Annotated in this window: 41 protein-coding genes, 1 tRNA gene and 1 pseudogene (1 of these 43 only partly in view); 29 read left to right on the forward strand and 14 right to left on the reverse strand. The window is 62.2% G+C overall.

Annotated features, from left to right (window positions below):
* Positions 1-5 carry the 5' end (the start) of a response regulator gene (locus G3574_RS11770; protein WP_163963264.1) on the reverse strand. 640 nt of this gene lie to the left of the window's left edge, so 5 of the gene's 645 nt are visible here — the first part of the coding sequence; the start codon lies at positions 3-5; the stop codon falls past the left edge of the window.
* Between the two features lie 5 nt (positions 6-10).
* The gene (locus G3574_RS11775) at positions 11-1,153 is read right to left on the reverse strand and encodes a sensor histidine kinase (RefSeq protein ID WP_163963266.1); all 1,143 of its coding nucleotides are present in this window, start codon (positions 1,151-1,153) and stop codon (positions 11-13) included.
* Positions 1,154-1,620: 467 nt separating this feature from the next.
* Here G3574_RS11775 and G3574_RS11780 point away from each other — a divergent pair, with 467 nt between their 5' ends.
* Positions 1,621-2,076 (forward strand): DUF2721 domain-containing protein, encoded by a 456-nt coding sequence (locus G3574_RS11780; protein WP_163963268.1) that lies wholly within the window; start codon positions 1,621-1,623, stop codon positions 2,074-2,076.
* Between the two features lie 72 nt (positions 2,077-2,148).
* Here the strand turns inward: G3574_RS11780 and G3574_RS11785 are convergent, their stop codons facing one another.
* The 4 genes from G3574_RS11785 to G3574_RS11800 all read right to left on the reverse strand — a co-directional run bounded on the left by G3574_RS11785 (position 2,149) and on the right by G3574_RS11800 (position 6,398).
* Complete coding sequence (locus G3574_RS11785; protein WP_163963269.1) at positions 2,149-3,081, reverse strand: peptidase U32 family protein; 933 nt, start codon at positions 3,079-3,081, stop codon at positions 2,149-2,151.
* 424 nt (positions 3,082-3,505) lie between these two features.
* Positions 3,506-4,756 carry an Hsp70 family protein gene (locus tag G3574_RS11790; RefSeq protein WP_163963270.1) on the reverse strand — a complete coding sequence of 417 codons (1,251 nt, stop codon included), beginning with the start codon at positions 4,754-4,756 and terminating at the stop codon, positions 3,506-3,508.
* Positions 4,757-4,965: 209 nt separating this feature from the next.
* Positions 4,966-5,041: transfer RNA gene (locus tag G3574_RS11795), tRNA-Asn, on the reverse strand.
* Between the two features lie 142 nt (positions 5,042-5,183).
* Complete coding sequence (locus G3574_RS11800) at positions 5,184-6,398, reverse strand: amino acid aminotransferase (protein ID WP_163963271.1); 1,215 nt, start codon at positions 6,396-6,398, stop codon at positions 5,184-5,186.
* 133 nt (positions 6,399-6,531) lie between these two features.
* Between G3574_RS11800 and uvrB the strand changes: the two genes are divergently transcribed.
* The 12 genes from uvrB to iscX all read left to right on the forward strand — a co-directional run bounded on the left by uvrB (position 6,532) and on the right by iscX (position 17,604).
* Positions 6,532-8,625: an excinuclease ABC subunit UvrB gene (uvrB, locus tag G3574_RS11805; RefSeq protein ID WP_163963272.1), complete on the forward strand. Its 2,094-nt coding sequence runs from the start codon at positions 6,532-6,534 to the stop codon at positions 8,623-8,625.
* 125 nt (positions 8,626-8,750) lie between these two features.
* Positions 8,751-9,548, forward strand: a complete 798-nt coding sequence (locus tag G3574_RS11810) for a uracil-DNA glycosylase family protein (RefSeq protein WP_163963273.1) — start codon at positions 8,751-8,753, stop codon at positions 9,546-9,548.
* Positions 9,549-9,698: 150 nt separating this feature from the next.
* The gene (locus G3574_RS11815; protein ID WP_163963276.1) at positions 9,699-10,187 is read left to right on the forward strand and encodes a low molecular weight protein-tyrosine-phosphatase; all 489 of its coding nucleotides are present in this window, start codon (positions 9,699-9,701) and stop codon (positions 10,185-10,187) included.
* A gap of 439 nt (positions 10,188-10,626) precedes the next feature.
* On the forward strand, positions 10,627-11,673 hold the full coding sequence (locus G3574_RS11820; RefSeq protein WP_163963278.1) for a hypothetical protein: 1,047 nt from the start codon (positions 10,627-10,629) through the stop codon (positions 11,671-11,673).
* 237 nt (positions 11,674-11,910) lie between these two features.
* The gene (gene iscR / locus G3574_RS11825) at positions 11,911-12,384 is read left to right on the forward strand and encodes a Fe-S cluster assembly transcriptional regulator IscR (RefSeq protein ID WP_163963281.1); all 474 of its coding nucleotides are present in this window, start codon (positions 11,911-11,913) and stop codon (positions 12,382-12,384) included.
* A gap of 22 nt (positions 12,385-12,406) precedes the next feature.
* Positions 12,407-13,660 (forward strand): IscS subfamily cysteine desulfurase, encoded by a 1,254-nt coding sequence (locus tag G3574_RS11830; protein ID WP_163963283.1) that lies wholly within the window; start codon positions 12,407-12,409, stop codon positions 13,658-13,660.
* A gap of 31 nt (positions 13,661-13,691) precedes the next feature.
* Entirely contained in the window at positions 13,692-14,090 is a 399-nt protein-coding gene (gene iscU / locus G3574_RS11835) for a Fe-S cluster assembly scaffold IscU (RefSeq protein ID WP_163963285.1), read from the forward strand.
* A 36-nt stretch (positions 14,091-14,126) separates the two neighbouring features.
* Positions 14,127-14,450 (forward strand): iron-sulfur cluster assembly protein IscA, encoded by a 324-nt coding sequence (iscA, locus tag G3574_RS11840; protein ID WP_163963287.1) that lies wholly within the window; start codon positions 14,127-14,129, stop codon positions 14,448-14,450.
* A gap of 84 nt (positions 14,451-14,534) precedes the next feature.
* Entirely contained in the window at positions 14,535-15,050 is a 516-nt protein-coding gene (gene hscB / locus G3574_RS11845; protein ID WP_163963289.1) for a Fe-S protein assembly co-chaperone HscB, read from the forward strand.
* A 71-nt stretch (positions 15,051-15,121) separates the two neighbouring features.
* Positions 15,122-16,987 carry a Fe-S protein assembly chaperone HscA gene (gene hscA, locus G3574_RS11850; RefSeq protein ID WP_163963291.1) on the forward strand — a complete coding sequence of 622 codons (1,866 nt, stop codon included), beginning with the start codon at positions 15,122-15,124 and terminating at the stop codon, positions 16,985-16,987.
* A 49-nt stretch (positions 16,988-17,036) separates the two neighbouring features.
* Positions 17,037-17,375: an ISC system 2Fe-2S type ferredoxin gene (gene fdx / locus G3574_RS11855; protein ID WP_163963293.1), complete on the forward strand. Its 339-nt coding sequence runs from the start codon at positions 17,037-17,039 to the stop codon at positions 17,373-17,375.
* Positions 17,376-17,409: 34 nt separating this feature from the next.
* The gene (iscX, locus tag G3574_RS11860; protein ID WP_163963296.1) at positions 17,410-17,604 is read left to right on the forward strand and encodes a Fe-S cluster assembly protein IscX; all 195 of its coding nucleotides are present in this window, start codon (positions 17,410-17,412) and stop codon (positions 17,602-17,604) included.
* Between the two features lie 119 nt (positions 17,605-17,723).
* Here the strand turns inward: iscX and G3574_RS11865 are convergent, their stop codons facing one another.
* The 5 genes from G3574_RS11865 to G3574_RS11885 all read right to left on the reverse strand — a co-directional run bounded on the left by G3574_RS11865 (position 17,724) and on the right by G3574_RS11885 (position 24,285).
* Entirely contained in the window at positions 17,724-18,497 is a 774-nt protein-coding gene (locus tag G3574_RS11865; protein WP_163963299.1) for an outer membrane lipoprotein, read from the reverse strand.
* A gap of 248 nt (positions 18,498-18,745) precedes the next feature.
* Positions 18,746-20,299: a lysine--tRNA ligase gene (lysS, locus tag G3574_RS11870; protein WP_163963301.1), complete on the reverse strand. Its 1,554-nt coding sequence runs from the start codon at positions 20,297-20,299 to the stop codon at positions 18,746-18,748.
* A 96-nt stretch (positions 20,300-20,395) separates the two neighbouring features.
* A protein-coding gene (prfB, locus tag G3574_RS11875) for a peptide chain release factor 2 (RefSeq protein ID WP_163963303.1) occupies positions 20,396-21,500 on the reverse strand; the annotation gives its coding sequence in 2 pieces (ribosomal slippage) (positions 20,396-21,418 and positions 21,420-21,500; 1,104 coding nt in all).
* Between the two features lie 59 nt (positions 21,501-21,559).
* Entirely contained in the window at positions 21,560-23,254 is a 1,695-nt protein-coding gene (recJ, locus tag G3574_RS11880; RefSeq protein ID WP_163963305.1) for a single-stranded-DNA-specific exonuclease RecJ, read from the reverse strand.
* On the reverse strand, positions 23,251-24,285 hold the full coding sequence (locus tag G3574_RS11885; RefSeq protein WP_163963307.1) for a hypothetical protein: 1,035 nt from the start codon (positions 24,283-24,285) through the stop codon (positions 23,251-23,253). Before G3574_RS11885 ends, recJ begins: the two co-directional genes overlap by 4 nt.
* Positions 24,286-24,374: 89 nt before the next feature.
* On the opposite strand from G3574_RS11885, the gene G3574_RS11890 reads away from it, so the two are divergent.
* From G3574_RS11890 to G3574_RS11940, 11 genes are all read left to right on the forward strand, one after another.
* Complete coding sequence (locus G3574_RS11890) at positions 24,375-25,640, forward strand: lipoprotein-releasing ABC transporter permease subunit (protein WP_163963309.1); 1,266 nt, start codon at positions 24,375-24,377, stop codon at positions 25,638-25,640.
* Between the two features lie 7 nt (positions 25,641-25,647).
* Positions 25,648-26,343 carry a lipoprotein-releasing ABC transporter ATP-binding protein LolD gene (gene lolD / locus G3574_RS11895; protein WP_163963387.1) on the forward strand — a complete coding sequence of 232 codons (696 nt, stop codon included), beginning with the start codon at positions 25,648-25,650 and terminating at the stop codon, positions 26,341-26,343.
* Positions 26,333-27,139 (forward strand): TatD family hydrolase, encoded by an 807-nt coding sequence (locus G3574_RS11900; protein ID WP_163963311.1) that lies wholly within the window; start codon positions 26,333-26,335, stop codon positions 27,137-27,139. The genes lolD and G3574_RS11900 overlap by 11 nt, the downstream gene beginning before the upstream one ends.
* A gap of 24 nt (positions 27,140-27,163) precedes the next feature.
* Positions 27,164-29,650 (forward strand): DNA internalization-related competence protein ComEC/Rec2, encoded by a 2,487-nt coding sequence (locus G3574_RS11905; RefSeq protein WP_163963313.1) that lies wholly within the window; start codon positions 27,164-27,166, stop codon positions 29,648-29,650.
* Positions 29,651-29,761: 111 nt separating this feature from the next.
* Complete coding sequence (locus G3574_RS11910) at positions 29,762-30,571, forward strand: alpha/beta fold hydrolase (RefSeq protein WP_163963315.1); 810 nt, start codon at positions 29,762-29,764, stop codon at positions 30,569-30,571.
* 187 nt (positions 30,572-30,758) lie between these two features.
* Positions 30,759-32,417, forward strand: coding sequence for a CTP synthase (locus G3574_RS11915; protein ID WP_163963317.1), 1,659 nt, complete (start codon positions 30,759-30,761; stop codon positions 32,415-32,417).
* Positions 32,414-33,268, forward strand: coding sequence for a 3-deoxy-8-phosphooctulonate synthase (gene kdsA, locus G3574_RS11920; RefSeq protein ID WP_163963319.1), 855 nt, complete (start codon positions 32,414-32,416; stop codon positions 33,266-33,268). Before G3574_RS11915 ends, kdsA begins: the two co-directional genes overlap by 4 nt.
* A gap of 163 nt (positions 33,269-33,431) precedes the next feature.
* Complete coding sequence (gene eno, locus G3574_RS11925; protein WP_163963321.1) at positions 33,432-34,715, forward strand: phosphopyruvate hydratase; 1,284 nt, start codon at positions 33,432-33,434, stop codon at positions 34,713-34,715.
* Between the two features lie 69 nt (positions 34,716-34,784).
* Positions 34,785-35,921, forward strand: a complete 1,137-nt coding sequence (locus G3574_RS11930; protein ID WP_163963324.1) for an ABC transporter substrate-binding protein — start codon at positions 34,785-34,787, stop codon at positions 35,919-35,921.
* 22 nt (positions 35,922-35,943) lie between these two features.
* Entirely contained in the window at positions 35,944-36,828 is an 885-nt protein-coding gene (locus G3574_RS11935) for a LysR family transcriptional regulator (protein WP_163963326.1), read from the forward strand.
* Between the two features lie 31 nt (positions 36,829-36,859).
* Positions 36,860-37,846: a TRAP transporter substrate-binding protein gene (locus G3574_RS11940; protein WP_163963329.1), complete on the forward strand. Its 987-nt coding sequence runs from the start codon at positions 36,860-36,862 to the stop codon at positions 37,844-37,846.
* Positions 37,847-37,950: 104 nt separating this feature from the next.
* Here G3574_RS11940 and G3574_RS11945 read toward each other — a convergent pair whose 3' ends face one another.
* The gene (locus G3574_RS11945; RefSeq protein ID WP_163963331.1) at positions 37,951-38,883 is read right to left on the reverse strand and encodes an endonuclease; all 933 of its coding nucleotides are present in this window, start codon (positions 38,881-38,883) and stop codon (positions 37,951-37,953) included.
* A gap of 313 nt (positions 38,884-39,196) precedes the next feature.
* Between G3574_RS11945 and G3574_RS11950 the strand changes: the two genes are divergently transcribed.
* Positions 39,197-40,951 (forward strand): carboxylesterase/lipase family protein, encoded by a 1,755-nt coding sequence (locus G3574_RS11950; protein ID WP_163963333.1) that lies wholly within the window; start codon positions 39,197-39,199, stop codon positions 40,949-40,951.
* Positions 40,952-41,407: 456 nt separating this feature from the next.
* Here the strand turns inward: G3574_RS11950 and G3574_RS11955 are convergent, their stop codons facing one another.
* A complete protein-coding gene (locus G3574_RS11955) occupies positions 41,408-41,656 on the reverse strand; it encodes a DUF3297 family protein (RefSeq protein WP_163963335.1) in 249 nt (82 codons plus the stop codon).
* Between the two features lie 233 nt (positions 41,657-41,889).
* On the opposite strand from G3574_RS11955, the gene G3574_RS11960 reads away from it, so the two are divergent.
* The 4 genes from G3574_RS11960 to G3574_RS11975 all read left to right on the forward strand — a co-directional run bounded on the left by G3574_RS11960 (position 41,890) and on the right by G3574_RS11975 (position 50,560).
* Positions 41,890-44,532: a sensor domain-containing protein gene (locus G3574_RS11960; protein ID WP_163963336.1), complete on the forward strand. Its 2,643-nt coding sequence runs from the start codon at positions 41,890-41,892 to the stop codon at positions 44,530-44,532.
* Positions 44,533-44,704: 172 nt separating this feature from the next.
* The gene (locus G3574_RS11965; protein WP_163963338.1) at positions 44,705-48,841 is read left to right on the forward strand and encodes a chemotaxis protein CheB; all 4,137 of its coding nucleotides are present in this window, start codon (positions 44,705-44,707) and stop codon (positions 48,839-48,841) included.
* A 617-nt stretch (positions 48,842-49,458) separates the two neighbouring features.
* On the forward strand, positions 49,459-49,707 hold the full coding sequence (locus G3574_RS11970; RefSeq protein ID WP_163963340.1) for a hypothetical protein: 249 nt from the start codon (positions 49,459-49,461) through the stop codon (positions 49,705-49,707).
* Between the two features lie 76 nt (positions 49,708-49,783).
* Positions 49,784-50,560, forward strand: a complete 777-nt coding sequence (locus tag G3574_RS11975; protein WP_163963343.1) for a ubiquitin-activating E1 family protein — start codon at positions 49,784-49,786, stop codon at positions 50,558-50,560.
* A 32-nt stretch (positions 50,561-50,592) separates the two neighbouring features.
* On the opposite strand, the pseudogene G3574_RS11980 reads toward G3574_RS11975, so the two are convergent.
* Positions 50,593-50,714: pseudogene (locus G3574_RS11980) on the reverse strand (IS5/IS1182 family transposase); the annotation flags it as partial.

Genomic DNA, 50,714 nt, shown 5'->3' on the forward strand with positions numbered 1-50,714 from the left:
ATCATAGATATCAGGGGGGATCGAAATCCGGTTTTGGGTGCAAATTGGGTTCAAGCGGAATGGTAGCGTGAATCAGTACGCCGTGGGGCATCACGTTACCAACATTTATTGTACCGCCAAGAACGAAAATTCGCTCCTGAATGGAGACCAGACCGTAGCATCCAGGCTTGTTTTCCATGCCCGGCTGCATCCCGATTCCATCGTCTTGAATCATAACATCGAGTTGGTTGTCCGTATGCAAAAAAACGATTCTTGCCTGGGTGGCATGTGCGTGTTTTTCGATATTCGTCAAACCTTCTTGAATGACTCGGAATAATACCGACTCCACCGGCTCGCCAAGCTTCACGGCAATGCCGTTTCCTTCCACCGTGCAGGCGATCTCGGTTTTCTTCTGGAAGTTTTCCGCCATCCATTCCACGGCGGGCAGCAGGCCGAAGTCGTCGAGCAGCGGCGGACGCAGTGCCGAGGCCATGTTCTTCGTCAGCGTGATGACGTTGTCGAGCAGGCCCTGCATCTGCGCCACGCGCTCGGGCACGCTTTCATCCGCCTCGGGCAGGCTGTTTTCCAGCCAGTCGAGGTCCAGCTTGAGCACGCTGAGCCGCTGGCCGATGTCGTCGTAGAGTTTCCGCGAGAAGCGCCGGCGCTCGACTTCGTTGGCGAGCTGGGAAGAGGCCGCCCAGCGGCGCAACTCGGCGGGCCGCACCGCGCGGCGCCGTGTTTCCGAGGACTGCGGCGCCGCGGTTGAGCTGTGCACGATGAGGGCGAGGAAAGGTTCGCCGTGCACCGATACGCGGGCTGCGGTCGCATTGAGATTGAGCAGCTCGCCATTGGCATGGTTGGCATGCAGGCTGAGCCGCGTGCGGCGTCCGCTGCCGCGCGTCGCGCAAAGACGGTCGAGCCGGCGTCGCTGCTCCCCGCCATGGCCGTGCGGCAACAGGATGTCGATCGGCTGCTCCAGCAGTTGCCGCGAGGGGTAGCCGAACATCCGCTCCACCTTGTGGTTGACCAGGACGATTTCGCGCGAGGCGTCGATCACGATCACCGCATCCATGGACGATTCGATGATCGACATCAGGGTCGGTCCGACCTTGTGCGCGGGAAAGCGGGGCAGAGTGGCAATCAAGCTGGCAAGTTTGCCGGCATGGTGTTCCATTTGCGTGGTCATCACGGTTCTCTATAGCTGGGCCAGTCACGGCGCAATGCGCCTACCTGCATGATCGCGTGCCTTGGCGAAGGCCGTCTGCGAAAGCGCATGCGCGCTGGTTGAGCTATACCTAACAATCGAAAAATCCCCTGGCACGATGGCGTTGCGCCCGCCGCCGCGCCCTGCAGTTGCAATGGCGCATCCGGCGTTCCCTGCGTCTCTTTCGCGGTGGAATGAGGCCCCAGCCGTGGCGAACAGCGACGTTGCCTGCAACCAGGCAAGCGCTCCGAACAGCGTTTCAGCTATGACCATGGAAATCCGGAATCAACATACTAAATGCACGTTCGATTGAGAATTCACAATCGTGGCATGCCCGAGGCGTCGTCGCGGACCGCGGCCGGAGCGTTGCGCGGGGCCTTGGAGGCTCGCCACGGCTGCTAAACTAGCGGGATTGCCAATCCGACACAGCACCTGACATGGACATCCAGCTTGGAGACATCAGCCACATCATTCAGCTTTCGATTGCTCCGGTATTCCTGCTGACCGGCGTGGGGACCAAGCTGGCGGTGCTGACGAACCGGCTCGCGCGCATCATCGACCGGTCCCGCGTGCTGGAGGAGCGGCTCCACGCAGGCGGCAACGTGCCCCAGGAGGAGGCGCGCGCCGAGCTGGAAACCCTCTACCGGCGCAACTACCTCATCAACCGCGCCATCACCCTGAGCACGTCCTGCGGCCTGCTGGTCTGCGTGGTCATCGCCGCCCTGTTCATCGGGGACGCGCTGCAGCTGGGACTGGCGAAGTTCATCGCCTTGCTGTTCGTGCTCGCCATGTTTTCCTTGATCGGAAGCTTCGTGTACCTGCTGCGAGAAATCTTCGTCGCGACCGGATCGATCTCCATGCAGCGGTTGCTGATGGAGAAGCAGAAGCGCTGAGCTTCGGTGTCGGTCGGGGCGTGCCGGCGCCTCGCGGACTGTACGCGCGTCCGGCACGCAGGGAAGGGATGCCTACTGCATGCGGCAGGCGCGGGCGGCCCTGTCGAGGCGGTTGATCCAGGAATGCTTGATCGCGAAGTGTTCGGGATCGTGCTGGCAGCTGTCCAGCGCTTCCCGCCAGACCTGGATCACTTGGCCAAGTTGCGTGTTGGAATGGAAATGGGCATCGATACGTACTGCATCGATGCCGGCGCATTGCAGGCGCGGCAGGATGAAAAGGTTGGCCGTGCCGGCCACCGCGAGTTGGGTGAAATCGTGGTCGTTGGCGGCGTGCTCGGCCATCGCGCAGCGGTCGTTGATCGGGTTCGACAAGGTGACCTCCGCATGGCGCCCCGCAGGCGATCCCGCGATTTCAGGAGAAAGCAGGGACGACAGGACCGAGGACGACCGGCCGAAACCGATCACCTGCATTTCAAGCCCGGTTTCCTTGCGGATGTTTTCTATCTGGGCCAGCGACACCACCCGCGGCAGGACGACCCGGGTTATCCCGGTCTGGCGGCGCAGGCATTGCAGGGCCTCGATGCTGAGGGAGCCTTCGTCCATGGCGTAATGGAGCTGGATTTCCGGCTGGCGCGCGGCGGCGTATAACATGAGCCCCGGGTCGGACAAGACAAGGGTGTCTGCGCCTGCGGCCAAGGCTTGGTCGATGAGTTCCCGGCCCGCCATCCAGCCGTGGCGCCGGGAATCGACTTGCAGGGCGAACGAGGTCTTGACGCCCTTGAACCGGGCATGGGCAATCCCGCGCGCCAGTTCGTCGCTGCCCAACCTGAGTGCCAGGCCGGCGCGGCAATCCGGGCCGGCTTCGATCTGGATGCAGTCGGCGCCATGGTCGATGGCTGCCCGCAGGGAAGGCAAAGTCTGGACCGAGCAGACCAGTTCCATCATGTCGCACGAGGGATGCAGCGTTGCGCCAGTGGTCAAGCAGTTTGCGGATGCCTTTGCCATGAGATGTCTCCTTTGTCTCGAATGTTGACTCCGGGCCGGCGGCGTCGCTTTGGCGGATGCGGCCGGCGTTTAGGTCGACGGTTCGGCGAGCCTCGTCATGGAAACGCCATGCATTGCCAGGCGATGCAGTTCGCACGCCGGGCATCAAGGGAGGAAGACAGGATGGAGGAAGGCGATAGGCTGGTAGCGGCGCCCCTGCTTGGGAGACACCTTGGATGCGTCTTGCGTCGTTGCAAGTCGCCATGCACCAGATGGTTGCCGGGCTGCAGCACAGAAAACCCCTTGTTTCTGCTTAGCAATGGCTTCAATTTAGCAGCCAAGACATGCTCAAGGTTGATGTTGGTCAACCTTTATTTCGCCTGGGCATGGTTTTGATAAGAAAATGCGACAGAAAACGTCAAGGCTTGCCGCAGGCGGTCAGCATCTACCCAAATCGCCGGTGGGCATCCAGGGCCAGTCCGGAACCGATGCTGCCGAAAAGGTCGCCTTCGACGATGCCGGCAGCGGGGAACATGGCGGCGATGCGCGCGCGCAGGGTGCGAACGCCACTTGAGCCACCGGTGAAGAACACGGTGTCGACCCTGTCCGCCGCGATGCCCGCCGACGCCAGCAGCGAGCGGACCGTCTGGGCAACGCCTTCCACCAGGTGGTCGACCGCGGCATCGAATTGCCGGCGGAGCACGGGCAGCGTCAAATGCTTGTCCAGGCGGTCGAGCGACATGCTGATCTCCTCGGATTCCGACAGCGCAATCTTGGCCTCTTCGGTCTTCATGGCGAGCCAGTGGCCATCGCGCTGGTCCACCAGTTTGAGCAGGAGGTTGAGCTTGCCGCGGTCTTCGGCGTCACGGCAGACTTCCTCGAGTTCCCGCCATACCTTGCGGGTATAGACGAGGTTGATGGTGTGCCAGGTCGAGAGATTGAAATAATAGCTCGACGGCACCTCCGCCTTGCTGATGAGGCGCGTGCCAAAACCGAGCAGAGGCATGGCGCTCGCGAGGCTCAGGTACTTGTCGAAGTCGGTGCCGCCGATGTGGACCCCGCCGTTGGCGAGGATGTCCTCGCGCCGCTCGACCCGGTCGACGCGTGAAGGCGATAGCCGCACGAGGGAAAAGTCGGAGGTTCCGCCGCCGATGTCGGCAATCAGGACCAGTTCTTCCCTGGTGATGCGCGATTCGTAGTCGAATGCGGCGGCGATGGGTTCGTACTGGAAGCAGATGTCCTGGAATCCGGCGTCGAGCGCGATGTCGCCCAGCGTGCGTTCGGCAAGGCGATCGGCATCCTGGTCGTCGTCCACGAAATGTACCGGCCGTCCGAGCACGGCGCGCTGCAATGCCTGGCCGGCGGCGGCTTCCGCACGCCGCTTCATTTCCACGATGAATTCACGCAGGAGGTCGCGATATTTCAGGGCCCGTCCCTGGACCTCGGTCTGCCCATCCATCAGGCTCGTGCCAAGGAGGCTTTTCAGCGAACGCATGAGGCGTCCCTCGTAGCCGGAAAGATAATCGGCGAGCGCGGCTCGGCCGAAGGTCGTCGCATGGTCATCGGCGTTGAAGAACACCACGGATGGCAGCGTCGTCTTGCCATCTTCGAGAGGAAGCAGGATGGGGTGGCCGGGCCGGATCAGGCCGACGGTGGAATTGGAAGTGCCGAAATCAACGCCACATGCATTGGTCATCCTTGTCTCCTGGGTGGATTGGGTGGGCGATGAAGGCGTGGAGACCCGATCGGCGAGGATGGGACACGGTTCAAGGACGGATTCCGGCTTGGCCGGAACCGAGCCACATGCCGGAATGGCATGGTGGCGAACCGTACCTTCTCTTGCCGACGCAAACCGGCCGGCAAAAAGAAAGAGGGGTTGCACCTGGGTGCAACCCCTCGAATTCTTGGCTCCCCGACCTGGACTCGAACCAGGGACCTGCGGATTAACAGTCCGTCGCTCTACCGACTGAGCTATCAGGGAACAGAGAAGCTATTATAGTCAGAGAAGGCTTACCCTGTCAAAGCTTGAGGGAAAATACTTGCCGCATCAAGCCCCTGCCATCATGATGCCGCGCCGGGAAAGGGGCAGCGGCTGACCATTTCCCATGCGACTCGCGATTGACTTACAGAACCTTCGCGATCGCGTCCACCACGGCATCGATGTTGCGCGAGTTCAGCGCTGCCACGCAGATGCGGCCGGTGTCCACGGCATAGATGGAAAACTCGTCACGCAGGCGGCCGACCTGTTCCTTCGTCAAGCCGGAGTAGGAAAACATGCCGCGCTGCTTGATGACGAAATCGAAATCGTGCGAGGGCGCCTTTTCCTTGAGCTTGCTGACCAGCGCCTTGCGCATCTCGCGGATGCGCACGCGCATGCCGGCGAGTTCGTCTTCCCATACCTTGCGCAGTTCCGGGGTGGACAGGGCGGTTGCCACGACCTGGCCGCCATGGGTGGGCGGGTTGGAGTAGTTGGTGCGGATGACGCGCTTGAGCTGGGACAGCACGCGCGCAGCTTCCTCGGCGCTGGTGGCAACGATCGATAGGGCGCCGACGCGCTCGCCGTACAGCGAGAAGGACTTCGAGAAGGAGTTCGAGACGAACATCGCGCCGCCGGTCTCGGCGAAGCGGCGGACCACCTTGCCGTCCTCATCGATGCCGTCGCCGAAGCCCTGGTAGGCCATGTCGAGGAAGGGGATCAGGCCGCGCTCGGAAACCACCTTGATCACATCGGTCCACTGGTCGTCGGTCAGGTCGGCACCGGTCGGGTTGTGGCAGCAGGCGTGCAGCACGACGATGGAACCCTTCGGCATCTCCTTGAGCGCGGACAGCATGCCGGCGAAGTTGACGCCGCGGGTTGCCGGATCGTAATACGGATAGTTGTTGACCTTGAAGCCGGCGGACTCGAACAGCGCGCGGTGGTTTTCCCAGCTCGGATCGCTGATCCAAACCTGCGACTCGGGGGCGAAGCGCTTGAGGAAATCGGCGCCCAGCTTGAGCGCGCCGGTGCCGCCGAGGGCCTGCGCCGTGACGGCGCGCTTCTCTTGAACAATCGCGCTGTCGGCACCAAATACGAGTTCTTGGACCGCCTTGTCATACGCCGCCAGGCCCTCGATGGGCAGGTAGGTGCGCGGCGTTGCCTTTTCCATCAGTTGCGCTTCCGATTTCTTCACGCATTCCAGCAGCGGCACCTTGCCGTTGTCGTCGTAATAGACGCCGACGCCGAGGTTGACCTTGTTCGGGTTCTTGTCGGCGTTGAATGCTTCGGTAATGCCCAGGATCGGGTCGCGCGGCGCCATGTCGACGGCGGCAAAGGGGGAGGCGGCTTGAGTTTGGCTCATCGTGATAACATGAAAAGTTGGCTGCGGAATACTGGCAGGCGGTCGACCAGGACGGCAGCGGGTTGTAGTGGGTTTCGTGCGGAAATGCTCGAGCTTGGCTGCAACCAATTATTCTAGCAAAGGTCGAAGTGACATGGCAGATTTATCCCAGGTGCAAAGCCCGATCGACGAATCGAAAATCGTCACCTTTCCCGACTCCCCCTATCGACTTTACCAGCCTTTCCCGCCCGCCGGCGACCAGCCCGAGGCCATCGGCAAGCTGGTGGAAGGCATCGAGGACGGCCTCTCCTACCAGACCCTGCTCGGCGTCACCGGTTCCGGCAAGACCTACACGATGGCTAACGTCATCGCCCGTCTCGGCCGTCCCGCGGTCGTGTTCGCGCCGAACAAGACGCTGGCGGCCCAGCTCTACAGCGAGTTCCGCGAATTCTTCCCGCAGAACGCGGTGGAATACTTCGTCAGCTACTACGATTACTACCAGCCCGAGGCCTACGTGCCGCAGCGCGACCTGTTCATCGAGAAAGACTCGTCCATCAACGAGCACATCGAGCAGATGCGGCTTTCCTGCACGAAATCGCTGATGGAGCGGCGCGACGTCATCATCGTGGCGACGGTGTCGGCGATCTACGGTATCGGTAACCCGACCGAATATCACCAGATGATCCTGACGCTGCGCGCCAAGGACAAGGTCAGCCAGCGCGACGTCATCGCGCGCCTGATCCAGATGCAGTACACGCGCAACGAAATCGATTTCGGCCGCGGCACCTTCCGCGTGCGCGGCGACACGATCGACGTGTTCCCCGCCGAACATGCGGAACTGGCCCTGCGCATCGAGACCTTCGACGACGAGATAGACAGCCTGTCGCTGTTCGATCCGCTGACCGGGCGCGTGCGCCAGAAGATCCCGCGCTTCACCATCTATCCCGGCTCGCACTACGTCACGCCGCGCTCCACCGTGCTGCGCGCGATCGAGTCGATCAAGGAAGAATTGCGCGACCGACTGGAATTCTTCCGCAAGGAAAACAAGCTGGTGGAAGAGCAGCGTCTCGAGCAACGGACCCGTTTCGACCTCGAGATGATGCAGGAAGTCGGATTCACCAAGGGAATCGAGAACTACTCGCGGCATCTCTCCGGCGCGAAGCCGGGCGAGCCGCCGCCGACGCTGGTCGACTACCTGCCGCAGGACGCCCTCATGTTCCTCGACGAATCGCACGTGCTGCTGGGGCAATTCAACGGCATGTACAACGGCGACCGCGCGCGCAAGGTCAACCTGGTGGACTACGGTTTCCGCCTGCCGTCCGCGCTCGACAACCGGCCGCTTAAGTTTCAGGAATTCGAATCCAAGATGCGGCAGACGGTGTTCGTCTCGGCGACGCCGGCGGACTATGAAAACACCCACGCCGACCAGGTGGTGGAGCAGGTGGTGCGTCCCACCGGCCTGGTCGATCCGCAGATCTTGGTGCGACCGGCAAGCACCCAGGTCGACGACCTGATGAATGAAATCACCGACCGCATCAAACGCAACGAGCGCGTGCTGGTGACCACGCTGACCAAGCGCATGGCCGAGCAGCTCACGGAATTCCTGGGCGACAACGGCATCAAGGTGCGTTACCTGCACAGCGACATCGATACCGTCGAGCGGGTCGAGATCATCCGCGACCTGCGCCTGGGAACCTTCGACGTGCTGGTGGGCATCAACCTGCTGCGCGAAGGCCTGGACATTCCCGAGGTGTCGCTGGTCGCCATCCTCGACGCCGACAAGGAAGGCTTCCTGCGTTCGGAGCGCAGCCTCATCCAGACCATCGGCCGCGCCGCGCGCAACCTGAACGGCATGGCCATCCTGTATGGCGACCGCGTCACCGACTCGATGAAGCGCGCCATCGGCGAGACGGAGCGCCGCCGCGCGAAGCAGATCGCCTTCAACGAAGCCAACGGCATCACGCCGAAGGGCATCAAGAAGGAGATCCGCGAGCTGATCGACGGCGTGTACAGCCCGCACGAGGCACGCCAGGAATTGCTGGTCGCGGAAGGCGTGGCGAAGTACGAGTCGATGAGCGAAAAGCAGGTCAGCAAGGAAATCAAGCGGCTGGAAAAGCTCATGCTTGAGCATTCCAAGAACCTCGAGTTCGAAAAGGCCGCGCAGGTGCGCGACCAGTTGCATCTCCTCAAGGAGCAGCTCTTCGGTGCGCCGGGCGCGGACAACGTGGTTTCACTGATCGGCAAGTAGCCGGCCGGCTCGCCGGCGGTCGGCAACGATCGCCTTGATGGCCGGCGCGGTTTCGGTGGCGGCGGTGGCATGAGATGTGCGGAACACGCGAGGTACAATCGGCGCTTTCCTTTTTTGCCACGGCCATGACTTCCAGACTTCCCGCCGCCATCCGCGATGCCCTGAAACTCGCCGACCCATCCTGGCAAGCCATCCTCGAAGCAGGACTGCAGGCCATGGACGCCGCCGATCCTGCCTATCTGCCTGCTCTCGCTTCCAGCCACTACCTGCCCACCCGCGGCCGACTGTTTGCCGCGTTCACCCTGCCGCTCCGGCAGGTGCGCTACGTGCTCGTGGGCGAGGGGCCCTATCCCCGCGAGGAAAGCGCTACCGGCGTCTGCTTCATGGACGGCGCGGTCGAAACCCTGTGGTCCGAGAAAGGGCTTTCCAAACAAGTGAACCGCGCCACCTCGCTGCGCAATTTCATGAAGATGCTGCTGGTTGCGGAGGGCGAGCTTCGCGAGGAAGCGACCTCAGGCGACGTGATGGCCGGCGTGGCCGGCAAGGCGACGGCGGCTGGCTCGCCCTACATCCAGTCATTGACCGAGTTGCAGGCGGCGCTGACGCGCCACGGCTTCCTGCTGCTGAACGCCAGCCTCGTGTTCCGGGAAGAGGTCGCCCCGGTGAAGGACGCGCGCGCGTGGCAGCCTTTCCTCAAGGTGGTTCTCGAGGCGCTTGCCGACGCGGACCACGCTGCGGGACATCCGCCCACGCTGGTCCTCTGGGGCAAGATCGCGGAGCAGCTCAAGGGGCTTGCGGCGACTGCGCGGTTTCCCCACGCCGTTTCCGAGCATCCTTACAACCTCAGCTTCATCGGCAACAAGATCATGCAAGGATTGTTCGGTCCCATGCGCCTGCTTTTCCGCGAGACGGAAATGGCGTGAGGAAAAATCCGGCAGCGTGCGTGGCGTTTGAGCAATGCCCGGGCGGACTCCGTCGAGACTTTGTTACAAATCATCATCAATGCTCGGAAAATCCCTTCTACTGGTGGCAGTGTTGCCAGCATGGCATGAACGAAGGAAAGGACGTGATCGATGGACAAGATGAGGATCCTGTTTGTCTGCATGGGTAATATCTGCCGCTCTCCGACTGCGGAGGGGGTGATGCGGCACATGATCCGCCATGCCGGGCTGGACGACCTGATCGACGTCGATTCCGCCGGCACACATGGCTATTTCATCGGCGCGCCTCCCGATCCGCGTGCCCTCGTCACCGCCCAGCGCCGTGGCTACGACCTGTCCGATCTGCGCGGGCGCCTGCTTGTGCCTGATGATTTCGAGCGCTTCGACCTCCTGCTGGCCATGGACTTCACCAACCTCGACAAGCTGCAGACCTTGTGTCCTTCGCAGTACCAGTCCAAGGTGGGCATGCTAATGGGTTATGCCCGCAAGCACAAATCGCCCGTGGTTCCCGATCCTTATGATCGCGGTCCGGCGGAATTCGAACGGGTGCTCGACTACATCGAAGACGCTTGCAGCGGCCTGCTCAGGGCGCTGGAACACAGCAGCGTGGTGCTCGGCTAAGTCCGGTACCAGGCGCCGGGTCATCTGCCGGCATACCCACACGGACCGCCGTCAAGGCGGTCTTTGCCTTTCCGGCGCATGCATCGCTTCCTCGGCTGGGCAATCGCGCGTTGTCCGGATGTGTAAATTTTGCACGCGCCGCATAGCGAATTTTCCGAGACGTCGGGCAATACCGGTCCGCTGAAAAACTCCCTTCACGCTGTTCGCTCTAGCTCAATGACGGGCTGGAACCTATCTCCGCGGACTTGTTGTCGAATTGGCAAAGGCGGAGCGCCGCAGTGTCGTTCCAGTAAATTCCCCGCCCATGCCTGCGTAGGGAAGGGTAGTGGGCCTGGCTGGTATGAGGTTTGCGTCAGCGTCTCTCAGGGATAAGTCAACTTAAATGCGGATGATCATGAAACCCGTGTCGGCATGCATCACCTTTCTAGCCATGCTCCCTATGCTCCAAGCTTGGGCGCAAGAGATCGCCGATCCGCGGGCCACAGGAGGCGAGCCTGAAAACGCCACGGCGGATGGCAACAACGTGTCGTTCCCGGTCGAAACATTGACCGGCATGCCTGTCGACGTCCCGCCAGCGTCCCCTGGACCGGCCTCCGGAGCTATATGGAAGTCGCGCAATCTCGATCTTTCGGTGACCGCGGACCTCAAGGCCAATGCGCGGCCCCTTCTCGATACGCCCGCGCCCAGCATGGGGATGCGGGCGCGTTACCTTTCTCCGCTCGGCGTTCCGGGCACGCTCTCGGGTTTCGTCGGTTCCGGCGTGGATCCCGCCTTCGGTCCGCCGGCATCAGGCATGCGGGCCATCGCCGGCGTGGACTCTGCCGAGCTGCGCCGCTCACCGAGCGCGACGAGGGCAGGGGAGGCGGCCAGCGTGCTGTCGGTCGGCTACGCGTGGCGCAACCTGACCCTGGAAGGGTCGACCTTTACCAGCCAGGAGACCGAGGACCGGCGCCTTGCCGACAACAAGCAGTTCAGGCTCGATTCCAGTTCCACCAGGCTGTCCTACCAGCCCGTGCCGGAATGGACCTTCCAGCTCAGCCGGGGCAACCTGGGCGGCCAGGATCCGCTCGATCCTTATCTCGAAATCCGCCGTACCACCTTGTCGGCCACCTACCGCAAGGAACTGCAGGGCGCGCAGTGGCAGACCACCTTCGCATGGGGACGCTCGGTACGTCCGCAAGGCGAGCCGACGACAGGCTACATGGCGGAATCCACGCTGCACTTCGCGGGCAAGAATGCATTCTTCGGCCGGCTCGAACAGGCACGCAGCGACGAACTGATGCGGCAGAACGATGCCATGCGGCGCGAGCTGTTCACAACCAAGAAGCTGACGGTCGGCTACTACCATGAACTGCCGCCGCAAGGAACGATGAAGGTGGACGTCGGCGCGTTCGCCAGCCGGTACGTCATCCCATCCTATGCCACCAGTTCCTACGGCAGCGCACCCATGTCATTCATGGTGTTCTTGCGCGCCCGCTACCAGTAGCGGCGGCAGAGGGCGCATCCACGGGTGCGCCCGGACGCTTCCTGCAAATTATGAAATAATGCCGGACTTGCATTGCAGTGCACCAAGCGCTGCGCCAGCTATCCGCCTCTTCCTCCATCTCCTTCCCGTACGAATTTCTAATACCTGACAAAAACGCTCAGGAATGGTATACTTGAGCAAAATGTTCGGGAATTCAGAATATTCACGTTTTTCGGGTTTTCACTGGAGTACAGGACCATGCGTCTGACGACCAAGGGACGTTTTGCCGTAACCGCGATGATCGACCTGGCCTTGCGCGAAGACAAGGGGCCGGTGACCCTGTCCGGCATCAGCCAGCGGCAGGAGATTTCCCTGTCCTACCTCGAGCAATTGTTCGGCAAGCTGCGCCGCCACGAAATCGTCGAGTCTGTGCGCGGCCCGGGCGGCGGCTACACGCTGGCGCGCAAGCCGGAAGACGTGACGGTTGCCGACATCATCATCGCGGTCGATGAGCCGCTGGATGCGACGCAGTGCGGCGGCAAGGAAAACTGCCACGGCACCAGCCACGAGCACGGCACGCGCTGCATGACCCATGACCTGTGGGCGACCCTGAACGCCAAGATGGTGGAATATCTCGATTCCGTTTCCCTTAAAGACCTCGTTGACCAGCAGAAGCAGCGCAATGCGGAAAACAGCGTCGTCGTGATGCACCGGCCGCACGTGGCTGCCTGATCTGATTGGAGTGACTTACCCTATGAACGCCCCCCTGGAAAAAAGCCTGATCGACACCCTCAAGGCGCCGCATTTTCCGATCTACATGGACTACTCCGCGACCACGCCGATCGACCCGCGCGTGGCCGACAAGATGATTCCCTACCTGCGGGAGCAGTTCGGCAATCCGGCTTCCCGCAGCCACATGTACGGCTGGGAAGCGGAGAAGGCGGTCGAGCAGGCGCGTGAGGACGTCGCTGCCCTCGTCAACGCCGACCCGCGCGAAATCATCTGGACCTCCGGCGCGACCGAGAGCAACAATCTCGCGCTCAAGGGCGCCGCGCATTTCTACAAGACCAAGGGCAAGCACATCATCACGGTCAAGACCGAGCACAAGGCAGTCCTCGACACCGTGCGCGAACTCGAGCGCGAGGGCTATGAAGCCACCTACCTGCAGCCGGACGACAACGGCCTGGTGACGGTCAAGCAGATCGAGGAAGCGATGCGTCCCGACACCATCCTCGTGTCCGTCATGCTGGTCAACAACGAGATCGGCGTGATCCAGCCGATTCCCGAGATCGGCGAACTGTGCCGCTCCAAGGGCATCATCTTCCACTCGGACGCCGCGCAGGCGACCGGCAAAGTCGAGATCGACCTCGAGAAGTGGAAGGTCGACCTGATGAGTTTTTCCGCCCACAAGACCTACGGCCCCAAGGGCATCGGCGCGCTCTACGTGCGCCGCAAGCCGCGCGTGCGCATCGAGGCGCAGATGCATGGCGGCGGCCACGAGCGGGGCTTGCGTTCCGGGACCCTGGCCACACATCAGATCGTGGGCATGGGCGAAGCCTTCCGCCTGGCGAAGGAAGAGATGAGCAGCGAACTCGAACGCATCCGCGCGCTGCGCGACCGCCTCGCCAAGGGACTGCTTGAGATCGAGGAAGTCTACGTCAACGGCGACATGGAACACCGCGTGCCGCACAACCTCAACGTCAGCTTCAACTACGTCGAGGGCGAGTCGCTGATCATGGCGATCAAGGACATCGCGGTCTCGTCCGGCTCGGCCTGCACCTCGGCCAGCCTGGAACCGTCGTACGTGCTGCGCGCCCTGGGCCGCAGCGACGAACTTGCCCACAGTTCCATCCGCTTCACCATCGGCCGCTTCACCACCGAGGAAGACATCGACTTCACCATCAACCTGCTGAAGTCCAAGGTCGGCAAGCTGCGCGAACTGTCGCCGCTTTGGGAAATGCACAAGGACGGGATCGACCTGAGCACGATCCAGTGGGCCGCGCACTGAACCGGCAACGTCACAGATAAAGGAGCACATCATGTCTTACTCTGAAAAAGTTCTCGATCACTACGAAAATCCCCGCAACGTCGGTTCCTTCGAAAAGGGCGACGAGACCATCGGCACCGGCATGGTCGGCGCTCCGGCCTGCGGCGACGTCATGAAGCTGCAGATCAAGGTCGGCGCCAACGGCGTGATCGAAGATGCGAAGTTCAAGACCTACGGCTGCGGCTCGGCCATCGCTTCCTCCTCGCTCGTGACCGAGTGGGTCAAGGGCAAGACGCTGGACGAGGCAATGTCGATCAAGAACACCCAGATCGCCGAGGAACTGGCGCTGCCGCCGGTGAAAATCCACTGCTCCATCCTCGCCGAAGACGCGATCAAGGCAGCGGTGCAGGACTACAAGGCCAAGCACGGTTCCGAAACCACGGCGGCCTGAGCGGGACAGCGATACAGCAAGACAGGAAACGAGGACATGGCAATCACTCTGACTGAAAAAGCGGCAAAGCACGTCAATCGCTACATCGAGCGTCGCGGCAAGGGCATCGGCCTGCGATTCGGCGTGCGCACCACCGGCTGTTCCGGCCTGGCTTACAAGCTGGAATACGTGGACGAGAGCGCGCCCGAAGACGAGGTGTTCGAGTCGCACGGCGTCAAGGTGTTCGTCGATCCGAAGAGCCTGCCCTACATCGACGGCACCCAGCTCGACTTCGCGCGCGAGGGCTTGAACGAAGGATTCAGGTTCAACAACCCCAACGTGAAAGACGAGTGCGGCTGCGGAGAAAGCTTCCGCATCTGACGGCAGTTCGCCGGGGCCATCCGCCCGACGACGCCAGGACTCGCATGAAGCCTGTCTCGACAGGCTTTTCTCATAATTAGGCGCATGGAAAATCACTTCGACCTGTTTCACCTGCCGCAGCAATTCGCCATCGACGCCGGCCAGCTCGACAAGGCGTATCGCGAGGTGCAAGGACGCGTGCATCCGGATCGCTTCGCCAACGCGACCGACGCCGAGAAGCGCGTCGCGATGCAATGGGCGACGCGTGCCAACGAGGCCTACCAGACGCTCAAGAACCCGTACAAGCGCGCAAGGTACCTCTGCGAGCTCAACGGCGTCGACCTGCAGATCGAGTCGAATACCGCCATGCCGGGCGATTTCCTGATGCAGCAGCTCGAATGGCGCGAATCGCTCGCCGATGCGAAGGCCATCAAGGACGTGACCGCCCTCGAGGTGCTCCAGGAAGACGTGGAAACGGCGCGCAAGCAGGAGGTCGAGCGCATCGGCAGGCTGCTCGACGCGAAGCAGTTCAACGACGCCGGCGCGGGCGTGCGGAAACTGATGTTCCTGGAAAAATTCTCGATCGAAATCTCGCATCACATCGATCAGCTCGACGGCTGAATCCAGCCCGCCGCGCCGACGGCCGAGACGATGCCGCCTCAAGCACATGACACACCGGACAAGAACATAACATGGCCCTACTGCAGATCGCCGAACCAGGCATGTCGACCGCTCCCCACCAGCACAGGCTGGCGGTGGGCATCGACCTCGGCACCACCAATTCGCTCGTTGCCACCGTGCGCAACAGCATTCCCGAAGTGCTGAGCGACGAGGAAGGGCGCGCCTTGCTGCCGTCCATCGTGCGCTACCTTGCCAACGGCCATGCGAACATTGGCTACAAGGCGCAGGCCGCGCAGACCACCGATCCCAAGAACACCATCGTTTCCGTCAAGCGCTTCATGGGGCGCGGACTGAAGGACATTCCCTACGCGGAAAACCTGCCCTACGACTTCGTCGACGCGCCCGGCATGGTGCAGCTCAGGACGGCGGCAGGCACCAAGAGTCCGGTCGAGGTGTCGGCGGAAATCCTTGCCACGCTGCGCCAGCGCGCCGAGGATGCGCTGGGTGACGAACTCGTCGGCGCGGTCATCACGGTGCCGGCCTATTTCGACGATGCGCAGCGCCAGGCCACCAAGGACGCGGCCAAGCTCGCCGGCCTGAACGTGCTGCGCCTGCTCAACGAACCCACGGCGGCCGCCATCGCCTACGGCCTCGACCATGGTTCCGAAGGCGTCTACGCGGTCTATGACCTCGGCGGCGGCACCTTCGACATCTCCATCCTCAAGCTCACCAAGGGCGTGTTCGAGGTGCTGTCCACCGGCGGCGATTCCGCGCTCGGCGGCGACGACTTCGACCACCGCCTGCTGTGCTGGATGATCGAGCGCGAGAAACTCGCGCCGCTGTCGGACAAGGACATGCGTTTGCTGATGGTCAAGGCGCGCGAGGCCAAGGAGTTGCTGTCCACCCAGTCCGAGGTGCACATCGATGCCGTGCTCAACTCGGGCGAGGAAGTGCACCAGTCGCTCAGCGCCGCGACCTTCGCCGAGATCACCCAGCATCTCGTCGCCAAGACCATGACGCCGACGAAGAAGGCCCTGCGCGATGCGGGACTGACGGTGGATGACGTCGACGGCGTGGTGCTGGTTGGCGGCGCCACGCGCATGCCTCACATCCGCAAGGCAGTCGGCGACCTGTTCCAGACGACGCCCCTGGCCAACATCGACCCGGACAAGGTGGTCGCGCTCGGCGCCGCCGTCCAGGCCAACCTGCTCGCGGGCAACCGCGCGGCGGGCGACGACTGGCTGCTGCTCGACGTCATTCCGCTGTCGCTCGGCATCGAAACGATGGGCGGGCTGGTCGAGAAAGTCATTCCGCGGAACTCCACTATTCCCTGCGCGCGCGCGCAGGAGTTCACCACCTTCAAGGACGGGCAGACCGCGATGGCGATCCACGTGGTTCAGGGTGAACGCGAACTGGTGAGCGACTGCCGCTCGCTTGCACGCTTCGAGTTGCGCGGCATTCCGCCGATGGCGGCCGGCGCGGCGCGCATCCGCGTGACCTACCAGGTGGATGCCGACGGCCTGCTGTCGGTGTCGGCGCGTGAATTGCGGTCCAACGTGGAATCGTCGATCAGCGTCAAGCCCTCCTACGGACTCGCCGACGACGACATCGCCCGCATGCTGCAGGAATCCTTCACCTCGGCTGACGTCGACATGAAGCAGCGCGCCTTGCGGGAGGAGCAGGTAGAAGCCGAGCGCATCCTGCTGGCCACGCAATCGGCGCTGGACGCGGACGGCGACCTGCTCGACGCGGCCGAACGCGCCGAGCTCGACAAGCTCATGCAGCAGGTGCGCGACACCGTCGGCGGCGAGGACCATGACGCGATCAAGGCGGCGGTCGAAGCCCTCGCGCACGGCACCGAGGAATTTGCGGGCCGCCGCATGGACAAGAGCGTGCGCGCCGCCCTGGCCGGCCGCAAGCTGGACGAAATCGCCTGAGGACTGCCTGCCGGCAGTGCTTTCGGATACATCACTAGAAAGGTAAAACGTGGCACAGATCGTTGTTCTTCCCCATCATGAATTGTGTCCCGACGGGGCCGTCATCGAAGCGCCGGCCGGCAAGTCGGTCTGCGACGCGCTGCTCGAGAACGATATCGACATCGAGCATGCCTGCGAAAAGTCCTGCGCCTGCACGACCTGCCACGTGATCGTGCGCGAAGGTTTCGATTCGCTCAATGAAGCCGAGGAAAAGGAAGAAGACCTGCTGGACAAGGCCTGGGGCCTGGAAGCGAATTCCCGCCTGTCCTGCCAGGCTATCGTCGGCAGCGAAGACCTGGTGGTCGAAATTCCGAAATACACCATCAACCACGCCAGCGAAAAGCACTGACGCGCCCTTGCACGTCATTGCGCGGAGACACGCCATGAAATGGACCGACACCATCCGGATCGCCGAGGAGCTTCACGACAAGCATCCCGGCGTCGATCCCCTGACCATCCGCTTTACCGACCTGCACCGCTGGGTCTGCGAGCTGGAAGACTTCGACGACGAGCCAAATCGCTCCAGCGAAAAAATCCTGGAAGCGATCCAGATGGCCTGGATCGACGAAGCGCAGTGACGGACGCGGACAGGCGCTGACTCTTGCATCCGTCCGCCGCACCTGCCAGCCATGGCACGGCACAACAAAAAGGCGACCCGTCGGTCGCCTTTTTTCTTGCCTGCCTGGGCCGCCGTTGATCAGCCGCGCGAGGTCAACTGGCCATCGACGATACGGATGCGGTCGCCGGCAGACCATGCGGGACGGCTCTGGTACGGGAAGCTGCGCACGCTGCCGTCCTCCATCCTGACGTGGACCTCGTAGCTGGTGGTGGTATGCGTGCGCCTTTCCACCTCGTTGCCGGCATAACCGCCGCCGACGGCGCCGGCGATCGTCGCCAGTGTGCGCCCATTGCCGTTGCCGACCTGGTTTCCGAGCACGCCGCCCAGCACCGCCCCTGCCGCAACGCCGAGTCCGCTGGGCTTGGGCGCATGCTGGATCGCCTGGACCGATTCGATGCGTCCGCAGGAACTGCAGATCGGCGCCTGGGCCAGCGGCGCCACGGGTGCGGAATTGCTCGCGTAGCTAGGCGTGGTTGCGTGGCTGGTCTTCGGCTTGGCATGCACCTTCGGCTTGGCGACCGTAGCCGGCGCAGGTTCCGCAGCCTCGACGGGAGCGGCCTCCTGCACCGGAGCTATCGGTGTCGGCATCGCGGAGTAATTCGCGCGTGGCGTTGCGTCCACCAGGTTGGCTGGGGAAGCCGCGGCGGTTGCCGCACCTACCGAACTAGCCAAGGGTGATGCAGCGGTGGCAGAAGTGGACTTCGGCGGCGCGCCGTCCATGGCTTCGGGATTGTTGCCATGCGAATTCGGGATGAGGCCGGTGATGGCTGCCACGCCGGTCAGGCTGACCAGAATGACGGAGATGGCCGCGCCGGCGACCAGGGGATGGATTTTGCTGTTGTTCTTTTCCATGATTTCCTCTAGGCAATCGCTGAATGTGAGATGACTGTCTGTTGCTTAGATGCGATGTTCCGCGAACAGTGCGATGCGAGGAAGAATTTTTCTGTGTCAGATGTAAGGGCTTGTAAGGGAATCGGCTTCACATGGTGAGGATTTGCGTTTGCGCAATTGTTTGCGTGAGGCGCTGTCGTCCGCGCACCTTCGGTCATCCCCGCGAAAGCGGGGATGACGGAAAAGTCAGGAACGGATCCTCGGTTTCATCAATCCTCGCGCCGCAAGTGCGGGAACAGGATTACGTCGCGGATGTTCGGTGAGTCGGTGATCAGCATCATGAGGCGGTCGATGCCGATGCCGCAGCCGCCGGTGGGGGGCAGGCCGTACTCGAGCGCGCGGATGTAGTCGGCGTCGAAGAACATCGCTTCCTCGTCGCCGGCATCTTTCGCCGCGACCTGGGCCTGGAAGCGCGCCGCCTGGTCTTCGGGATCGTTCAGCTCGGAGAAGCCGTTGGCGATTTCCCGGCCGGTGATGAAGAGCTCGAAGCGCTCGGTGATGCCCGGCACGGTATCGGAGGCGCGGGCCAGCGGCGACACTTCGACCGGATAGTCGATGATGTAGGTCGGCTCCCACAGCTGGGATTCGGCAGTCTCTTCGAACAGCGCGAGCTGCAGCGCGCCGAGGCCGGCGCCGGCCATCGGCTCGACGCCGAACTTCTTGAGCTCCGTCCGCACGAACCCGGCGTCCTGCAACTGTTCGCCGGTGTAGTGGGGCGCATACTTGTTGATCGCCTGCACGATCGTCATGCGATGGAAGGGCTTGCTCAGGTCGAGATCCCGCCCCTGATAGCTCAGGACAGCGGTGCCGTGCGCATCGATCGCGGCCTGGCGGATGACGGCTTCGGTAAAGTCCATCAGCCACTTATAGTCGACGTACGCGGCGTAGAACTCCATCATCGTGAATTCGGGGTTGTGCCGGGGCGACACGCCTTCGTTGCGGAAATTCCGGTTGACCTCGAACACCCGCTCGAAGCCGCCGACCACGAGGCGCTTGAGATACAGCTCTGGCGCGATGCGCAGGAACATCTGCATGTCGAGCGCATTGTGGTGCGTGATGAAGGGCTTGGCCGCGGCGCCGCCGGGAATCGGATGCAGCATCGGCGTCTCGACTTCCATGAAGCCATGCTCGGACATGAAGCGCCGGATCGATGACATGGCGGCGGTGCGCTGCTTGAAGGTGCGGCGCGTCTCTTCGCTCATGATGAGGTCGACGTAGCGCTGGCGGTATTTCATTTCCTGGTCGGAGAGGCCGTGGAACTTGTCCGGCAGCGGGCGCAGCGACTTGGTCAGCAGGCGCAGGGTGGTCACCTTGACCGACAGTTCTCCGGTCTTGGTCTTGAACAGCACGCCTTCCGCGCCGAGGATGTCGCCGAGGTCGTAGTGCTTGAACGCGGCGTGGACCTCTTCACCGACGTTGTCGTTGGTGATGAACAGCTGGATGCGGCCATCGGCACGGGGGCCGGAGGCATCCTGGACGGTGGCGAACGAAGCCTTGCCCATGACGCGCTTGAGCATCATGCGACCGGCAACGCTGACCTTGATGGCGCGGGATTCGAGTTCCTCGTTGCCGAGTTCGCCGTAGCTGGCATGCAGGTCGGCTGCCTTGTCGGCGGGGCGGAAGTCGTTGGGGAAGGCGACACCTTGCTGGCGGATGCCGCCAAGCTTGGCGCGGCGTTCGGCCATGATGAAGTTTTCGTCCTGCGCCGGCGCGGCGGTCTGGTCGGTTGCGGGAGCGGCCTGCGTTGCGTTGTTGTTGGTCATGGGTCGGATAAGTGTGATTCGAATTGCTGGCCCGTCCCGCAGGGCATGCGGAACGGGATGCCGTATCTGGTTAGCCTTGCTGACGCGGTGCGCCGCTCAGACGCCTTGCTTGAGCGACGCCGCGATGAAGTCGTCGAGATCGCCGTCTAGCACGGCCTTGGTGTTGCCGACTTCATGGTTGGTGCGCAGGTCCTTGATGCGGGACTGGTCGAGCACGTAGGAGCGGATCTGGTGGCCCCAGCCGATGTCGGTCTTGGCGTCCTCCATCTTCTGCTGCTCGCTCATGCGCTTGCGCAGTTCCAGTTCGTAGAGGCGGGACTTCAGCATGGCCCAGGCTTCGGCCCGGTTGCGGTGCTGGCTCCGGTCGTTCTGGCATTGCACGACGATGCCCGAGGGCGCGTGCGTCAGGCGCACCGCGGAGTCGGTCTTGTTGATGTGCTGGCCGCCGGCGCCGGAAGCGCGGAAGGTATCGGTGCGCACGTCCGCCGGATTGATGTCGATTTCGATCGACTCGTCGACCTCGGGATACACGAACACCGAGGAAAACGAAGTGTGGCGGCCATTGGCGGAGTCGAAGGGGGACTTGCGCACCAAGCGGTGGACGCCGCTCTCGGTGCGTAGGAAGCCGTAGGCGTATTCGCCTTCCACCTTGATGGTGGCCGTCTTGATGCCCGCGACTTCACCCTCGGAGATTTCCAGGAGTTCGGTCTTGAAACCCTTGCGCTCGCAGTAGCGGAGGTATTGCCGCATGAGCATCGAAGCCCAGTCCTGGGCCTCGGTGCCTCCCGCGCCGGCCTGGATGTCGATGAAGCAATTGTTGGGATCCATCGGGTTGGAAAACATCCGGCGGAATTCCATGCCCTCGACTTCGCCCTTGAGGCGTTCCGCATCCTGCTCGATGGCAACGATGGTGTCGTCATCGTTCTCCTCGCGCGCCATGGCGAAAAGATCGCTGGCGTCGGCGAGTTCGGTGCGGATGCTGGTGAGGGAATTGACGATGGCCTCGAGGGATTTCTTTTCCTTGCCGAGGTCCTGGGCCCGCTTGGGGTCGTTCCAGACGTTCGGGTCTTCGAGTTCGCCGTTGACTTGTTCGAGTTTCTCCGACTTCACATCGAAGTCAAAGATACCTCCGAAGTTCGGACTCGCGGCCGGAGAGGTCCGCGAGCAGGGAGGAGAGGGCGTTGAGGCGTTCGGCTTCCATGATGAATCCAGTGTGCGGTGGGTGCGATCAAACCGGACATTATAGCAGCCGACTAGGCGCTACGCGCCTTGCGCATGCTCAACCAGCAACTGCACCCGGGTCACGCCGTTGTACTCGTTGGCGTCGAGACGGTAGGCGACGGTGGCGCGGTCGGGCAGGGTGTCGATGTGGCCGAACCAGATGGCGTCGTAGCGCTGGCCGTTCTTTTCCAGGCTGAGCTTGAGGTGCCTGTCCTTCAGGATGCGCTGGTTGAGCACCCGGAATTCGTCGCAGAACACCGGCGGCGCGAAGCCCTGGCCCCAGACTTGGCCATCGAGCAGGGCGATGAACTGGGTGCTGAAATACGCTTCCTCGAGCGGTCCGTCGGTCTCGACGATGCGCTCGAGCTGGCTCTGGGTCAGCCAGGCGCGGCCGACTTCCTCGAAGGCGCGTTCGAAGGCCTCGAAAGCGTCCGCCCGGAGGGTCAGTCCCGCCGCCATCGCGTGGCCGCCGAACTTGGTGATGAGGCCGGGCGCCTGCTTCGACACCAGGTCGAGGGCGTCGCGCAGGTGGAAGCCGGCGATCGACCGGCCGGAGCCCTTGATGAGGCCGTCGCCGCCGGGGGCGAAGGTGATCGTCGGGCGGTAGAACTTGTCCTTGAGGCGGGAGGCGACGATGCCGATCACGCCCTGGTGCCAGCTGTCGTCGAAGACGCTGATCGTGGCCTTGTTTGCCGGATCGTAGCTGTCGAGCAATGCCAGGGCGGTGTCCTGCATGTCGGCCTCGATGTCGCGCCGGTCGCGGTTGATCTGGTCGAGCTGCTGGGCGATGGCCCAGGCGCGGCCCTCGTCGTCGGTGGTGAGGCATTCGATGCCGAGCGACATGTCGGCCAGCCTTCCGGCGGCATTGAGCCGGGGGCCGAGTGCGAAGCCGAGGTCGAAGGGCGTGGCGCGGCGTGCTTCCCGGCCGGCGGCGCGGAACAGCGCCGCGATGCCGGCGTGCATGCGGCCGGCGCGCATGCGCTTGAGGCCCTGGGCCACCAGGATGCGGTTGTTGTTGTCGAGCTTGACCACGTCGGCCACCGTTCCCAGCGCCACCAGGTCGAGCAGGGCGTCCAGCTTCGGCTGGGTCTCGGCGGTGAAGACGCCGCGGCGGCGCATCTCGGCGCGCAGCGCCAGCAGCACGTAGAACATCACGCCCACGCCGGCGAGGTTCTTGCTGGGAAACCCGCATTCCGGCTGGTTCGGGTTGACGATCACCCGCGCGTCAGGCAGCCGGTCGCCGGGCAGGTGGTGATCGGTCACCACCACCTCGATGCCGCGCCGCTTCGCTTCGTCGACCCCGTCGATGCTGGCAATGCCGTTGTCCACGGTGACGATGATGTCTGGCGATTTCTCGCGCACGGTGAGTTCGACGATTTCCGGCGTGAGGCCATAGCCGTACTCGAAGCGGTTGGGCACGATGAAGTCGACCTTCGCCCCCAGTGCCCGCAGGCCGCGCAGGGCGACGGCGCAGGCGGTGGCGCCGTCGCAGTCATAGTCAGCGACGATGACCAGCTTGCGCCGGGCGTCGATCGCATCGGCGAGGAAGACGGCGGCGGCGTCGATGTGCTTGAGTTGCGCAGGTGCAATGAGTGCGTTGAGTTCGCTCGACAGTTCGCTCGCGTCCGCCAGGCCGCGCGCCGCGTACAGCCGCGCCAGCACTGGGTGGATGCCTTGCTGGCGCAACATTTCCGCGGCGCGGAAGGAAAACTGGCGGGTAGTGATTCTGGTCATGGAAGGAGCGGCGAGAGCGATGGCTTGACCCAGAATTTTCGCAGGGAATGGCGGGTCAGGGCAAATTCCGCCGAGCGTGAGTCGTTCGTCAATATCAGCCTGGCATGGCTAATGCGGCCCTGCTTCAGCATGTTCAAGATCGGAGCGAACCAGGCGCTTTCAAGATCCCGCAGGGCATCGAGCCAGGCCCCCCAGTCGCTGGCCAGCGCCGGGCGCATCAGCTTGTCGAGGATGACGAGGGTCCGTTCCGGCGGATCGACGAGGTCGGAGGCGCCGGCCAGCGTGCGCGCCGTGTCCGCCCGGGTCGCGCAGGCCGCCATCCAGCCCCTTGCGTTGCCGACCATGCCGTAAGGCATGTCGCCCGTGGTGGCGCCGGCCTTGCCCCCGCCCCAGAGCCAGAGCGAATTCACCGGCTGCCGGCCCTGCTGCTCGCGGGTGGCATTGATGCCATGGTCGAACCAGTGCATCTGCACTTCATTCTGCACCTTGCGCCAGGCGCGGTCGCCTGGACCGGACGGCATCCAGATGTCAATGTTGTGCCCGGCGGCCGCGTCGGGCGATGAAGTGAGGAGATCCAGCCATCCGTCGGCGCGCAAGAACCAGGTGCCCGGGTTGCCGTAGATCAGTTCTTGCCCGGCTTCATGGAACAAGCCGCGGGCGATTTCGAACAAAGCTAGGCTTTCCCCTTCGTCGAGCGCGAGTTGGGATGGATCGGTCAGCAGCAGATGGTCGCGCGCGATGTGGATGTGCACCGGCTGCAGCGCATACCACATGCCGCCGGCAGGATCGTGCCCCAGTGCACGCATCCAGGCGGGCGCAACGGCCGGGCTGCTTTCCGCCTGCATGCCGAAGGCGAGCGCCAGCCAGTCCTCGTGCGGCAGTGTGCGGCGGAATCCATCGTGCGCGGCGCGCGTGGTTTTGCCCTGCGCAAGCAGGGTGGCGAGGGCAGGCGTGCCGGCCTGCTTGAACAGGTCGGCGGCAAGTTCGGCGGGTGGCAGGGCGAAAGGAATCAGCAGGTCGAGTTGGCTCATGGCGCGATTGTAGGCCATATGGCAAACTGCGGGCTGCATCGCGGACCGTCCCGCCATCCAGGCCAACGGCGGGGCATCAAGGAGTCAATTTGAGCAATTTCAAGAACTTGCCGTTCGAGTGGCTGGTCGGCATGCGCTACACGCGCGCCGGCAAGCGCAACGGCCGCAACAGCTTCATCTCGTTCATTTCGCTGATTTCCATGGCGGGCATCGCGCTCGGCGTGGCGGCGCTGATCGTGGTGCTGTCGGTGATGAACGGCTTCCAGAAGGAAGTCCGGGACCGCATGCTGTCGGTCCTGTCGCACATCGAAATCTACGACGCCGCCGGCGCCATGCCCGACTGGCAGGCGACCGCCCGCGAAGCCATGCAGAATCCCGAGGTCAGGGGCGCGGCGCCGTATGTCGCCGCGCAAGCCATGCTGACCCGCGAAGGCACCATGCGCGGCGTGATGATACGCGGCATCCTGCCGCAGGAAGAGCCCAAGGTCTCCGACATCTCCAAGCAGATCCGAGAGGGACGCTTCGACAGCCTGCAGGCGGGCGAGTACAACATCATCCTCGGTCGCGACCTGGCCCGCGGACTGAACGCCCGGGTCGGCGACAAGGTCATGCTCTGGGCCGCGGAAGGCCAGGTGACGCCCGCCGGCGTCCTGCCGCGCAACCGCATGTTCACCGTCGGCGCCATCTTCGAGGCCGGCCACAACGAATACGATTCCGGCCTCGCCTTCATCCACATCGAGGATGCGATGCGCCTCTACCGGCTGGATGCGCCGTCGGGACTGCGCCTGCGCATCGCCGACATGCAGCGCGCGCCGCAGGTGGCGCTCGACCTCTCGCGCACGCTCAGCGGCAACCTGTACCTCCTCGACTGGTCGAAGCAAAACAAGACCTGGTTTGCCGCGGTGCAGACCGAAAAGCGCATGATGTTCATCATCCTCACGCTCATCATCGCGGTCGCCGCCTTCAACCTGGTGTCCACGCTGGTCATGACCGTGACCGACAAGCAGGCCGACATCGCGATCCTGCGCACGCTCGGCGCCGCGCCGCGTTCCATCATGAAGATCTTCATGATCCAGGGCGCGCTCGTGGGCCTGCTCGGCACTGCCATCGGCATCGGCCTCGGCATTCTCGTGGCGCTCAACATCGACGTGATCGTGCCCTTCATCGAACACCTGCTGGGCGTGCAATTCCTGTCCAAGGAGATCTACCTGATCACCGCCTTGCCCTCCGACCTGCGCTGGCCCGACGTCTGGACCATCAGCATCGTCGCCGTCATCCTGGCTTTCGTCGCCACGCTTTATCCGAGCTGGCGCGCCGCGAACGTCCGTCCGGCGGAGGCCCTGCGCTATGAGTGAGCCGACGATGGCGCAAGGCGAATCCGTCGTCCTGGAGTGCAAGGGCCTGGGCAAGACCTTCACCCAGGGAAAGTATTCCGTCAACGTGTTGCGCGGAATCGATTTCCAGATCCGGCGCGGCGAGCGCGTCGCGATCGTCGGGGCGTCGGGCTCGGGCAAGTCCACGTTGCTGCACCTGCTTGGCGGCTTGGATGTGCCGACGTCCGGATCGGTCAGCCTGCTGGGCCGCGATTTCGCCGGCCTCAGCGAGAAGGAGAGGGGCGATGTGCGCAACGCGTCCCTCGGATTCGTCTACCAGTTCCACCACCTGCTGCCCGAGTTTTCGGCGCTCGACAACGTCGCGATGCCGCTCATGATCCGCCGCGTCGTGCGTGCGGACGCGCACAAGGCCGCGCAGGCCGTGCTGGAACGCGTTGGCCTGGCTGCACGGGTCACCCATGTGCCGGGAGAATTGTCCGGCGGCGAGCGGCAGCGGGTGGCGCTCGCACGCGCGCTCGTGACCCAGCCCGCCTGCGTGCTGGCGGACGAGCCTACCGGCAACCTCGACCGCGTCACCGCCCACAAGACCTTCGACCTCATGCTCGAACTCTCACGCACGCTGGGAACCGCCTTCGTGATCGTGACCCACGACATCGAACTCGCGCGCCATTGCGACCGCGTGCTGCGCCTGACGGAGGAGGGCTTGCATCCTTATGTGGATTGACACGCATTGCCACCTCGACGCCGCCGAATTCGGCGACGAGATCCCCCAGGTCGCGGCCCGCGCCGCGGAGGGCGGAGTGGCATGCATCGTCATCCCGGCAATCGCCAGCTTCAACTTCGATACCGTCAGGAAGATCGCCCACGCCCAGGCAAACTGCACCTATGCGCTCGGCATCCATCCCATCTTCGTGCCGCAGGCTGACGACGACGATCTCGACCTGCTGCGCCAGACGGTGCGCGACGCGCTTGGCGATCCGCGCTTCATCGGTATCGGCGAGATCGGACTGGATTTCTTCATCCCTGCGCTCAAGGAAGACAGCCTGCGCGCGAAACAGGAACGCTTCTACGGCGAGCAACTCAGGATCGCGCGCGAATTCGACCTGCCGGTCCTGCTGCATGTGCGCCGGTCGCAGGACATCGTGCTCAAGCACCTGCGGCGCATCGAGGTCAGGCAAGGCATCGCCCACGCCTTCAATGGCAGCTTCCAGCAGGCGGAAGAGTTCATCCGCCTCGGCTTCAAGCTGGGTTTCGGCGGCGCCATGACATTCCCGCGTGCCCTGCAGATCAGGCGCCTCGCCGCCGAACTGCCGGTCGACGCCCTCGTGCTCGAAACCGACTCGCCGGACATTTCGCCGGTCTGGGTCCATCCCGGGCGCAACAGCCCGGAACATCTGCCGCGCATCGGCGAAACGCTCGCCGCGCTGCGCGGCATGCTGCCAGCCGACCTTGCCGGCCTCACGAGCGCCAACGCGCGCAGCGCGCTTCGCCGCCTGCCCGGTTCTCCAACCTCCCTCTGATCGTTTAACGCCTACAACACCGCGATGCGTCTCGTCCTGCTCGGCTTCGCCATTGGCGTTGTCATTTTGCAAACATTGCCAGCGCTGCCGCCAGCTTGGATGCTTGCCGCTTTCCTCGTCTTCGGCGTCGCGGGGATGATGCTCATGCGCCGGCTCGAACGGCATGACGCCAATGACGCGAACTCCGTCCAGGATTCCGGCGATGCCATCGTTGCCTCTGGCCTCGACTGGCGCCGGGCATTTCCGAAGGCGATCGCCTGCCTGCTGGCCGGAATCGCGGCCGGCTTGTGCTGGGCATGCCTGGTCGCGCAATACGCCCTGGGCGATGCCTTGCCCCCCGAATGGGAGGGACGCGACATCACGCTGACCGGCACCGTTTCCAGCCTGCCTTCCCGCAGCCAGGACGGCCTGCGCTTCCAGTTCGCCGTAGAGTCGGCGCAGGCCGATGCCGGACCGGCGGTCGTCCCGCGCCACCTCGCTCTCTCCTGGTATGGCAGCTATGGCATGCAGCGCGGCAAGGACGGGCAAGCCGTGCCTGACCTGCGGCCCGGCGAGCGCTGGCAGCTTGCGGTGCGCCTGAAGCGGCCGCACGGCAACGTCAATCCCTTTGGCTTCGATTACGAGGTCTGGCTGCTCGAACAGGGATTGCGCGCCACCGGCAGCGTCCGGCCCGGCGCGGCGAACAGGCGGCTGGATGCTTTCGTCGTCGCCCCTGGCCACGTGGTGGAGCGGTGCCGCGGCTGGCTGCGCGACCGCATCCATGCCGCCTTGCCCGGCCGCGAATACGCCGGCGTCATCGTCGCGCTGGTGATCGGCGACCAGCGCGAGATCAGCCAGCCGGACTGGAAGATCTTCAACCGCACCGGCATCGGCCACCTCGTCTCGATTTCCGGCCTGCATATCACCATGGTTGCCGGCATGATGGCTGCCCTGGTCTCCGCGCTCTGGCGCAGGTCGTTCTTCACCGGGCTTGCCTTGCCGGTACGGCTGCCTGCCCAGCAGGCGGCGGCCCTGGCCGGCATGCTGACGGCGCTGGTCTACGTGCTGCTGGCGGGCTTCGGCGTTCCGGCGCAGCGCACCTTGTACATGCTAGGCGTGGTCGGGCTGGCCTTGTGGACCGGGCGCCTGACTCAGGTGATCGACGTGCTTTGCCTCGCGCTCGCCGTGGTGCTGCTGCTCGATCCCTGGGCGGTGCTCTGGCCGGGATTCTGGCTTTCCTTCGGCGCGGTGGCGATCATCCTCTACGCGAGCGCCGGGCGGATCGCGCCCGGACCGGCGCAGTCGCGCCTTGGCGGCATCGCGCGGCAGTTGCGCGCGGCGGCCCATGTCCAGGCGGTCGTCACCCTCGGCATGGTGCCGCTCACCCTGCTGCTGTTCGGACAGGTATCGCTGATCAGCCCCGTCGCCAACGCGTTCGCCATTCCCTTGGTCAGCTTTGTCGTCACGCCCTTGTCCCTGGCGGGAAGCATCCTGCCCGCACCGCTCGGCCAGGCGGCGCTGCTCGCGGCGCATGGACTGGTGGCGGGCCTCGCCGCCTGCCTGGGCTGGCTGAGCAGCCTGCCGCAAGCGGTCTGGAGCACCGCGCTGCCGGCGTGGTGGATGTTCGCCGCGGCGCTGGCCGGCTGCCTCTGGATGCTCGCGCCAGCCGGCTGGCCGGCGCGCTGGCTGGGAGCGGGTGGCTTGCTGCCGATGCTCCTGAACGCGCCCGCCCACCCGGCGGAGGGCGAACTGTGGGCGACTTTCTTCGACGTGGGGCAGGGCGCCGCCGTTCTCATCGAGACGCCCGGGCATGCCTTGCTCTACGATGCCGGGCCGCTCTACGGCCCCGACTCCGACGGCGGCAGCCGGGTGATCCTGCCCTATCTGCGCGCCCGCGGCATCCAGTCGCTCGATGGCATGGTGCTGTCGCACAGCGACGCCGACCATACCGGCGGCGCGTCTTCCATCCTCGACGAGATTCGCGTCGGCTGGCTGTCGTCGTCGCTGCCGCCGGATCATGCCCTCGTCAGGCGCGCACCGCGCCATGTCCGCTGCGAAGCGGGACAGGCTTGGGACTGGGATGGCACGCGCATGTCGATGCTGCATCCCACCCCCGGCAGCTATGACAACCCCAAGTGGAAACCGAACGCGCGCAGCTGCACGCTCAAGCTGACGCACGGTACGCATGCGCTGCTGCTGACCGGGGACATCGAAGCGCCGCAGGAACGCGAGCTGCTCGGCGCGCGCGCGGCGGATCTCCCGGCCACGGTGCTGCTGGCGCCGCATCACGGCAGCGGCACCTCTTCCACCGAGGCCTTCCTGCGCGCGGTGCATCCCGAGCTCGCCATCTTCCAGGCCGGATACCGCAACCGCTATCACCATCCGAAGGCGGAAGTCTTCGAGCGCTACGGCCGCCTCGGGGTCCAGCGCATGCGCACGGACGTAACGGGCGCGGTGACGCTCGTGTTCGCGCAGGACTGGTCGGCGAGCGCGGAGCGCGTCGAGCATGCCCGCTACTGGCAGGGAAGGTGAGGCGGCTCGCTGACATGGTCAAGGCATCCGCCCAAGCCGACCCGGGGCAAAGTTGAACTCATTTACAATGCTGGATTCCTCGTCTTCAAGCTTTTTGACGCTTTCGCCTGCATGTCCAAGCCCGATCTTCACTTTGCCCACGCCAACAGTTTTCCGGCAGGTACCTACCGCGTGTTTTTCCAGCATCTGGAAAAGCATTACCGGGTCCAGGCCTTGCCCATCCATGCGCACGATCCGCGCTACCCGGTGAGCGATGGCTGGCCCGGGCTGGTGAAGGAACTGGAGGACGATCTCGCGCGGCGCTACGACAAGCCGGTCATCCTCGTCGGACATTCCCTGGGCGGCATGCTCAGCCTGATGGCGGCGAAGGCGCGGCCCGACCTGGTGCGCTGCGTGGTGCTGGTCGATTCACCGGTGGTGGCGGGCTGGCGCGCCCTCGTGTTGCGCGCCGCCAAGCGCACCGGCCTGGACATCCATGTGTCGCCGGCAAAATTTTCGGTGAAGCGCCGCAACCTCTGGCCGGACGCCCAAGCCGCCCATGCCCATTTCACCAGCAAGCCCATGTTTGCCGCCTGGGCGCCGGGCGTGCTGCAGGACTACATGGAGCATGGCCTCGTGGCGCGCGAAGAAGGGGTCAGGCTCCGTTTCCGCCCGGAGATCGAGACCGCGGTTTACCGTACCCTCCCGCATCATGTCGGCAGGCTTGCCCGCCCCGGCTTTCCCGTGCCGGTCGGCTTCGTCGGCGGCACGGATTCGGTGGAGTGTCGCCAGGCCGGCCTCGGCGCGACCCGGCGGCTCGTCGGCCGGCATTTCGTCCAGATCAAGGGCGGGCACCTGGTGCCGATGGAAGCGCCGGCCGAAACCGCCCGCGCGGTGCATTCCATGATCGGGTCGCTGCTGCAACATGGCCCCAAGGATTGAAACTTTCCGGTTCCGCCGAACTTTTTCCGCCGCCAGCTTTCCCATCCGCCTTGCGCGAATGCGGCCATCGCCGCACCGGGCTTGAAAGTTCGCAAACCGATGCCGGATAACACGGGGAATGGATGGTGACGGATCGGTTTGCGGTATAATTTGAATTTCCCGCAAGTGCCGTTCGGCACATTCAGCAATGACCAAGTTTGTATTTGTCACTGGCGGCGTCGTGTCATCCCTGGGCAAGGGGATCGCCGCCGCATCCCTGGCCGCCATCCTCGAATCGCGCGGCCTCAAAGTCACCCTGATCAAGCTCGACCCGTACATCAACGTGGACCCGGGCACGATGAGTCCTTTCCAGCATGGCGAAGTCTTCGTCACCGATGACGGCGCGGAAACCGACCTCGATCTCGGCCACTACGAGCGCTTCATCACCGCGAAGATGAAGAAGGTGAACAACTTCACCACCGGCCAGATCTACGAATCCGTGATCCGCAAGGAGCGCCGCGGCGAATACCTCGGCAAGACGGTGCAGGTCATCCCGCACATCACCAATGAAATCCAGGACTACATCCACCGCGGCGCCGAAGGCTTCGACGTGGCACTCGTGGAAATCGGCGGCACGGTCGGCGACATCGAATCGCTGCCCTTCCTCGAAGCCGCGCGCCAGCTCAGCCTGCGCGCCGGCCGCAACGAGACCGCCTTCGTCCACCTGACACTGGTGCCCTTCATCGCATCCGCCGGCGAACTGAAGACCAAGCCCACGCAGCACAGCGTGCAGAAGCTGCGCGAGATCGGCATTTCGCCCGACGCGCTGCTCTGCCGCGCCGACCGCCGCATCCCGGACGACGAGCGGGCCAAGATTTCCCTGTTCTCGAACGTGCAGGAAGACGCCGTCATCTCCGTCTGGGACGCGGACACCATCTACAAGATCCCCCAGATGCTGCACGACCAAGGACTCGACAAGATCGTCTGCGACAAGCTCGGCCTGTCGCCGAAGCCGGCCGACCTCTCCGTCTGGAACAAGCTCGTCTATGCGCTCGAACATCCCAAGGCGGAAGTCACGATCGGCATGGTGGGCAAGTACGTCGACCTGACCGAGTCCTACAAGTCGCTGACCGAGGCCTTGCGCCACGCCGGTATCCATACCGAGAGCCGGGTCAACATCGAATACCTCGATTCCGAGGAAATCGAAGCCAGCGGTCCGGGCAGCCTCGCCAAGTATGACGCCATCCTCGTCCCGGGCGGCTTCGGCAAGCGCGGCGTGGAAGGGAAGATCATGGCGGCGCGCTATGCCCGCGAGCATGGTGTTCCCTACCTCGGCATCTGCCTCGGCATGCAGGTGGCCCTGATCGAATTCGCGCGCCACCGCGCGGGCCTGTCGGACGCCAACTCGACCGAGTTCAATCCGGACACGCCGCATCCCGTCGTCGCGCTGATCACCGAGTGGCAGAACCATGACGGCAAGGTTGAACGCCGCGACGTCAACTCCGACCTCGGCGGAACGATGCGCCTCGGCGCGCAGACCTGCGCGGTCAAGCCGAACACCATCGCCGCCGACATCTACGGCGAGGCGGTTACCGAGCGTCACCGCCACCGCTACGAAGCCAACAACCACTACCTGCCGCGCGTGGAAGACGCCGGCCTCGTGGTTTCGGCGCGTACGCCGACCGAAGGCCTGTGCGAGATCATGGAACTGCCGCGCAATGGCGAGAACGGCCATCCCTGGTATGTCGGCGTGCAGTATCACCCGGAATTCAAGTCGACCCCGCGCGATGGACATCCGCTGTTCATCTCCTACATCAAGGCGGCGCTCGCCCACAAGCAGGCCAGCGCCGAGAGGAAGGCAGCATGAAGCTTTGCGGATTCGACGCCGGGCTCGACAAGCCGTTCTTCCTGATCGCCGGCCCCTGCGTCATCGAATCGCTGGCCATGGCCCTGGATACCGCCGGACAGCTCAAGGAAATCACGTCCGGCCTGGGCATTCCCTTCATCTACAAGTCGTCCTTCGACAAGGCGAACCGCTCGTCCGGGTCTTCCTTCCGCGGGCTGGGCATGGCGAAGGGCCTCGAGATCCTGGCCGAGGTCCGCAAGCAGGTCGGCGTGCCGGTGCTCACCGATGTGCATGAAACCGACGAGATCAAGCCGGTCGCCGAAGTCGTCGACGTGCTGCAGACGCCGGCCTTCCTGTGCCGGCAGACCGATTTCATTCGTGCCTGCGCCCAGTCGGGCAAGCCGGTGAACATCAAGAAGGGCCAGTTCCTCGCGCCGCACGACATGAAGAACGTGATCGACAAGGCCCGTGCCGCAGCGCAGGAAGTTGGCCTTGAACAGGACAACTTCATGGCCTGCGAACGCGGCGTCTCGTTCGGCTACAACAACCTCGTGTCCGACATGCGCTCCCTCGCGATCATGCGCGAGACGGGTTGTCCGGTCGTCTTCGACGCGACGCACTCGGTGCAGCTCCCCGGCGGACAGGGCACTTCGTCCGGCGGCCAGCGCGAGTTCGTTCCGGTTCTCGCGCGCGCGGCGGTGGCGACAGGCATTTCCGGCCTGTTCATGGAAACCCATCCCAATCCCGCCGAAGCCAAGTCCGACGGCCCCAACGCCGTTCCGCTGGCGCGCATGAAGGAACTGCTTTCGACGCTGGTCGAGCTCGACCGCGCGGTGAAGAAGGCCGGTTTCCTGGAAGCGAATTTTTCGTGAAGATGGGCGGACACTGGTCCGCCGGCATGGCCTGCTGGAGCGCAGCCATGGAAATGGGATCCCCGCCTTCGCGGGGATGACGACATCAGTGCGACGGCTGGCCGTGGCAACCGCGATGCCGCAGGAACGACAACCGAATTTTCATTGTTTTGGAGAATAACAAATGAGTGCCATCGTAGACATCATTGGCCGTGAAGTGATCGACTCGCGCGGCAACCCGACCGTGGAATGCGACGTCCTGCTCGAGTCCGGCGTCATGGGCCGCGCCGCCGTGCCCTCCGGCGCCTCCACCGGCTCGCGCGAAGCCATCGAGCTGCGCGACGGCGACAAGAGCCGCTACCTCGGCAAGGGCGTGCTCAAGGCCTGCGAGAACATCAACACCGAGATCTCCGAAGCCATCATGGGCCTGGACGCCAATGAACAGGCCTTCCTCGACCGCACCCTGATCGACCTCGACGGCACCGAAAACAAGGCCCGCCTCGGCGCCAACGCCACCCTGGCCGTCTCCATGGCCGTGGCCAAGGCCGCCGCGGAAGAATCCGGCCTGCCGTTGTACCGCTACTTCGGCGGCTCCGGCGCCATGCAGATGCCGGTGCCGATGATGAACGTCATCAACGGCGGCGCGCATGCCGACAACAACCTCGATCTGCAGGAATTCATGATCATCCCGGTGGGCGCGCCGTCCTTCCGCGAAGCCATCCGCTATGGCGCCGAGGTGTTCCACACCCTCAAGAAGATCCTGCACGACAAGGGCCTGACCACCGCCGTGGGCGACGAAGGCGGCTTCGCGCCTTCCGTGGCCAACCACGAGGATGCCATCAAGCTGATCCTGCAAGCCATCGAACAGGCCGGCTACGAGCCGGGCACGCAGATCGCGCTGGGCCTGGACTGCGCGGCCTCCGAGTTCTACAAGGAAGGCAAGTACGTGCTGAGCGGCGAAGGACTGTCGCTGAGCTCGGGCGACTTCACCAACCTGCTGGCGACCTGGTGCGACAAGTACCCGATCATCTCCATCGAGGACGGCATGGCCGAGAACGACTGGGATGGCTGGGCGACGCTGACCAATGCGCTGGGCAAGAAGGTGCAGCTGGTGGGGGACGATTTGTTCGTGACCAACACCAAGATCCTGCGCGAAGGCATCCAGAAACACATTGCCAATTCCATCCTCATCAAGATCAACCAGATCGGCACGCTGACCGAGACCTTCGCGGCGATCGAGATGGCCAAGCGGGCGGGCTACACGGCGGTGATCTCGCACCGTTCGGGCGAGACGGAAGACTCGACGATCGCGGACATCGCGGTGGGCATGAACGCGCTGCAGATCAAGACGGGATCGATGTCGCGTTCGGACCGCATGGCCAAGTACAACCAGCTGCTGCGCATCGAGGAAGACCTCGGCGACATCGCCAGCTATCCGGGTCGCGGCGCGTTTGGCGGGCAGTCGTAGTCGTGCGTCACGCTCCGTCATTCCGGGGGATAAACGCCAGCCAACATCGATAACAATGGAGATCACGACATGCCTGCATCCTGGCTGAAAGCCGCGCTGTCCGCGCTCGCATTCATCGCGCTGGCCGCGGGTGCGGCCGATAGCTGGATCGTCGGCCAGGTCACCAGCCTGTCGGGCACGAACGGTCCTGAGCTGGGCAGGGGCCTGGCGCTGGGGCAGCAAGTCTACTTCGACCATGTGAACGCAACCGGCGGCGTGCATGGCAAGCCGATCCGGCTGGTGACGCTGGATGACGGCTACCGCGACAGCGAGACGGTGCGTCTCACCCGCAGCTTGCTGGAGACGCGCCAGCCCATCGCCCTGCTCGGCTACCGCGGCACGGCGAATACCCTCGCGCTGATGCACTCCCGGCTGCTCGGGCAGGAGGGAATCGCGCTGGTTGGCACGCTCACCGGCGCGGAAGGCGTCCAGGGCGCCGAGAACATCTTCCACGTGCGTACGCCCTATGCCGTCGAGGTCGCGGCGCTGGTCGAACAGGTGCTTGGCCTGGGTTACCGCAGCATCGCGCTCGTGCATGCGGATGATGCCTTCGGCAAGGCCGGGCTGGATGCCGCCCGCGCCGCGCTGGGGAAGAACGGCGCCGTGATCGATGCGTTTGCCTACCGTTCGGATGCCGCCGCCTTCAAGAGCTCGGTGGAGACAGTGTCGCGCGCGCTGGCGCGGGCCAGGCATGATGCCGTCATCCTCGTCGCGGTCGGCGAGCCTGCGTTCGAGTTCATCCGGGTTCACAGGCTTGCGCAGCCCTACAGTCCGATCTTTGCCATGTCGGTGGTCAGCTACCAGGAAGTGCTCGACCGGGTCGGCATGAAAGCCGCCCAGGGCATCGGCTTTTCCCAGGTGTTTCCTTTTCCGTACAGCGATTCCGTCCCGCTCGTGCGTGAATATCGCAAGCTGCTGAAGCAATATGCGCCTTCCGCGAAACCGGATTACTTCAGCCTCGAAGGCTATGTCAACGCCAAGGTATTCGTCCAGGCGCTGCGCCGGGCTGGCCCGAAAGCGGACCGTGCCGGCGTGCTCAAGGCCTTGAACGAGGCCGGCGAACTCGATCTCGGCGGCTTCTACGTACGGCTCGGGCCACGGTGGCGAACCGGAAGCAGTTTCACCGAGCTGACAGTCTTGTCCAAATCGGGTAACTTGATCCGGTGAACTTTCCGGCGAGGCGAGACAGATGGAAATTTATCAATTGCGCACCTTCCTGGCCGTGGCGAAGACCGGCCACCTGACCAAAGCTGCGGAGAAATTGCATATCAGCCAACCGGCCGTGAGCAAGCAGATCCGCGCGCTGGAAGAAGAACTCGGGGTGGCCCTGTTCGTGCGCACGCCGACCGGCAGCCCGCTCACCAAGGCAGGCGAACTGCTGCTGCCGCAAGCCGAAAAGACCCTGGCGGATGCCCTTGAACTCGTCAGGATGGCAAAAGGGTTGCAGGGCCAGAAGGCCGGCACCATCCGCTTGGGAACGATCATCGATCCGGAATTTCTGCGGCTCGGAAACACGCTCGGCCGGTTGCTCAACCTGCATCCGAGGATCGATGTCAAGCTCACCCACGGCATCTCGGGATGGATCCTCGAGCTCATTCGCGCCGGCGAGCTGGACGCGGGGTTTTATCTCGGCGAGGTGGCCGATCCGGCGATCCATGCCACCGAGCTTTCCATCCTGACGTACCAGGTCGCGGCGCCCGCCTCGTGGAAAGCGGAGATCGCGGCCGCGAGCTGGAAGACCATCATGCATATGCCGTGGATCGGCACGCCGCTGCACAGCTCGCAGCACAGGCTCGTCAAGCAGATGTCGGAAGAACAGAACTGCACGGTAACGACCGTCGTGGAGGCGGACCAGGAATCGACCATGCGCAATCTCGTGATCCAGGGAGTGGGCCTGTGCCTGCTGCGCGAAGACATCGCCCGCGACGCCGAGGCGCAGGGACTGCTCGTGACCTGGCCGGGCACGGTGCGCCTCTGTCCGCTTTCCTTCATCTTCATGAAGCACAAGCAGGATGACGTGCTGGTCGAGGCATTGCATCAATCCGTGTTGGATGTCTGGCGCAACGTCCAATGAGCCACGTAACCTGCGCCACTGGGAGACGATAATGTTCAAACTGAAAACCTGTGTATTGATTGCCGCGTTCATGATGTCGAACCTGGCCCTTGCGGCCGAGGCGAGCTTCGGCCATATCGCCGCGGACGACCATCCCGCAGGCCAGGCCGCGCAGCGCTTCGCCGACATCGTAAAGAGCAGGAGCAAGGGAAGGCTCACCATCAACATCGGTTCCAACGGCAAGATGGGCTCGGAACAGCAACTGCTGGCATCGCTGCAGTCCGGAAAGCAGGACATGATGTTCGGCTCCACGGCGATCCTCGCCGGATCGGTCAAGGAATACGGCTTGTTCGACCTGCCCTTCCTGTTCTCGAACTTCAAGGAAGTTGATGCCGTGCTCGACGGCAAGGTCGGACAGCAGCTGTTCGACAAGCTGGGCAAGTCCGGCGTCGTGGGATTGGCTTACTGGGAAAACGGTTTCCGCCAGCTGACCAACTCCAGGCACAAGGTGGACAAGGCGTCCGACATCCAGGGCCTGAAGTTGCGCGTCATTCCCAATCCGATCTACTCGGACACGTTCAAGGCGCTCGGCGCGGAGACCGTTCCCCTGCCATTCACCGAGGTCTACAAGGCGCTGGAAACGAAGGCGGTCGACGGACAGGAAAATCCGCTGGCGCTGATCATGTCGACGAAATTCTACGAAGTGCAGAAGTACGTCACGCTCACCAATCACGCGTACGCGCCGTTCATCGTGCTGGCCAGCGCCAGGTGGTGGAACGCCCTCGGCGCGGACGAAAAGCAGATCGTCAAGGACGCGGCGGTCGAGGCCGGCGTGTTCCAGCGCAAGCTCGCGCGGGAGCTGGCACTGCGGGCGGCAACAAAGGAATTGCGGGCACAGAGTGTCGAGGTCAACATCCTGACGGGGGAAGAGGAGGCCAAGCTGCGCGAGAAGACCAGGCCGGTGTTCGACAAGTACGCCAAGACGGTCGGCGAGGATCTGGTGAATCAGGCGCGGGTTGCGATTGCCAGCGCAAGATAAGTCGTACGAACCGGAAAGGTGTCATTCCCGCGCATGCGGGAATGACATGGGCATGCAAGCAGATTCACGTCCTGCGCAATTGGTCGCCTGCCGCGCATTCCACCTCAACCCTCCTGCCCGGGAAACGCAAAGGCACATCGCCGCACGCCACGTCCATCGCAGCTCATCTGCAGATCAACCCGTGCCAGCAATCCCGCGGCGAGCGGCGCAAAGAGAATCTTGAAGGTATCGACATCCAGCTTGTTCCCGCGTGGTAGCCGCAAGCTCGGCACCGATGCCGACAGGCTTCCCAGGTAGGCCCAGTTCTCGACGACATGCACTTGCGTCAGTTCTCCATCGCTCTCGAGGATGCCGATCGGACCGGCGTGCGGCCATGCATAGTCGTCCAGCTGCTTCAGGGCTTTGTGCACGCGCCGCGTGTGTGCAATGCGGGTCTCCAGTCCGATGCAGGCGCCGCGGCAATGACCGAGTTGATGAGCAAAGCACGCGCGTCCGTGCGTGGTGTTTTCGATGCCGAGCAGGGCATGGCAGAGCCCGTGCCGGCGCACCTGGGCGCGCCATCCCGCTTCCGCGGTCCTGCGGGATGCGAACAGGCCATGGGCGGAATACCGGTCAGCGTCGTCATGATCCACGAGCTGCGGCTGGAGGCTGCCCTTCGGCAGATACAGGGCGTAGGCGGGCGCCGCCGTTTTCAGCAGCACGTTGCAAGGCGGCTGCCATTGCTTGATCAATTGCGATTCCAGCAGCAATGCTCCCGTCTCGCCCGCCATGCGGATGAAATCGACTTGCCGGGTCTTGCGCAGCATGGCGTTCTCGCGCGGCGTTCGCAAGTGAGCCTGTACGCGGGAACGGATGTTGACGCTCTTGCCGATGTAGAGGGGCGCGCCGGACGCATCCAGGAAACGATAGATTCCCGCTTCCGCCGGAAGCGCCTCCAGGCTTGCCGCGTCGATGCCGCGGACGCAGGCCGGCGAAGGCTTGGCGCGGGGCTTCGGTTGCGGCACCAGTAAGCCTAGCGAACTGACGCGGGTTTGCATGATGTGGATTGAATTTTAAGAATGCCGGTGAACGAAGGGGCAGGAAAGGCGGGATGGCAGGCTTTCACTTTGAGGGCATAGCACGTAGATGGTTCCGGGCAATACACCGGGACCGGACCCGTTCTGCCTAACCCGCCTCATTCACCGCGGCTATTCATTGTTCACATATTACTCCCCGCGCTTGTGTGCACCCAGCACATTGACCCCCTTCGCCCGATGGTCGAAAGTTGATCCTGTTGAACCTTTCTTCCTGGCTTTCCTGGACGAATGCCAACCGCAGCGCTGTACCCGCAAAACACAATAGGAGTGAGACATGAATATCCGGAGACTGAATGGCGTCGCCTTGGCATGGGCCGCATCGGCAAGCCTGGGGCTTGCAATGGCTGGATGCGGCGGCAACGACTCGTCCGATGGCGTTCCCCTTATCCGGTCGACCGAATTCGGCCAGGTCGAAGGCGTCATGAATCCGAGCGACAAGAGCGTGGCCTGGCTGGGTGTGCCCTTTGCCAAGCCGCCGGTCGGCAACCTGCGCTGGCAGCCGCCGCAGCCGCCCGATGCGTGGAGCGGCGTGAAGCCGGCCAAGGAATATGCCAGTGCCTGCACGCAGATCGGCGGCATGTTTGGCCCGCCGCCCAAGGGCAAGGACTATGGCGCCATTTCGGAAACCTTCTACAAGCCGGTGGGTTCCGAGGATTGTCTTTACCTGAACATCTGGCGCCCGCAGACCGACGACGGCACGAAGCTGCCTGTCATCGTGTTCATCCATGGCGGCAGCAACGTGGTCGGCGCTTCCTTCGATCCGATCTACCTCGGCGGCAACCTGGCCAACAATGCCAACGCGATCGTCGTTACCGTCGGCTATCGCCTCGGCGTCTTGGGCTGGTTCGCCCATCCCGCCCTGAATACCGGTGATCCTGTCAGGGATTCCGGAAACTACGCGCTTCTGGACATGATCCAGTCCTTGAAGTTCGTGAAGAACAACATCGCCAGCTTCGGCGGCGATCCGAACAACGTGACGATCATGGGCCAGTCCGCCGGCGCGGTGAACGTCCATGGCCTGATCGTGTCGCCGATGGCGGCGGGGCTCTTCCACAAGGCGATTCCCCTGAGCGGCGGCCTCGGCGGCAGTCCGACGGCAACGGCGGTCAACAAGGCGAACGCGTTCATCAATGCCTTGCTGATCAAGGACGGTCTCGCAAAGGACAAGGCTTCCGCCGATGCCTACCGGGCGGCGCAAGACAATACGTGGTTGAAGAATTACCTCATGTCCAAGTCGAGCGCGGATCTCTACAACATCCAGGTCGATCCGACGGGCGGCAAGTGGGGCACCGGCTCGCGTACCTTCGAACCGGGCTCGACGACCGCGACCTTGTGGGCCACCGTCGCCCCCATCGCGGACGGCACCGTGGTGCCCAGCAACGTGACGACGGCCATCTCGAGCGGCAAGTTCAACAAGGTGCCCCAGCTCGCGGGCAACACGGCCGAGGAGGGCAAGCTGTTTTCATCCGCCTTCAAGGTCGACGACTACACGCGCATCAAGTGGATGAATGGCACCTACCTCGGCACGGTGGCCAACCTCAAGCTCGAGGATATCGTCGACAGAGCGATCGTGAATCCGCTCACGGTGGACAACTACAATGCCTACACCTATAACAACCCGAACCGCATCGATCCCGCGCCGAGCCTCACCACCGCCACCTTCCTCGGCCTCGGCACCGCAACGAGCACGGTCTATTATCCCCAGGTGCCCGTGTATGCCTATGACTTCAAATGGAATAAGCAGCCGGCGCCGTGGAATGACGTGTACGGCGCATGGCATACCGGGGACCTGCCTTTCGTCTTCGGCAATTTCGGCCTGAACCTGGATAGCTTCGGCTGGACCAAGGCGAATGAACCGGGCAGGCTGGCGCTCTCCAACGTCATGCAGAAGAGCATCGCCGCATTCATCCGGACCGGGAATCCCAACAACGCCGCCCTCGGCGCGAACTGGGACCAATGGACGCCGACCGCGCCCCGCCGGATGGGGTTCGACGCCAGCCTGACCCAGGCGACGGTCGCTGCGGAGTAAGCAACGCCGGCGGCAACGTCATGGTGCAAGGCAAAGGCCCGGTCTCGATGACCGGGCCTTTTTCGTTTGGGGCGATTGGTTTGCATCTTGCTGTAGGGCGTCTAGGTAATCGCAACTGGGAAGGCAGGGAATCAAGTGGTTAAGTTGCTTCGCGCCAAAGTGATGCTGCCTCTTACTGCAACTGACCGACTTCCCGCCACAGTTTCCACAACGGGTGTTTAGACTGAATCCAGCCAGCCATGCCAATCACCAACAGATGGCTTTTTAATGTCCGATAATTTTTGCGTACCGGCCTCTCCATTTGTTTGATTCAAAGCGACTTTCCGGCCCAAACCAGTCAGTTGGTTTCACCGAATGCGGACATCGCCGTAAACGATAGCGGACTGCTTGACCACCTGCTTCCATATCGCAGACGGTGTCTTCCAGTCCTTCTTAGGTTGCGCCAGCCATAAGCCGTTACCGATAAAAAGGCTCGACCTTGCCTTTTAGCTTGATTGTCATCGGATTGCCCTTGCGATCACGCGCCTTGCCGGCCGCCACCTTGATCCAACCTTCGCTGATGCAATATTCCTCGACATTAGTGCGCTCCTTGTCATCGAGATTGATACCAACATCGTACTCAAGGACAGCCGCGTTGTAATAAGGGCTGCGCGGATCGACCGAGAGACGGTCAGGAAACGGGGGGAGTTGTGTTGTGTCGTTCATGGGCGGCAATTATCTACCATTCTCCTGCGCGAAACAATTTTCGAGCGGTCGCATGCTTTGCTGCTCTGCTTTTGAGTTTCTGCTATCGCGCCTAGGGCAGCTATAGTCTGCCTTCCGGACCCTGCCTGATCGAGACTAAACTGTCGAAATCGACCCAAAGCAGCCATAGCTGGGAAGCAGAAGTTGCTACAAGGAACTCGCAAGGCCAGTCCGTTTTTGAAAAGTTTGGTTGTATGGTTCTGAAGATGTTAACTTTTCACCAAAAATTCGAACCGACGAAACTTAATTGTTTATTAAAACTCTCATATGTTCCCGAATGGGGTTTATCGATGAGCGCTCCCTTTGTTCCAGGATCCTTGCGCCATTTCAGCTCTGCACTGTCTTTAGAGCTGTCGCATCCCGTGCCGGAAAATGTCCCAGACTGGCTTGACGCACAGCGCAAACATTGCATCCTGGCTCACCGCTTGGGCACCCAAGCCGCCGGAATCGGGATCTGGTATCTCAACCCCCCGTCCCAAACCATCATGTTGTGTCCTTTGTTGGCACGCATAGTCGGGTATGCCGAACAATTTCACATTATTTCTGCCAAACAATGGATGCAACTGATCAGTAATCAGGATCGTTTGCGTCTAGCGCACGACATAGCAAGCGGCCAGCCTTTTGACTTGGAATACCAGCTTCATCTTCCTAATGGACGGCATATCGAGCTTTTGACTCGTGCTACCGTAGTCCGCCGCCAAGGCAGCAATGGTTCCGGCCGCATTCTTGGCGTATGTATGGATGTTAGCAAGAAGCAGGATGGCGGTATCCACGCCACCGTGCCTCCCCACCAGCTTCATAACCTTGCCGACAGCAGTCCCGACGGTATTCTGGTAAAGGTAGTTGACCGCTACGTCTATGCGAACGCCGCAGCAGCACGCATTTTCGAAGTGGAACAACCCGAAAACCTGCTGCGCAGCTTGGCCGAGGAATTCCACGGCACCGATACCTTGCCCAGTCTTCACCAGCGACTGTCAGAGGTCATGCACGGGAAAGACAATGACGTGCCGACGACGTTACGTTGGCGGCGACGCAACGGTGACACGGCTTTTCTCGAGATTGTGGTCAGCCCATTGAACTGGAAAGGCCGCTATGCTTACCAGTTGATCTTTCGCGATGTCACCGAGCGGATGCAGACGCACGATCGCCTGCGCATTATGAACGACCGCCTGAAACTGGCGGTTGAAGGTGCCGGCGAAGGTACGTGGGAATGGGATCTTGTCCGCAATACCTACACCATTTCTGGCAAGCTCAAGCAGATTTTTGGCTGGCAGGAATATGAATTTTTCACTGGCACGATCAACTGGCATCACTTGATTCATGCGGATGACTACGATCGGGTCGTCCATGCGGTGCGAGCCTGCATCACGGGCAACAATCGCATGTATGAGTGTGAATTCCGCTTGATCGATCGCCAATGTCAGTGGAAATGGGTGCTTTCGCGCGGGGTAGTGGTTGCCTGGAGCGAAAGTGGCCGCCCGATTGCGATGGGAGGCATGTTGTCTGACATCAGCGCGCGCAAGGATGCGGAAGAGCTGGCCTGGCGCTATGCCAACCTAGACGTGCTGACCGGACTAGCTAACCGTCGCATGTTTCGCGACCGGCTGGAACAGGAAATCCGCGGTGCGCAACGCTCAAACCGCAAGTTAGCGCTCTTGTTCATTGATTTGGATGGTTTTAAGCAAGTCAATGATCTGCACGGCCATGATGCCGGCGACCTGCTACTGATCGAAGCAGCGTACCGAATCAAGGCCTGCGTTCGACAGACCGACGTGGTTGCGCGCTGGGGCGGCGATGAATTTGTCGTCTTGCTGACTGGCCTGGACGATCTGAATCAGATCAATTCCGTCATTGAAAAATTGCTGTACGGCCTTGGCGCTCCGTTTTATCTGGGACAGTCACTGGGCCATATTACCGGGAGCATCGGCGTGGCGCTCTACCCGGCCGACACCAATGATGGTCAGGACTTGATCAAGAAAGCCGATCAGGCGATGTACACGGCCAAGGAGCACGGCAAGAACCGCTTCAGTTGTTACACAAGGGAGATGGACGAGATCGCCCATGCCCGGTTGCGCCTGTCAACTGACCTGCGCCAAGCCCTGGTGCGGGGGCAACTTTCCCTGCACTATCAACCGGTTGTGAACCTAAAGACCGTTACCATTTCCAAGGCGGAGGCACTGTTGCGCTGGCACCATCCGAACATGGGGAATGTTGGCCCCGCCGAATTCATTCCTCTGGCGGAGGAAGCCGGATTAATTGCCGAGATCAGCCACTGGGTATTTTGTGAAGCGGTCGCCTGCGCTAAGGAATCGAACCAGATTGCCGGACGTATCGTGCCGATATCAATTAACAGATCCCCGATGGAGTTCTTATCCGACTCAACCGGGTCGGACTGGCTGCGATATCTGTCCGAAATGGATATGCCGAGCAGCGCGATCATCGTCGAGATCACCGAGGGCCTGCTCCTTCATCCGTCTCCTTCCGTAAAAGACCAACTCTTACGTTTTGCGCAGTCAGGTCTGCTGGTGGCGCTTGACGATTTCGGTACCGGCTATTCGGCGATGTCCTACCTCCACCAGTTTCACATCGACTATCTCAAGATAGACCAGTCTTTTATCCAAGACATCAATGTCAATCTTACCCATCAGACGATCGTGGAAAGCATTATCTTGATGGCACACAAGCTTGGACTGAAGGTCATTGCCGAAGGAATCGAAACCGAACAGCAGATGACTTTCCTGCGGCAAGCCGGCTGCGATTACGGACAGGGCTTTTATTTTTCCCCGCCTATCCCATCAACCATATTCCAGCGGATGCTTGACGGGAATCTTCATTGACGTGCACTGGTAACCAACCTATCAGCAGGAACGATAAGGACGAAATGCTCAATCAGCTGATTCTATGAACGCGCATAGGCAATTTGTCTATCATGGGCAGAAAGCAACCAAGGAGCCGGCGATAAGTGTAAGCTCAATGCCAATATAACAGTCATGCATACGATTGCTTCCCATGAACGAGGACAAATTCAGCATTCTGCACTTCCCACCACCAGCGCCAGGCTTCACACCCAGCAACCTGTCGTTCTTCGTGGTAGGAATTGGCGCCTCAGCTGGTGGCATCGAAGCCCTGATCCGTTTTTTTGAAGCCATGCCGTCGGAAAACGGCATGGCTTTCGTGGTAGTGATACACCTGTCGCCGACCCACAAGAGCAATATCGCCCAAATCCTGCAGGAGAAAACCAAGATGCCGGTGCTCCAGGTCACGCAGACAGTGGCGATACAGCCGAACCATGTCTACATCATTCCGCCGACCAAAGATTTGCTGATGAATGATGGTTCGTTGCAAATCGTCGAAGCGGTCCGTCCGCACGGCAGGCACGTCACCATCGACGTATTCTTCCGCACCCTTGCGGAGGTGCATCGCGAACGTGCAGTCGGCGTAATTCTGTCCGGTGCCGGTTCGGATGGCGCTGTCGGCATCGCCCGCATCAAGGAAAAAGGCGGGATGACCTTTGCCCAGTTGCCGGACGACGCCGAGTACGACAGCATGCCGCACTGCGCGATCCAGACCGGCTTGGTGGATTGGGTGCTGCCGGTCGTGGACATGCCTCAAAAGCTGCTCGATCTCTTCCACAACGCTTCGTCGCTACAACTGCCGCAGGCGCGGAACCTCGACCAGAGCCTTGCCGCCTCAAATATTGAGGCGCAGGCGGCGGAAGCGGAGGTCGCGCTGCGCGAGATCATGAAAATGCTGCGCATTCGCACCGGCCATGATTTCCAGCACTACAAACGGGCGACCGTATTGCGTCGCATCGAGCGGCGGCTGCAGGTTACAGGCCTGCCGAACGTGATTGCCTACCGAAATCATCTCGAGGCCGATCCCGATGAAGCGCGTGCCCTACTGCAGGACATGCTCATCAGCGTCACCAATTTCTTCCGCGACCGGGCAGCCTTCGAAGCGCTCGAACGGGATGTGATTCCACGCATTTTCCAGGAGGCGCCGGCAGCCGAGCAGATTCGTGCCTGGTCAGTCGGCTGTGCCACAGGAGAGGAAGCCTATTCCTTGGCGATGCTGCTCGTCGACCAGAACGCCTTGTCGAGCGCGCCGAGACCAATCCAGGTTTTTGCATCCGATATCGACGAGCGGGCAATCGACATAGCACGCCGCGGCACTTATCCGAATTCGATCGTCACCGATGTAACACCAGTAAGGCTTCGCCAGTATTTCGATAAGCTCGATGTCAGCTATGGCGTAAAGCGCGAGATCCGGGAAAAAATTCTGTTCGCCATTCACAACATCCTGCGCGACCCGCCATTCTCCCGGCTGCATCTGATTACCTGTCGCAATCTGCTTATTTATCTGGATCGCGACGTGCAGAAAAAAGTATTCGAGATCTTTCATTACGCACTGGCCCCGGCCGGCTTCCTGTTTCTAGGTTCGGCGGAATCGGTGGACGCGCTGCCCGACCTGTTTGTGCCGGTCGACAAGAAGTATCGCATTTACCAGGCAACGAACCTGCGCTCCGGCAGCCATTCGCTACCGACCCTTCCAGCCATGGATCTCTCGCCGGTACTGAAACCGGTTAAACAGCAGCCTGAACGCCGGCACGCGGCGCCACAGGAAATCTACCGGCAGTTCCTTGAAGACTACGCTGCACCCAGCATCTTGATCGACCAGCATCATGCGGTGGTATATGCGACGAGGAGCGCTGGCCGCTTCCTGCACCACCCTGGGGGCGAGCCTTCCACCGACATCCTGACCACGGCCCACCCCGACCTGCAACTGGAACTACGTGCGGCGCTGTTCCAAGCATCCCAGTCTCATCAGGAGATCGTCACCCGCTATCTGCCGATGCAGGAAGCGGGAAAAATGGCCTTCATACGCATGGTGATCCGTCCAGCGCGCGACCAGCATGCGGGCACCGGCATGTTCTTCCTGGCGTTCGAGGAATCGACCGACCCGGACAAGGCCGTTCTGGTCATGGAGCCTGCCGCTGACAATGCGATAGCGGTGCATCTAGAAAAGGAGCTGATGCAAACCAAGGCGCAGCTGCGCTCCGTGATCGAGCAGTACGAGACGGCGTTGGAAGAGCTCAAGGGGGCGAACGAGGAACTACAGGCCAGCAACGAAGAACTACGCTCGACTGCTGAAGAACTTGAAACCAGCAAGGAAGAACTGCAGTCGATCAATGAGGAGCTCAACACCGTCAATCAGGAACTGAAAATAAAGGTAGACGAAACGGCGAGGACCAACGACGACCTGCAGAATTTTCTTGCCGCAACGGAGATTCCGACAATTTTCGTCGACCGCAACATGCGCATCAAGCGCTTCTCCAAGCCTTGCACCAAGCTGTTCAACCTGATCGAAAGCGACGTTAGCCGGTCACTGCTCGATATCACTTACCGACTCGATTACCCGGATCTGGAAGACGACATCGAGAACGTTTTCCGGACGCTGCGGCCGAACGAACGCGAGGTACGCGGCACGAGCGGCGGGCAGTGGTATATCGCCCGCCTGCTGCCTTATCGCACGGCGGAGGACCGGATTGAAGGCTTGATTCTTTCCTTCATCGACATCTCCACGCGCAAGGCGGCCGAGGAAAATCTGCGCAGCAGTGAACAGCGCATGCAGGTCATCAGTGTCAGTACAAGAGACTACGCGATCGCTACCATGGATGCCAATGGCATCATCACGAGTTGGAATAGCGGCGCCGAACACGTGTTCGGCTATTCCGAAGTCGAGATGATCGGATGCAGTGCAGGGCGACTCTATACCCAGGAAGATCAGGCGATGGAGGTGTTTCAGGACGAGTTGCGGCGCGCCCGCGCCGAGGGACGATCCGAGGATGACCGATGGCACCTTCGTAAGAACGGCGCACGCATATTTTGCAGCGGCATTACCTCGCTGCTGGCGGAGCAATCACCGGGCGGTTACATCAAGATAGCTCGTGACGTCACCAAGCTGAAATGGGTACATGAGCAGCAGGACGCCAAGCTGACATGGGAGCGACAGGAAAGGATTCGGGCAGAGGAGGCGGCGCGAGTGCGCGACGAATTTTTTGCTGTGCTCTCGCATGAGCTCAAGCAGCCGCTCAACCTGATCCAGCTGACCGCTGAAATGCTGAGCCGCTTGCCTGACGCCGCGAGCACGCCGGCGATCCTTCGAGGCACTGCGACCATCAAGCACATGGTGGAAGGCCAGGCGCGGATCATCGACGACTTGATGGATCTATCGCGCCTGCATACCGGCAGGCTATCTCTTACGCATACTCAGTTCGAGCTGCGGGACAGCGTTGCGCAGGTAGTTCGACTCATGGGCGCCGACGCTGAGAAAAAAGGCGTTGCGCTGCGTATCGACACGGGCGACGACGAGGTGCTGATCTATGGCGACGCAGTGCGGATCGAGCAGATTGCATGGAATTTGGTGAGCAATGCACTCAAGTTCACGCCGACGGACGGCAGCGTGCATGTGCGGGTCGGACGGGAAGACGAAGCGGCAATCATCGAGGTGACCGACACAGGCAAGGGAATTTCCCCGGAGCTTATGCCCTATATCTTCGACATGTTCAGGCAGGCGAATTCCAGCACCACCCGGCAGTTTGGCGGCTTAGGCATTGGACTAGCCCTAGTGAAGGAACTGGTCGCGAGTCATGGCGGACGCGTCGAAGCACATTCCGCAGGAGAAGGATGCGGCGCGCATTTCCGAGTCTGCCTTCCACTTTCCTTGTCGCAGCTGACTAAACCACCGGTGATGCCGGATGCCGAATACACCTTGAGGGGAAAACGCGTACTGCTGGTTGACGATGCGCCGGAAACGCTGGAAGCCCTTAGTATCCTGCTTGGCATGGAAGGCGCCAACGTCACAACGGCCTCGAATGGTGCTGACGCAATCCAGATTGCCGACGCGGCAAACGATAAGTTTGACCTCATCGTTTCTGACCTAGGCATGCCTGGCATGGATGGCCACCAGTTACTGGCAGAGTTACGTCAGCGTCCTGCGACTGCCGCAACAGCCGCCATTGCATTAAGCGGCTTCACCCGTCCGGCTGACATCCGACGTGCGCTGGAAACCGGTTTCGCGACGCATGTCTGCAAGCCCGTTGAATTGGATCAATTTATAAAAACTGCAAGCCGACTTTCCGTGTAACAGTTTTCTAGATCATTAGCAAAAGATGAATTCATTTATCTGTATCTCCTTTAGTGAAGGCGGCTTTAGTCGTGACTGTCTGAAGATGGCCGGATTCGCCGGCGGCCCGCCCAGTGTTTCCGACTGCTAGGCGCCGCCTTACGGACTATACCTTGCCGCCGGCCCCATTCCTTAGCCGACCCGTTGTTGACGGTCAAGATTCTCAAAAGCAGACCTTGTTCACCGCACAAGATCCATCATTGGAAGCTGCAACGCTACCTGATTGCTTCCGGAGGGAGCAGTTCACCGGGCGGGGCTTGCATCAGCTGGAGCGTCATCGCCTTTTTGCGGCTCACACCCCAAGCGGTGATTAATCCCCATAAGCGAACGTCTTCAGATATTTGCTCGATAAAGAACCATTTGACCGCTTCAAGATGTCGTCAACGTCGGAACCCCTCTCCATTCGGCTAAACGTGCTAAGAACATCTCACCTTGCGAATATTTGCCCGCAGTGGGCTAGATTGCCTCTTATGTGATAACACCGGCGGGAAGGGAAGTTGTACCTGCATAACATTTAGAGGTCGACGCAGACAGCGTCTCCAGGAGCGCGTAGACTCCCCCATGGACAAGGAGCCCCCATGACTCAGGAAGAAATTATCGAACTATTCCGGCAGAAGGCGAATACACTGGAGTACGAAGCACAGTCGTCGATGTTCCAGCATACTATTCTGGAGTTGGCGCAGCTGCTTGCCGAATCACGCGGCAGGTTGTCGAAAGAAAACTTCGAAACATTGCTGCGCATCGGCGGCGTCCTGTACAAGGAAGGGAACAGCCAGTTCCAGGCAAGGTCAGACGTCCATAAAATTATGCAAGATTCAAAGAAGTAGTGCATCTGCACGCCTTGGCAAAGCCGCCGGTTCCTCCAACACGTGTACCTCTCTCCACGACCTTCGCAAGGAAGCCATGACAGTACTTGTATCGGTCAAGATTAATGACGGTGTGGTGATGGCCGCGGACAGCGCCAGTTCGTTCGCAAGCGGCATGGTCTACAACAATTCGCACAAGATCATCAATATTTACGAAGGCCTTCCGGTGGGCGTGATGGTCACGGGTGCTGGGGGGATCGGCAGCGAATCCATCCATACGCTGCTCAAGGACCTGCGACTACGGTTCAGCAATAAAGACGGTATGCATGAGATGTGGCAACTCGATACCACCCTCTATACGATTGAATCCATCGGTGCGCGCCTGCGGCAGTTTCTGTTCGAGGAGAAGTCAGTCCCGCATGGTGCGACGACCTGGACCAAGTTGCGTCTCTGCGGCTACTCGGCGGGAAGGCCGATTGCGGAAGTTTGGGAAGTCAACCTGATGGGACCGGATTGTCCGCCACCGGCATGCATACAAAGTGAACATGAATTTGGCCTGCGCTGGGATGGGGAATATGAGGCCCTCGACCGCCTGGTATTTGGACTGGGAACGCGATTCAATGAATTCGCCGTGAAGCATGGCATGACGCCGGACCAGGCTGCCGCGCTGCGGGAAAAGCTTGTGCCGGACCTCTATGAACTTCTTTTCGTCGAGGCCATGCCGATCCAGGATGCGATCGAACTGGCGCGCTATCTAGTCGAGACGACCATCGGCTTCATCAAGTATTCCGTTGGCAGACCCAAGGTCGTCGGCGGACCGATTGAAATCGCGTCGATCACCAAGCATGAAGGATTTCAATGGGTCCAGCGCTAGTCCTCCGCCCGCCTAAGCGCTTTCCTTACTGCCTATCCCAGTAGGCCTATGGTGCGCCAGGTGATGATGCCGCAAGCGAAGTGAAGGAAAGCGAGATAGTTCTTCGCTTTCTTTGCCCAGCGAATCAGCAATCCCCGAAACCGGTTCAACCAAC

Origin of the sequence: Noviherbaspirillum galbum, from assembly GCF_010974945.1 — a bacterium.
GTDB classification, from domain to species: Bacteria; Pseudomonadota; Gammaproteobacteria; order Burkholderiales; family Burkholderiaceae_D; genus Noviherbaspirillum; species Noviherbaspirillum galbum.

What these genes read in the sequence shown, in the direction of transcription:
- kdsA (WP_163963319.1), top strand. Translation starts at nt 32,414, where the DNA reads ATGAAGCTTTGCGGATTCGACGCCGGGCTCGACAAGCCGTTCTTCCTG.
- G3574_RS11865 (WP_163963299.1), bottom strand. Translation starts at nt 18,497, where the DNA reads ATGGAAAAGAACAACAGCAAAATCCATCCCCTGGTCGCCGGCGCGGCC.
- G3574_RS11965 (WP_163963338.1), top strand. Translation starts at nt 44,705, where the DNA reads ATGAACGAGGACAAATTCAGCATTCTGCACTTCCCACCACCAGCGCCA.
- G3574_RS11830 (WP_163963283.1), top strand. Translation starts at nt 12,407, where the DNA reads ATGAACGCCCCCCTGGAAAAAAGCCTGATCGACACCCTCAAGGCGCCG.
- G3574_RS11790 (WP_163963270.1), bottom strand. Translation starts at nt 4,756, where the DNA reads ATGACCAATGCATGTGGCGTTGATTTCGGCACTTCCAATTCCACCGTC.
- hscB (WP_163963289.1), top strand. Translation starts at nt 14,535, where the DNA reads ATGGAAAATCACTTCGACCTGTTTCACCTGCCGCAGCAATTCGCCATC.
- hscA (WP_163963291.1), top strand. Translation starts at nt 15,122, where the DNA reads ATGGCCCTACTGCAGATCGCCGAACCAGGCATGTCGACCGCTCCCCAC.
- G3574_RS11945 (WP_163963331.1), bottom strand. Translation starts at nt 38,883, where the DNA reads ATGCAAACCCGCGTCAGTTCGCTAGGCTTACTGGTGCCGCAACCGAAG.
- G3574_RS11820 (WP_163963278.1), top strand. Translation starts at nt 10,627, where the DNA reads ATGCTCCAAGCTTGGGCGCAAGAGATCGCCGATCCGCGGGCCACAGGA.
- iscU (WP_163963285.1), top strand. Translation starts at nt 13,692, where the DNA reads ATGTCTTACTCTGAAAAAGTTCTCGATCACTACGAAAATCCCCGCAAC.
- G3574_RS11955 (WP_163963335.1), bottom strand. Translation starts at nt 41,656, where the DNA reads ATGAACGACACAACACAACTCCCCCCGTTTCCTGACCGTCTCTCGGTC.
- iscX (WP_163963296.1), top strand. Translation starts at nt 17,410, where the DNA reads ATGAAATGGACCGACACCATCCGGATCGCCGAGGAGCTTCACGACAAG.
- G3574_RS11950 (WP_163963333.1), top strand. Translation starts at nt 39,197, where the DNA reads ATGAATATCCGGAGACTGAATGGCGTCGCCTTGGCATGGGCCGCATCG.
- G3574_RS11940 (WP_163963329.1), top strand. Translation starts at nt 36,860, where the DNA reads ATGTTCAAACTGAAAACCTGTGTATTGATTGCCGCGTTCATGATGTCG.
- G3574_RS11960 (WP_163963336.1), top strand. Translation starts at nt 41,890, where the DNA reads ATGGTTCTGAAGATGTTAACTTTTCACCAAAAATTCGAACCGACGAAA.
- uvrB (WP_163963272.1), top strand. Translation starts at nt 6,532, where the DNA reads ATGGCAGATTTATCCCAGGTGCAAAGCCCGATCGACGAATCGAAAATC.
- G3574_RS11885 (WP_163963307.1), bottom strand. Translation starts at nt 24,285, where the DNA reads ATGAGCCAACTCGACCTGCTGATTCCTTTCGCCCTGCCACCCGCCGAA.
- G3574_RS11905 (WP_163963313.1), top strand. Translation starts at nt 27,164, where the DNA reads ATGCGTCTCGTCCTGCTCGGCTTCGCCATTGGCGTTGTCATTTTGCAA.
- G3574_RS11775 (WP_163963266.1), bottom strand. Translation starts at nt 1,153, where the DNA reads ATGGAACACCATGCCGGCAAACTTGCCAGCTTGATTGCCACTCTGCCC.
- eno (WP_163963321.1), top strand. Translation starts at nt 33,432, where the DNA reads ATGAGTGCCATCGTAGACATCATTGGCCGTGAAGTGATCGACTCGCGC.
- G3574_RS11930 (WP_163963324.1), top strand. Translation starts at nt 34,785, where the DNA reads ATGCCTGCATCCTGGCTGAAAGCCGCGCTGTCCGCGCTCGCATTCATC.
- lysS (WP_163963301.1), bottom strand. Translation starts at nt 20,299, where the DNA reads ATGACCAACAACAACGCAACGCAGGCCGCTCCCGCAACCGACCAGACC.
- G3574_RS11970 (WP_163963340.1), top strand. Translation starts at nt 49,459, where the DNA reads ATGACTCAGGAAGAAATTATCGAACTATTCCGGCAGAAGGCGAATACA.
- G3574_RS11800 (WP_163963271.1), bottom strand. Translation starts at nt 6,398, where the DNA reads ATGAGCCAAACTCAAGCCGCCTCCCCCTTTGCCGCCGTCGACATGGCG.
- recJ (WP_163963305.1), bottom strand. Translation starts at nt 23,254, where the DNA reads ATGACCAGAATCACTACCCGCCAGTTTTCCTTCCGCGCCGCGGAAATG.
- G3574_RS11975 (WP_163963343.1), top strand. Translation starts at nt 49,784, where the DNA reads ATGACAGTACTTGTATCGGTCAAGATTAATGACGGTGTGGTGATGGCC.
- G3574_RS11785 (WP_163963269.1), bottom strand. Translation starts at nt 3,081, where the DNA reads ATGGCAAAGGCATCCGCAAACTGCTTGACCACTGGCGCAACGCTGCAT.
- G3574_RS11915 (WP_163963317.1), top strand. Translation starts at nt 30,759, where the DNA reads ATGACCAAGTTTGTATTTGTCACTGGCGGCGTCGTGTCATCCCTGGGC.
- G3574_RS11935 (WP_163963326.1), top strand. Translation starts at nt 35,944, where the DNA reads ATGGAAATTTATCAATTGCGCACCTTCCTGGCCGTGGCGAAGACCGGC.
- iscA (WP_163963287.1), top strand. Translation starts at nt 14,127, where the DNA reads ATGGCAATCACTCTGACTGAAAAAGCGGCAAAGCACGTCAATCGCTAC.
- G3574_RS11780 (WP_163963268.1), top strand. Translation starts at nt 1,621, where the DNA reads ATGGACATCCAGCTTGGAGACATCAGCCACATCATTCAGCTTTCGATT.
- G3574_RS11900 (WP_163963311.1), top strand. Translation starts at nt 26,333, where the DNA reads ATGTGGATTGACACGCATTGCCACCTCGACGCCGCCGAATTCGGCGAC.
- lolD (WP_163963387.1), top strand. Translation starts at nt 25,648, where the DNA reads ATGGCGCAAGGCGAATCCGTCGTCCTGGAGTGCAAGGGCCTGGGCAAG.
- G3574_RS11910 (WP_163963315.1), top strand. Translation starts at nt 29,762, where the DNA reads ATGTCCAAGCCCGATCTTCACTTTGCCCACGCCAACAGTTTTCCGGCA.
- iscR (WP_163963281.1), top strand. Translation starts at nt 11,911, where the DNA reads ATGCGTCTGACGACCAAGGGACGTTTTGCCGTAACCGCGATGATCGAC.
- G3574_RS11815 (WP_163963276.1), top strand. Translation starts at nt 9,699, where the DNA reads ATGGACAAGATGAGGATCCTGTTTGTCTGCATGGGTAATATCTGCCGC.
- G3574_RS11810 (WP_163963273.1), top strand. Translation starts at nt 8,751, where the DNA reads ATGACTTCCAGACTTCCCGCCGCCATCCGCGATGCCCTGAAACTCGCC.